This window comes from Streptomyces sp. NPDC001513 (assembly GCF_042894695.1).
Lineage (GTDB): Bacteria > Actinomycetota > Actinomycetes > Streptomycetales > Streptomycetaceae > Streptomyces.
In genome coordinates, this window is record NZ_JBIAVU010000024.1 from 54,289 (window position 1) to 110,475 (window position 56,187).

Here is a 56,187-nt window from a genome sequence, read left to right on the forward strand (position 1 = left end):
CAGCTTCCGCTGGTCGTGGCCGACGATGTAGGTGCCGATGCGGACGACGTCGGCGGGGCCGAGGCCGACGGCCTCAAGGGCGGTCCGGAGGTTGGCGAAGGCCCGCTCGACCTGGTCGGCGAAGTCCTCGGAGACGACGTGGCCGCTCTCGTCGGAGCCGTACTGGCCGGCTATGAACACCTGCTCGCCGGGGGCGGAGACGATGTGGCTGTAGCCGTAGTCGGTCGGGGTGTGGAGTCCTGCCGGGTTGATGATGCTGCGCGTCATGCCGAGCTCCCTGTTTCCGTTTCCGTTTCCGAACGTGCGGTGCGCCGCGGTGGCCGCGGCGCGCTGTCGCTATTGCGCGGCGAGCCAGGCGCGGAGCCGGGCCGGGGCCCCGGGGGCCTGCCGTTCGGCCTGCTGCCGGATCTCGTCGAGGTTCTGGGCGGCCAGCGCCCTGCGCCAGGCCAGTTCGGCGCGGGTCATGGCGTGTGCGATGGCGCAGTCGGCGGCATCGGCCGCCGGGGCGCCGGCGCCCGGCCCCTGCTGCCGGATCTCCGCGCACCGGAAGGCCTCCTCCGGCCCCTCGACGGCGGCGACCACGTCCATGAGCGAGATGGCGGCGAGCGGGCGGGCCAGCTTGAAGCCGCCCCGGGGGCCGGGGGCGGAGGTGACGATGCCCGCCCGGGCCAGCGCCTGCAGCTGCTTGTTGAGGTAGGCGGCGGGCAGGTCGTGCCACGCGGCCAGCCGTGCCGCCGAGACGGCCCGGTCCGGGCCGCTCCAGGCCAGGTTGACGCAGCTGTGCAGCGCCCACTCGACGCCCTCGCTCATCTTCATATCCTGGATACTAGATGTCCAGAATATCGAAGGCAAGGGCGCCGCACCGCCGGACGGTCCACCCCCCAACCGCAGCAACACCGCTCGCGCCCCGGCCCGCGCCCGCATTCCCTGGTGACGTGCGCACCATCCTGTCGGCGGTACTGATCGCGCTCGTGGCCCTCCTGGTGCCCGCGAGCGCCGTCGCGTACTGGGCGGACCGCGAGCTCGGCAACGCCGACCGCTACACCGCCGCCATGTCCCCCCTCGCCGCGAACCCCGCCGTCCAGGAAGTCGTCGTCACCCAGGTCACCCGCGCCCTCGCCGGGCAGATCGACGCGGGCCCCTTCCAGATGGGCGTGGACGCGCTGCTGGGCGAGGCCCTGCACTCCTTCGCCGGCACCCCCGCCTACCAGACGGCCTGGGACGCGGCCAACCGCGCCGCCCACGCCGCCTTCCTCAACGCGCTCACCACCGGCCACGGCGACGCCCTCACCATCGACCTCGCGCCCGTCATAGCCCAGGTCAAGGGCGAACTCGTCGAGGGCGGCGTGCCCTTCGCCGACCGCATCCCGGTGACGCACCTCTCCGTGAAGGTCATGGAGTACGACAACCTCGCCGCCCTCCGGGAGGGGTTCCACATGCTGCAGATCGCCGGCGTCTGGCTGCCCGTGCTGACCCTGGTCCTGGCCGCGGCCGCCATCGCGGTCGCCGTCCACCGCAGGCGCGCCGTGATGGCCACCGGACTCGGGCTCGCGGTCGGGGCGGGGCTGCTGTGGCTCACGGTGGAGGTGTGCCGCCGGCTCACCCTGGACGACCTGCCCGCCGACATCGACCGGCCCGCCGCCGGAGCCGTGTACGACGCCCTCACCGCGTTCCTGCGCACCACCGCCTGGGTGGTGCTGGTGATCGGGCTCACCGCCGCACTGGCCGCATGGGTGATGGGCCGACTGCGCCGCACCCCATAAGCTCGGAAGGTACCAACAAGCGCAGAACGACGCAGAAGAACCCAGAAGAACCGATTCGCGAGCGGCGGCACGGAAGCGGGATGAGCACCGAACGCACCGAACACATATCGTCGCGGCGAGCCCGGCACCATCCGCTCGCTCCCCCCGCCTGGCTGCTCAACGGGCTGAAGCCCAGTTCCGCCCCGATCCCCTGGGCCGCCGTGGCACGCGCCGCGGTCGCCCTGGCCGTCCCGCTCGCCATCGGCTTCGCCCTGGACGAACCCGAATACGGGGCGCTCGCCTCCATGGGCGCCCTCGCCGGAGTCATCGGCGACACCGCCGACGCCTACCGGATGCGGGTCCTGAACATCGCCGTCCCGCAGCTCTTCGGCGCCGTCGGCGTGGCCCTGGGCACCCTGGTCTACGGGCACGGCTGGCTGGCCGTCGGCGCCCTCACCCTGATCGCCCTGGTCTCCGGGATGATCTCCTCCATCGGCACCGTCGCCTCCGTGTCCGGGCTGCTGCTCCTGCTCAACGCCGTCATCGGCGCCGGACTCCCGCTCCCCGAGCCCTGGTGGACGGCCCCGCTGCTGCTGGGCGCGGGCGGACTGTTCGTACTCGCGCTGAGCCTGCTGGGCTGGCCGCTGCGCGGCCGACAACCGGAGCGCGCCGCCGTGGCCGACACCTACCGGGCGCTGGCCACCGCCCTGGAGGCCGCCGGCGGCCCCGGCACCCTCTACGACGAACGCCGCCAACAGGTCACCCAGGCCATCAACCACGCCTACGACCTCGTGCTCGGCCGCCGGGCCCGCGTGCACGGGCGCAGCCCCTCGCTCGTGCGGATGCTGGCCCAGCTCAACGTGGTGATCCCGCTGGTGGAGGCCGCGCCCGCGGCACACCTGCGCGGCAGGCCGCTGCCGCCCGAGATCCCGGCGGCCGTACGGGACCTGGCCGACGCCATCGAGGAGGGCCGCACCGGAACCCCCGTACTGGAACTGCCCGCCGCCCACACCCCGGCCGAACGGGCCGTCGACGCGGCCCTGCGCCATGCCGCGAAGATCGTGTACCTCGCCGAACCGGACCTGCACAACGTGGACGACCGCCTCGGCCGGCCCGCCGCCCTGCGCGTGCGGGCCCGGCGGGCGGTGCGCGACATGATGTTCTCCGAGGCCTCCTGGCGGTACGGGCTGCGGCTCGCCCTGTGCATCGGGCTCGCCCAGTCGCTCGTCTCGGTGATCGAGGTCGAGCGCTCCTACTGGGTCGCGCTGACCGTCACCTTCGTCCTCAAGCCCGACTTCGGCTCGGTGTTCTCCCGGGCCGTGCTGCGCGCCGTCGGCACTGCGGGCGGGCTCGTCATCGCGGCCGCCGTGCTCGCCGAGGTGCCGCGCGGCTGGTGGGACGTACCGGTGATCATGGTGCTCGCCGCGCTGATCCCCGCCTTCTCCGTCAAGGGGTACGCCTTCCAGACCGCCGCGATCACCCCGGTGATCCTGCTGCTCTCCGACCTCCTCAACCACCAGGGCTTCGACCTGATCCGCCCCCGGCTGCTGGACAGCCTGATCGGCTGCGCCATCACCCTCGTCGCGGGATACCTGCTCTGGCCCGAGAGCTGGCACACCCGGATCGGGGACCGGCTCGCCGACACCGTGGACGACGCCGCCCGCTACGTGGAACGGGCCTTCGCCCCGCTCCCGGACGCGGCCGCGCACGCGGCGGCGCGCACCGCCCGCCTCCAGGCCCGGCGGCGCATCTACCGCGACCTGTCGGGCGTGCGCAGCGAGTTCCAGCGGGCGCTGACCGAGCCGCCGCCGACGGGGGCGCGGGCCGCCGCCTGGTGGCCGCTGGTCGTCGCCGTCGAGCGGATCGTGGACGCGACCACCGCCGCGCGGGTCCGCGTCAACCACGGCGCGGCGCCGCCCGACGCGCACGAGGTCGAGGAGATCGCCTCCCGGCTGCGCGAACTGGCCGAGCGGGTCCGCAGCAGCACCACCCCGGAACGCGTCGAGGCTGAGCCCCCGGGCGGGACGTCGAGCGTCCTGGGCCCCGTCCACCAGGAGGTCGCGGCGGCCCGCGCCATCGCCCAGCCGGAGCCCTGACCCCCCGGTCCCCCGGATGGTCCTGAGTCCGGGCCGGGAACCGCCCGGCGGGAGAGCATCGGAACATGCACCGCGCCCCGGCCGTGATCGTCCTCGCCGTCCTCATGGCGGGGTGCGCCGATGTGGAGGGACTGAAGAACGAGGGCGACCTCGGCACGGTGCACGCACCGCTGAGCCTGTGGAAGGACATCCGCCCCGGCCCACCGGAGCCGGACCAGAAACCGGGCACGGCCGCCGTGGTGCCCGGACTCCCCAAGGCGGCGGGCCTCAGCATGCGCGGGGTGAACGCGCTGGGCGTCGTACGCGCCGACATCACCTCCGCCACCGCACAGGACGGCGGGACCGGCCGGCTCGTCGACCCCCGGGCCGTCCAGCGGCTCGCGCTCTGCACACAGGCTGTGGACGGCGGCCCCGACTGCCCGGTGCGCCCCGCCGTCCTGCACGACCTGACGGGCAATGGCCGGGAGGAGCTGATCACCGCACTGGACATCGACGGCCGGCTCAGCGAGCTGCGCGTCTACACGGTCCGGGACGACGGGAGCATCGCCCGGATCCTGTCCCGGCGGGCGGTGCTGGAGGGGGTGGAGGTGGCCGCCGAACACCTCGCGGTCCGCGAACCGACGTCGAACCCCAGGTACGTCGCCGTCTCCGACTACGTGTGGGACCCGAAGGCCGGGATCATGAACCTCTCCCAGCTCACCCTCGACGACTGCCCGTCCCTCACCGGTGTCCCGCTCAGCCCGGGCGGGCAGCGATGCACGCGCTGAGCAGCCTCCGCTGGAAGATCGCCCTGACCACCACGATGGTGTGCTGCATGGTCGCCGCCGTGCTGGGGATCCTGGTGCACAACGTGGTCGCCGAGCAGATCGTCGGCGCGGTCCGCAAGGACGCCGACACAGCCCTGGAGCACGCCCTCAGCCACTACGAGTACGGCACCACGCACGGCGACGTGAACATCGCCCTCGACCCGCCCCAGCTCCCCCGGCTGCTGCGGGAACTCGTCGCCCGCGGCGACACCGGCAGCATCGTCGGCACGTACGACGGCAAGCCCGTCATGTGGGCCGCCGCACCCGCCGACCGACAGGCGCTCGCCGTCTGGATCCCGTTCCAGAGCACCCGCAGCCGACTGCGGGACATCGACACCGCGATCCTCGCCTCCGCCGCCCTCGCCGCCGGTGTGGTGGCGCTGGCCGGCCTCTTCCTCGCCGACCGGATCAGCCGGCGGCTCTCGACCACCGCCGCCGTGGCCCGCAGGATCAGCGCCGGGGACCTGGACGCCCGGGTGGGCTTCCCCTCCCGCGCGGACGACCGGCGGCAGGGCCGCCGCTCCCGGGACCGGGACGAGGTACGGGACGTGGCGCAGGCGCTGGACTCGATGGCCGGCTCGCTCCAGGACCGGCTGGAGGCGGAGAAGCGCTTCACGGCGGACGTCGCACACGAGCTGCGGACCCCGCTCACCGGCTCGCTGGCCGCGGCGGCGCTGCTGCCCGAGGGCCGCCCCAAGGAGATGATCAACGACCGGCTGAAGGCCCTGCACCTGCTGACCGAGGACCTGCTGGAGATCTCCCGGCTGGACTCGGGCGTGGAAAGGGCCGATCTGGCCCGCGTGGAACTCGGCCGGGCCGTGGAGCGGGCCGTCGCCGGGGCCGGGCCGACCGCCACGGTGCGGGTGGTCCGGGACGCCGTGGTCCTCACCGACCGGCGACGGCTGGACCGGATCCTCGCCAACCTGCTGGCCAACGCCCACAGGCACGGCCGGCCGCCGGTCGAGGTGACCGTGGAGGGCCCGGTGGTGACGGTTCGCGACCACGGGCCCGGCTACCCGCCCGAGCTGATCGAGCAGGGCCCCCAGCGGTTCCGGACCGGAGACCCGGGCCGCGGGCGCGGCCACGGGCTGGGGCTCACGATCGTGGCGGGACAGGCGGCGGTCCTGGAGATCACGCTGAGCTTCGCCAACGCGCCCGACGGGGGCGCGCTGACGACCCTCGCGCTTCCGGTCGGGAGGCTGCCGGACGGCAGTTGACCGGACCGGGCGGACGTTTCACGTGAAACACGGCTCACGTGGAACACGGCTCACGTGGAACATCCGCCCAACCACCGGATCAGACGCCGATGTTCTTGCCGTCCTTGCGCCAGACCGAGACGACAGCCGGGCGGACGATCTTGCCGGGACCGTCGGGCCACACCGACTGCGGCTTCTCGACGGACGCGCCGTCGATCTCGCCCGGGTGCTGGACGGAGACCAGGACGCGCTTGTCCTGGATGAGCGGGCCGCAGGTCTCGGCGCCGCGCGGGACGGTCAGGAACTGCTTCAGCTCACCACGGCGGTCGCCGGCCGTCGCGACGCCGAACAGGCCGTCGTGGGAGCCGAGCTGGTTGCCGTCCGTGGAGATCCACAGGTTGCCGTGCGGGTCGAAGGCCACGTTGTCCGGGCAGGAGATCGGGCTGACCTTGTCCTTCGGGAAGCCCGCGAAGTACGTCGCCGGGTCGTTCGGGTCACCGGCGACCAGGAAGAGCCGCCAGGCGAATCCGTCGCCGGCCGGGTCGTCGAAGTTCTCGGCGAGCTCCAGGATCTGGCCGTGCTTGTTCAGGTTGCGCGGGTTGGGCTCGGTCGCGCCTTCCTTGCCCGGCTTGCCCCGGTCGGTGTTGTTGGTCAGCGCGATGTAGACGCGGCCGGTGCGCGGGGACGGCTCGACGTCCTCGGGGCGGTCCATCTTGGTGGCGCCCACCTTGTCGGCGGCCTGGCGCGTGAAGACGTAGACCTCCTCGGCGGTCATGCCCTCGACGTGCGAGACGTTGCCGGTGGCCAGCTTGATCCAGACGCCGGAGCCGTCGAACTCGCCGTCGGAGGGGAGCTTGCCGGTGCCGTCGAACTCGGCGGCCGGGGAGTCGCCGGTGAGCTTGGCGACGTAGAGGGTGCCCTCGTCGAGCAGCGTGAGGTTGTGCTCCTTCGCCGCGCGCGAGTTGCCCTTCTTCATCTGCTTCGACGAGACGAACTTGTAGAAGTAGTCGAAGCGCTCGTCGTCGCCCATGTAGACGACCGGGCGGCCGTCCTCGGTCAGGCGGGGCTGCGCGGCCTCGTGCTTGAAGCGGCCCAGCGCGGTGCGCTTGCGCGGGACGGAGTGCGGGTCGTACGGGTCCAGCTCGACGACCCAGCCGAAGCGGTGCGACTCGTTGGGCTCCTGCGCCACGTCGAAGCGCTTGTCGAAGAGCTCCCACTTGCGCTCGGTGGCGCCGGCGGTCACGCCGTAGCGCTTCAGGCGGGCGGCGGCGGTCGGGTCGGTGACCTGGCCGGCGTTGCCGAAGTACTGGTTGAAGTTCTCCTCGCCGTGGAGGGTGGTGCCCCACGGGGTGGTGCCGCCGGCGCAGTTGTTGAGGGTGCCGAGCACCTTGGTGCCGGTGGCGTCGACGGAGGTCTTCAGCAGGGCGCTGCCCGCGGCCGGACCGGTCAGCTTGAACTCGCTGGTGGCGGTCAGGCGACGGTTGAGCTGGTGGCGGGTGACCGCGGTCAGCTTGCCGCTGCGGTGGTCCTCCTGGACGACGACCACGGACAGGCCGTGCGCGGCCCAGGCGATCTCGACCTGCTCGCGGGTCGGCTTGGCCGGGTCGTAGCCCTTGAACATGAGGATCTCGTCCGTGTACTCGTGGTTGGCCACGAGCAGCTGCTGGCGCTCGTAGTCGCCGCCGAGCGGGAGGAGGCTCAGGAAGTCGTTGTTGTAGCCGAACTGACCGGCCTGCGCGGCGGCGGTCTGCTTGTCGGGGTTGAAGCCCGGAGCGCCCTTGATGATCGGCTCGCCCCAGCGGATGACCACGTTCTGCTCGTGGCCCTCGGGGATGGTGACCTTGTCGTCGGTGTTGGGCGCGACGGCCTTGAAGCGCAGGCCGCGGGCGGCCTCGCCGCCCTTGCCGGCGCCGGCGGCCGCGGCCTCACCGGACGGGGTGGCGTTGGCGGTCTGCCCCGGGCCGCTGAGGGCCACGGCGGAGCCAGCGGCGGTGGCGACCGTCACGACGGCGGCGGAACGCAGCATCGAGCGGCGGGAGTACGCGCGGGCTATGACGTCGCCCGCGTACTCGTTGTCGCTGGTGTTCGGCACCTCGTGGAAGCAGGCGTCGCCACAGCGGTAGCGACAGGTGAGAGCGGACCGGCCGCTCCCATGCGGGTTGCCGATGAGCGGCAGAAGCTTGCGCACGAGTGTCCTCCGAGTAGCTGCGTGGGCGCCGACAACGTGTCGGAACAATCCAGCCGTGACGCTAGGCCCGGGTTGCGCCGAAGCGGCGGCGCGGGGATGAACGGTCGGTGAACCCGGCACGTCGGAGCGGCAGTTCGAGCGCGGTGTGGGCGTGTGTGGAAGCCGGACGCCACGAAAGGCGACCCTGCCGAAGATCCAGCCGGGCGGCCGATAACCTTACGTGTCCACTCTGGGCAGGGATCAACCGCGCAGCACGGACAAATGACGCACGCACTCATGCGAAAGGCCTGGCCCATGGGTATTCGGAGCTTGTTGCGCAAGGTGTTCGGACGGACTGAAGAACCCGTTCCGGACACTACGGACGCCCCCTCGGCCGCTGTCCCCAACCAGGCGGAACGTACCCCCCTGGACGTGGCCGCAGATCTGGTGGCGGCGTCCTTCGACAACCCCACTGTTCCTCCTCAGTCCGCTCCGCGGGACCGCGAGCCCGGGACGGTCCTCACGGCCCCCGCCCCGGCCGCGGACCCCACGGTCCCGGAAGCCCGCCGCGCCCCGTCGCCTGCCGCCCCGCCTGCGGCGACGCCCGGCCCGGAATCCACCCCGCCCGCAGCGGACCAGCCCAAGGCCCCGGCTCCTGCGGAGCCCGAGCCGACTGCCGCGGCGGCCGTCGCGGAGCCGGAGGCAGAGGCAGAAGCCGAGCCGCCGGCTGCCGAAGCGGACGTCACCGCGCCCGAAGCGGAAGCGGAAGCCGCCCCGGCGGCCGAGCCGGAGCCGCAGATCGCCGAGGCCGCTGAGCCGGAGGCGGCCGCCCCCGCGGCTGCGGAGCAGCCCGAGCCGGCTGCCGCCGAGGCCACCACCACCGCTCCCGCGGAGCCGGAGGCGGCCGCCCCGGCCGTTGCGGAGCCCGAGCCGGCCGCCGCCGAGGCCGTCGCAGAGCCGGAGGCACAGCCCCTGGCCGAGGTCGCGCCGGAGGCGGACGCCCCCGCCGCTGCGGAGCAGCCCGAGGCCGAGCCGGTGGCGGCAGAGGCCGACGTAGTCGCGCCGGAGGCGGAGCCGGCAGAGGCCGAGGTCCCGGCGGAGCCCGAGACCGCGCCGCAGGCACAGGACGAGCCGGCGGCGGCCGAGGCGACCGAGCCCGAGGCGGAGCCGGCGGCAGCCGAGGCCACCGCCCCGGAGGCGGAGCAGCCCGAGGCGGAGCCGGTGGCCGCTGAGGCCGACGTACCCGCGCCGGAGGCGGACGAGGTCGAGGGGGCCACCCAGACGGCCGCGCACGCGCCCGCCGTCGTCCGGCGTCGGGCGCCCGAGATCGCCGGCGCCTACAAGGCCGCCGGCCAGGTGCTCCGCGGGAAGGGGAAGGCCGGGGCGCGGGCCAAGGTGTACCTCGTCCTGGACCGGTCCGGGTCGATGCGCGGCTTCTACAAGGACGGCAGCGCGCAGTACCTCGCCGACCACGCCCTCGCCCTCGCCGCGCACCTCGACGACGAGGCGACCGTGCACACCGTGTTCTTCTCCACGGAGCTGGACGGCACCGCCGACCTGGCCCTCGACACCCACGACGCGTCCTGGGTCGAGGCCCGCCACGCCGAGCTCGGCCGGATGGGCCGCACCAGCTACCACGTGGCCGTCGAGGCCGTCGTCGAGCGCTACCAGAAGGACGGCGGCGAGGGCCCGGCCCTGGTCGTCTTCCAGACCGACGGCGCTCCCGACAACCGTCAGCCCGCCCGTCAGGCGATCACCGACGCCGCCGCCACCGCGCCCGGCATCCACTGGCAGTTCGTCGCGTTCGGCGAGCACGACAACAAGGCCTTCGACTTCCTGCGCAAGCTGGACGCCGAGAACGCCGGCTTCTTCCACGCCGGCCCGGCCCCCGCCGAACTCACCTCCGCCGCCCTCCTCAAGGGCATCCTGGAGCGGTTCTAACCGGAACACGACGAAGGGCCCGGGATCCAGTGGATCCCGGGCCCTTCGTCACATCACGGCGACAGCGGCAGCGGCAGCGGCAGCGGCCGCGATCAGCGCGCGGCGTCCGGGTGGACGGCCTCCGCGATCGGCTTGGCGTCCGCCGCCTTCGTCTCGACCGGCTTGCGCAGCGCGATGTTCAGCTCGCGCAGACGGGCCTCCTCCAGGACCGTCGGCGCGCCCATCATCAGGTCCTGCGCGTTGCCGTTCAGCGGGAAGGCGATGGTCTCGCGGATGTTCGGCTCGTCGGCGAGCAGCATCACGATGCGGTCCACGCCCGGGGCGATGCCACCGTGCGGCGGGGCGCCGAGGCGGAACGCGCGCAGCATGCCGGCGAACTCGCGCTCGACGGTCTCCGCCTCGTAGCCCGCGATCTCGAAGGCCTTCAGCATGACCTCGGGCTCGTGGTTGCGGATGGCGCCGGAGGACAGCTCGATGCCGTTGCAGACGATGTCGTACTGCCACGCCAGGATGTCGAGCGGGTCCTTCTCCTCCAGGTCCTTCATGCCGCCCTGCGGCATGGAGAAGGGGTTGTGCGAGAAGTCGATCTTGCCGGTCTCCTCGTCCTTCTCGTACATCGGGAAGTCGACGATCCAGCAGAAGCGGAAGACGTTCTCCTCGAACTGGCCCGCGCGCTTGGCCGCCTCGACGCGAACGCCGGACATGATCTTGGAGACCTCGTCGAAGTCGCCCGCGCCGAAGAACACCGCGTGGCCGGGGGCCAGGCCCAGGCGCTCGGTGAGGACCTTGACGTTCTCCTCGGTGAGGAACTTGGCGATCGGGCCGGTCAGGGCACCGTCCTCGCCGACGCGGACCCAGGCGAGGCCCTTGGCGCCCAGCGAGATCGCGTACTCGCCGAGGCCGTCGAAGAACTTGCGCGGCTGCGCGGCGGTGTCCGGGACGGCCAGCGCGCGGACGTGCTTGCCGGCGAACGCCTTGAACTCCGAGCCCTCGAACACGTCGGTGATGTCGACGAGCTCCAGCTTGGCGCGCAGGTCGGGCTTGTCGTTGCCGTACTTCAGCATCGACTCGCGGAACGGGATCCGCGGGAACGGCGAGGTGACCTCGCGGCCGTTGCCGAACTCGGTGAAGAGCTGGGTCATCAGGCGCTCGATCGGCTGGAAGACGTCCTCCTGCTCGACGAAGGACATCTCCACGTCGAGCTGGTAGAACTCGCCCGGCGAGCGGTCGGCGCGGGCGTCCTCGTCGCGGAAGCAGGGCGCGATCTGGAAGTAGCGGTCGAAGCCGGAGATCATCAGCAGCTGCTTGAACTGCTGCGGGGCCTGCGGCAGGGCGTAGAACTTGCCCGGGTTCAGGCGGGACGGCACGACGAAGTCACGGGCGCCCTCGGGGGAGGTCGCGGTGAGGATCGGCGTCGCCATCTCGTTGAAGCCGAGGGCCACCATCTTGGAGCGGATCGACGCGACGACGGCCGAGCGCAGCATGATGTTGCGGTGCATGCGCTCGCGGCGCAGGTCGAGGAAGCGGTACTCCAGGCGCCGCTCCTCGTTCACACCGTCGTCGGTGTTGATCGTGAACGGCAGCGGGGCGGAGGCGCCGAGCACCTCGACCTCGGAGACCTCGATCTCGATCTCGCCGGTCGGCAGCTCCGGGTTGACGTTGTCGGCGCCGCGGGAGACGACCTTGCCGTCGATGCGGACGACGGTCTCCTTGGTGACGCTGCTCAGCGCCTCGTTCGCCGCCGTGCCCGGCCGGGCGACGAGCTGCGTGATGCCGTAGTGGTCCCGCAGATCGATGAAGAGGATGCCGCCCAGGTCTCGACGGTTGTGCAGCCAGCCGCTCAGTCGGACGTCGGCGGCGACGTCAGAAGCGCGGAGCTCGCCGCAGGTGTGGGACCTGTACCGATGCATCAGTCATCCAGTTCTACGCGATACCAGGGTGGATTCAACCGTCCCAAGGTTACCGTCCGGGAGGGTGACGGGTCGGGCACTCCCTCCAGCCTGCGCAAATGCGCCCGGCGCTCCCTCCTGACAGGCACTTGACGGATATGACCTGTAAAGATGGCCGGGTGCGCACCGAGGACGTCCTGGCCGCCATCGCGACGGGCCTGTGGCGGTGGGACAACGCCTCCGGAACGGTCACCCTCGACGGTGAGGCCGCCCGGCTCCTCGGGCTGCCCGCCGAGCCCGTGGTGCTGCCGGAGGTCTCCGTACGGTCCCGTTTCCACCCGGTGGACTGGAACGAGATCAACGGGATCGTGAACCTGGCGGTCGCCGAGGGCACCCTCGCCGAGGCCCGGCTGCGGATCATGGACGTGGACGGGCGGGTCCTGCGGACCGTGCGCAGCCGCTCCAAACCGCTGGAGAGCCGCTCCGCCGACGGGCGCGTGGACTACGAGCTGATCGGCACCATCCAGGAGATCGCCGAGCCGCAGCCCGGCACCACGGCCGCCCACACCCCCATCACGGGCGACTGGCGGCGCTCCCGCGAGGCCTTCCTGCTGGACGCGGGGCGAGCGCTGGCGGAGGCCCGGTCCACGGCCGAGGTGCTGCGCGTCGCGGCCTCGCTGTCCATGCCGGGCTTCAGCCCGGACGGGCTGGCCGTCTTCGGCGTGGCCGGGGACCGGCTGTCGATCATCGGGCACCACGGGCACGATCCGGGGGACGAGGAACCCTTCACGGACATGCTGCTGGAGACGGACTACCCGGCCGCGGAGGTCGCCCGTACCGGCCGGGCGATCTACCTGTCGACGCCGGAGGACTACAAACGGCGGTTCCCGGCCACCTGGCCGCTCGCCCAGCGCTTCGACCGGGTGTCCTGGGCCTTCCTGCCGCTGACCGTCGCCGGGCGGACCATGGGCGCCTGGATGGCCGCGTTCAAGCACCCGGCGTCGTTCTCGCCCGACGAGCGGTCCGTCCTGACGACCGTGGCCCGGATGCTGGCCCAGGCGCTCCAGCGCGCCGGAGTGGCCGAATCCGAGCGGGAGCTCACCACCGGCCTGCAGCGGTCGATGATGCCGCAGCTCGGCCCCGAGATCCCCGGCATGCAGATCGCCGCGCGGTACGTCCCGACCGGCGGCGGGCTCCAGGTGGGCGGCGACTGGTACGACATGATCCCGCTGCCCTCGGGCCGGTTCGCGCTGGTCATCGGCGACGTGCAGGGCCACGACGTCCGGGCGGCCGGACTGATGGGCCAGCTGCGGATCGCCGTACGGGCGTACGCGTCCGAGGGCCACCGGCCGGACGCGGTGCTCTCCCGCGCCTCCCGCTTCCTGGCCGGGCTGTGCGCCACGCAGGAGTCCGATCCGTACGAGGCCGCGGGCGCGGGCGGCGGCACCGGCCCGGGAGCGGCCGCCGAGGTGGACGCGGACTTCCAGAGCCCGCGGTTCGCGACCTGCCTGTACGTGGAGTGCGACCCGAAGACCGGGATGCTGGAGGTGGCCCGCGCCGGCCACCCCGACCCCGCGATCCGGATGACGGACGGCACCGTCCTGATGCGCCCCACCGCGGGCGGGCTCCCCCTCGGGATCGTCCCCGACACCGACTACCCCACCACCCGGTTCACCCTGGAACCCGGCGAGACGATGATGCTGTGCACCGACGGGCTCATCGAGACCGGCGGGCACGACCTGGACACGGGTTGGGCGCGGCTGCGCGCGGTCCTGGAGTCCGACACCCACGGGGCCGTCGGCGCGCCCGGGCCGGAGTCCCCGGCCGCCGGACGCTTCGAGCCCCCGCACCTCGAACGGCTGGCCGACCTGCTGGTCCAGGCCGTGCACGGGCCGTCCTCGCACCACACGACGGGTCCGCTGGCCGACCGCCGCGAGGACGACATAGCCGTGGTGCTACTGTGCCGCGAGGGCGAGGGCCACGGCTGCGACTGCGGCACCCCGCCGGCGCACCCGGCCCGCCCGGCGCGCCGCACGGTGCTGACGGTGGCCCAGGACGAACCGGAACGGATCGCGGGCGCCCGCCGCCAGGTCCGCGAGCTGCTGCACGACTGGGCCGACGCCGACCAGGTGGACTCGGCGGAGCTGATGGTCTCCGAGATGGTGACGAACGTACTGCTGCACACGGACGGCGACGCGCTGCTGGTGGCGGAGGCGGTGGGCGAACTGGGCGCGCGCCGGCTGCGCGTGGAGGTCGCGGACGGGAGCGACGAGCTCCCGCACAAGCGGCACCCGGGCGAGATGTCCTCCAGCGGCCGCGGGGTGCTGCTGATGGAGATGCTCGCCGACACCTGGGGCGTGGACCCGCAGGGCGAGGGCAAGTCGATCTGGTTCGAGCTGCACGAGCAGTCGAAGACGGGCCCCGACCAGGCGCTGTGAGCCCCGGGCGGGCGGGGCGGGCCGTGATTGGATAAAGCGTGCCCAATCCCCCCGTACCCCTTCTGCCGGAGCCCGTTCGGCGGCTCGCCGCCTGGTGCGGGGTCGTCCTGGTCGTCACGGCGGTCCTGGCCGTCGCCATCTGGCTGTGCGTGGTCTTCCAGACCGCCGTCACGCCGGTCCTGCTGGCCGTGCTCGGCACGGCCCTGCTCGGGCCGATGCACCGGCGCCTGATCCGCATGGGGATGAACCGCTCCCTCGCGGCGGCCCTGACCTGCCTCGCGGTGGTCGGCTTCGCCGGCGGGGCCACGTACGTGGTCGTCCTCGCGCTCGTGGAGACGGGCGACGAGATCGTCGACGCGCTGCGGCGGGCCGGCCGGACGCTCGCCGAGCACTTCGGCGCGGTGGGGACCTCCGTGGAGGACATCACCGAGAACTCCAAGGAGCTGTTGGAGAAGTTCGGCGGCACGGCCGCCTCGGGCGTGGTCGCCGGCCTGAGCGTGGTCGGCTCGGTGATCGCGATGGCGCTGCTGGCGCTGGTGCTGATCTTCTTCTTCCTGCGCGACTCCCACCGTGCGGTGGGCACGCTGCGCTCGCTGGTGCCGAGCCGCTCGGGCGATCTGATGGAGGCCATGGGCCGGCGCGCCTTCGAGGCGGTCGAGGGCTTCATGCGCGGGACCACCTTCGTGGCCCTGGTCGACGCGGTGCTGATCGGCGCGGGTCTGCTGGTCCTCGACGTGCCGGGTGCGCTGGGGCTGGCCGCGCTGGTCTTCGTGACCGCCTACATCCCGTACCTGGGCGCGTTCCTCTCGGGTGCGGTGGCGGTGCTCGTCGCCTTCGCCGACCGGGGCTGGATCATCGGCCTGTGGGCGCTGGGCCTGGTGCTGGTGGTCCAGATGATCGAGGGGTACGTGCTGCAGCCCGTGGTGCAGAGCCGCACGGTGCAGATGCATCCGGCCGTCGTGATGCTGGCCATCACCGCCGGGGCGAGCGTGGCCGGGATCCTGGGGATGCTGCTGGCGGTGCCGGTGACCGCGGCCCTCTTCGGGGTGGTCTCGGAGCTGCGGGCCCGGTACGCCGACGCCGGGGCCGACGCCGGGGCCGGGACGGCGCCGCCCGGTCCCGCGGACCCGGCGGACGCCGCGTAGGGCGCGACGGGCTCCCGGCCGGGAGCCCGTCGGAGCCGGTCAGTCCTCCGCGTCGCCGGCGCCGCGGTGGCCGAGTCCGGTGCGCGCGGTGGTGGGGATGCGGCCCAGCCGGCCGGCCTGGAAGTCGTCGAAGGCCTGCTGGAGTTCGTGCTGGCTGTTCATGACGAACGGACCGTAGTGCGCCATCGGCTCCCGGATCGGACGGCCGCCGAGGAGCACGATCTCCAGGTCGGGGGCGTTGGAGTCCTGGGACTCGTCCGCCCGCACCGTGAGCGAGCCGCCCTCGCCGAAGACGGCCGTCTGCCCGGTCTGCACGGGCCGGCGGTCCTCGCCGACGGACCCGCGCCCGGCCATGACGTACGCCAGGGCGTTGAAGTCCTCGCGCCACGGCAGGGTGATCTGCGCGCCCGGCGAGACGGTCGCGTGGATCATCGTGATCGGGGTGTGGGTGATGCCCGGGCCCTGGTGGCCGTCGAGCTCACCGGCGATCACGCGCAGCAGGGAGCCGCCGTCCGGGGTGGTCAGCAGCTGGACCTGGCCGCCGCCGATGTCCTGGTAGCGCGGGGGCATCATCTTGTCGGAGGCCGGGAGGTTCACCCACAGCTGGAGGCCGTGGAACAGCCCGCCCGACACGACGAGGGACTCCGGCGGGGCCTCGATGTGCAGGAGGCCCGATCCGGCGGTCATCCACTGCGTGTCGCCGCCGTTGATGACTCCGCCGCCGCCGTTGCTGTCCTGGTGGACGAAGGTTCCGTCGATCAGGTACGTGACGGTCTCGAAGCCGCGGTGGGGGTGCCAGGGGGTGCCCTTGGGCTCTCCCGGCGCGTACTCCACCTCACCCATCTGGTCCATCATGATGAACGGGTCGAGGTACTGGTAGTTGATACCGGCGAAGGCGCGGCGCACCGGGAATCCCTCGCCCTCGAACCCACCGGGCGCGGAGACGACGGCCAGCACCTTGCGCGGGACGGCGGCCTGCGGCTCGGCCACGCGCGGGAGGGTCAACGGGTTCTCAACAGTCACTGCGGGCATGGTCAGGACCTCCTTCTGCGTCGAGTTTAGTTGAAACTCGAACTTTCTGCCACACCCCACGGAACAGGAGCGGCCCCGAGGGAATTCCCCCCGGGGCCACCGTGTGCTCAGGCGCAGGTCAGCAGTGGTCGAGCCCGTACCAGTCCGGGTGCGCGTCGAAGGCCGAGGACGTGTTCACGACCTGAGCCGGAACGAACCCGAACGCGCCCCGCACGTCCCCGCGGGCGCCGTACCAGGTGTTGTTGTTGCCGCCGTGCCAGTCACCCGTGGTCCAGCAGTCGAACTGGCTCGGGTTGGTCTTCAGCGTGTCCGCGTACGGCGCGTCGAAGCCCGCCCACCGGTACATGTCGACGTTCGGGGTGTTGCCGCAGTACAGCGTCCCCCCGCTCACACCGCAGCCGGCGGCCTGCGCGGGCGACGCCGCCAGGACCCCCGTACCCAGCGCCATCACCCCCGTGGCCGCCACAGCCGCGAGCTTCATGCGAAACGACGTACGTGACATCGCAGTCTCCCTGTCCGTAGGAGCGGGCGTCCCCCGCAGCACCGATACTCGGGAGCCCCGGCCACGGCCGCGATGGTTTCGGGCAGGGCCGAAGGGTGCGTCAGCCGCCGCTGCGCAGCAGGTCCACGCCCAGGCCCGTCACCGAGTGCAGCACCGCCCTGCCGTCCCGCTCGGTGGTGATCAGCCCGGCCGCGCGCAGGGTGCGGGTGTGCTCGGAGACCGAGGGCAGGCTGATGTCGAGGTCCCGGGCCAGTTCGCTCGTCGTGCGCTGCCGCACCAGCTGCTGGAGCACGGCCGCCCGGGTGCGGCCCAGCAGGGCGTCCAGTGCGCCCTCCGCGGGCCCGGCGCCGACCAGGGGCAGCGGGGTCAGCGCCGGGTACATCAGCACGGGCGGCCCCTGCGGCCCGCCCGGGCCCTGCGCGACCAGCGGACGCCCGGTCCAGAACGGCGAGGGCATCAGCAGCAGCCCGCGCCCGCCGAGCCGGACCTCGTAGTGCGGCGGCCGGTCGACCTCCAGGACGGTGCCCGACCACGCGGCCCGCGGGTCCGTACTCGCCAGGCACGCCTTGATCCCGTGGGTGGCCAGCAGCCGCGTGCGCCAGGCGACGTCCGCCTGGAAGGACTGCCGGATCCGGGCCCAGTGCGGGGCCACCACGACCTCGTGGCCGGCCCTGAGCGCCCCGCCCAGCTGGTCCCACGCCTCCCGGTCCCGGCCCCACAGCGCCCGCAGCCAGGAATCCGGCCCGGGCGCCCGGGCCGCGGCGCGGGCGAGCTGCGCGCCGGTCAGCGCCGGCGCGGCCTCCCGTACGGCGGTGAGCCCCTCCTCCAGCGTGGCCGTGTACGGCTCGACGAACTGGGGGTTGTCACCGTCCGGGCGCAGCAGGTCCAGCAGGGGGCGCACCCGGCCGGGCAGCTCGCGGCCGACCCTGCCCCGCCAGCGGCCGAAAACCGCCGGTTCGTCGGTGCGCTGCCAGGCGACCAGCGCCATGGCCAGCTCCACCATCGGCAGCGGCTCGCCCACGAAGGTGACGTTGAGCAGGTCCTCGGCCGTGAAGTGCACCCGCAGCATCGCCCCGCCCCCCGTCGGACTTCAGCCGGTACGGCCGGCCGCCTGCGCAGCGATGGCGGCTAGCCGTACATGCGGCGCATGGCGAACTCGACCATCTGCTCGACCGCCTTGGCGTCGAAGACCATCCGGTGGTCGCCCTCCATGTCGAGGACGAAGCCGTACCCGGTGGGCAGCAGGTCGATCACCTCGGCGCCGGTGATCACGAAGTACTTGGACTCCTTGCCGGCGTACCGGCGGAGCTCCTTGAGCGTGGTGAACATGGGGATGACCGGCTGCTGCGTGTTGTGCAGCGCCAGGAATCCGGGGGTCTCGCCGCGCGGGCAGTAGACCTTCGAGGTGGCGAAGATCTGCTGGAAGTCCTCCGCGGACAGGGACCCCGTGGTGAAGGCCCGCACCGCGTCGGCGAGCGACGGCGGCGATGGCTCGGGGTAGAGCGGCTGCTCGCCGTACCCGCCGGCCATCTGCTGCGGGGCGGCGTACTGCTGCCCTGCGCTCACGTTCTGGTCGTAGCCGTACATGAGGGGAAGACTACCGACCTGCCCGTCACGCCCGGACACGCATTTCCCGCCAGGCTTGACGCTGGTCACAGTCGCCAGGGGTTGCGTGTTATTACCGACGGGTAGCATCATTACGTTACCGATTGGTATGTACGAGGAACCTCTCTCCCCGAGCCTTAACGGAGCCGTCGCCATGGGGCACTACAAGTCGAATCTCCGCGACATCGAGTTCAACCTCTTCGAGGTGCTCGGCCGCGACAAGCAGTACGGCACCGGTCCGTTCGAGGAGATGGACACCGAGACCGCCAAGAGCGTCCTGTCCGAGCTCGCCCGCCTCGCCGAGAACGAGCTGGCCGAGTCCTTCACGGACGCCGACCGCAACCCGCCGGTCTTCGACCCGGCCACCAACACCGCGCCGGTCCCGGCCTCCTTCAAGAAGAGCTACGAAGCCTTCATGGACTCGGAGTACTGGCGCCTGGGCCTGCCCGAGGAGATCGGCGGCACCACCTCGCCCCGCTCCCTGATCTGGGCCTACGCGGAGCTGCTGCTCGGCTCGAACCCGGCCATCTGGATGTACTCCTCCGGCCCGGCGTTCGCCGGCATCCTCTTCGAAGAGGGCAACGAGGCGCAGAAGAAGGTCGCGCAGATCGCCGTCGAGAAGCGCTGGGGCTCCACCATGGTCCTCACCGAGCCGGACGCCGGCTCGGACGTGGGCGCCGGCCGCACCAAGGCCGTGCAGCAGGACGACGGCTCCTGGCACATCGAGGGCGTGAAGCGCTTCATCACCTCCGGTGAGCACGACATGGAGGAGAACATCCTCCACTACGTCCTCGCGCGCCCCGAGGGCCACGGCCCGGGCACCAAGGGCCTGTCCCTCTTCCTCGTCCCGAAGTTCCACTTCGACTGGGAGACCGGCGAGCTGGGCGAGCGCAACGGCGTCTACGCCACGAACGTCGAGCACAAGATGGGCCTCAAGGCCTCCAACACGTGCGAGATGACCTTCGGCGACCAGCACCCCGCCAAGGGCTGGCTGATCGGCGACAAGCACGACGGCATCCGCCAGATGTTCATGATCATCGAGTTCGCCCGCATGATGGTCGGCACGAAGGCCATCGCGACGCTCTCCACCGGCTACCTGAACGCGCTGGAGTACGCCAAGGAGCGCGTGCAGGGCCCGGACCTCGCGAACTTCATGGACAAGACCGCGCCCAAGGTCACCATCACGCACCACCCCGACGTGCGCCGCTCGCTCATGACGCAGAAGGCGTACGCCGAGGGCATGCGCGCCCTCGTCCTGCACACCGCGACCGTCCAGGACGAGATCCAGGTCAAGCAGGCCGCGGGCGAGGACGCCTCCGCCCTCATAGGCCTGAACGACCTGCTCCTGCCGATCGTCAAGGGCTACGGCTCGGAGAAGTCGTACGAGCAGCTCGCGCAGTCCCTGCAGACCTTCGGCGGCTCCGGGTACCTCCAGGAGTACCCGATCGAGCAGTACATCCGCGACGCCAAGATCGACACCCTCTACGAGGGCACCACGGCCATCCAGGGCCAGGACTTCTTCTTCCGGAAGATCGTCCGCGACCAGGGCGCCTCGCTGAACCTCCTCTCCGAGACGATCAAGAAGTTCCTGGCCGAGGCCGTCGGCGGCGAGGAGCTGGCCGGCGCCCGCGACGCGCTCGCCAAGGCCGCCGTGGACCTGGAGGCCATCGTCGGCCAGATGATCGTCGACCTCACCGCCACCGGCGAGGACGTCAAGAACATCTACAAGGTCGGCCAGAACACCACCCGCCTGCTGATGGCCTCCGGCGACGTGGTCGTCGGATACCTGCTGCTCAGGGGCGCCGCCGTGGCCGCCGAGAAGCTGGCGACCGCCTCCGCGAAGGACGTCCCCTTCTACACCGGCAAGATCGCCGCCGCGAAGTTCTTCGCGGCCGAGGTCCTCCCGGGCGTCTCCGTCCAGCGCGCGCTGGCCGAGGCCGTCGACAACTCCCTCATGGAGCTCGACGAAGCCGCCTTCTAGGCCGCGCGCGGGCACCGCCCGCCCGCCACACCAGTACGCCGTGTACGCACAGCGGCCGGGTCCCCACACGGGGTCCCGGCCGCCGGTGCATCCCGGCCCGGTCCGCCCCGGGGCCCCTGTCCTGCGGCTTTCCCCGATGTCAGTCGTTCATGGGACGCTCGTAGGCATGAGTCCACAGGATCAGCACGGCAGCAGGGGGTACTCCGTCCCCACCGGGCGCCCGTACGCCCTCAAGGAGCTGCAGGCGAGCCTGGGCAGTCTCGGCGACCACCTGCGCGAGCTGTACGACGGCGCCCACCCCGCCGAGTACGACACCATCGCCGACGCGCTGTACGTGGCCTTCCAGACCGCCGCCGGACTCGCCCCCGCCAGGAGCTACACCGGCTGCCCCGAGCACCCCAACGGTGCCCTCGATCCCGAGGCGCCCGACGGCTGGGGCCGCTGCCTCATCTGCAACGACCGGCGGCGCCTCGGACAGCGCCGGCACGGCGGCCCCGCCCCGGCCCCCGCCGGGGAACAGCGCCGCCTCGGATACCCCGTACCGGAGGGCCCGTACACCCTCCAGGCACTGCGCGCGTGCGTGCGCACCGTCGAGGACCAGCGGTTCCACCTGGGCCTGTCCTCCCCGGCCGAGGACTTCGTCCGCATCGCCGACGACCTCCACCGCGCCTTCATCGTCGCCCGCGAACTCTCCCGGCCGCGCAACGCCTCGGGCTGCTCCGAACACCCCGGCGCACCCATCGACCCCGACGCGCCCCCCGGTGAGGCCTGTATCTTCTGCGCCGGACGCAAGAGACGCGCGCAGCGCTCCCCGCAGACCCCGGAGATGCTCCCGCGCATCCGCCGGGGCGAGCGCAGACAACTGCAGCGCCGATTCGAGCGACCGCCGGGCTGAAAACCGACGGGACCGCAGACCACCCACCCTGCGGACCCCGACCTCCGGCCATCCGTCGCAGTCCGGCCATGGCGAACACGACCGTCGTTAAGGTGAACCACATGAGCTCTCCCGCCCGCTTCGACCGCGGCCACACCGACGATCTGATGACCTTCCTGACGGCCAGTCCGTCGCCGTACCACGCCGTGGCCAACGCGGCGGAGCGGCTGGAGAAGGCGGGCTTCAGGCAGTTGTCGGAAACGGACGCCTGGGATGCGGGCACCGGGGGCAAGTTCGTGCTCCGCGGCGGTGCACTCATCGCCTGGTACGTCCCCGAAGGCGCGGCCGCGCACACCCCGTTCAGGATCGTCGGCGCGCACACCGACTCCCCGAACCTGCGGGTCAAGCCGCAGCCGGACACGGGCTCCCAGGGCTGGCGGCAGATCGCCGTCGAGATCTACGGCGGCACCCTGCTCAACACCTGGCTGGACCGCGACCTCGGCCTCGCCGGCCGGCTGACCCTGCGCGACGGCAGCGAGCGCCTGGTGAACGTGGACCGCGCGCTGCTGCGCGTGCCCCAACTCGCCGTGCATCTGGACCGGTCGGTGAACACCGACGGCCTCAAGCTCGACAAGCAGCGGCACATGCAGCCGATCTGGGGCCTGGGCGACGTGCACGAGGGCGACCTGATCTCCTTCCTGGAAGAGGAAGAGGGCCTGGAACAGGGCTCGGTGGCCGGCTGGGACCTGATGGTCCACTCCATCGAACCGCCCGCGTACCTCGGCCGCGACCGCGAGCTGGTGGCCGGCCCGCGCATGGACAACCTGCTGTCGGTGCACGCGGGCGTCGCGGCGCTGGCGGCGGTGTCGGGCTCCGAGAAGCTCGACCACATCCCGGTGCTCGCCGCCTTCGACCACGAGGAGAACGGCTCGCAGTCCGACACCGGCGCGGACGGCCCGCTGCTGGGGAACGTGCTGGAACGTTCAGTCTTCGCGCGCGGGGGCTCGTACGAGGACCGCGCCCGGGCCTTCGCCGGCACCATCTGCCTGTCCTCCGACACCGGGCACGCCGTGCACCCCAACTACGGGGAACGGCACGACCCGACGCACCACCCGCGCGCCAACGGCGGCCCGATCCTGAAGGTCAACGTCAACCAGCGGTACGCGACGGACGGCAGCGGGCGCGCGGTGTTCGCGAGCGCCTGCGAGCGGGCCGGCGTGCCGTGGCAGACCTTCGTCTCCAACAACTCCATGCCGTGTGGCACCACCATCGGCCCGATCACGGCCGCCCGCCACGGCATCCAGACCGTGGACATCGGCGTCGCGATCCTGTCGATGCACAGCGCGCGCGAACTGTGCGGCGCGGACGACCCGTACCTCCTCGCCAACGCCCTGGTGGCCTTCCTGGAGGGCTGACCTCCAGGAAGGCGGTACGTCACTCCGCGGCGGCCTCGTCCATCCCGGCGAGGACGAGGGGCAGCCGGGAGGCGCCGTCGGCGGTGACCCGGACGGGCACGCCCCAGTCCTGCTGGTGGACGTGGCAGGCCGGGTACTCGTTGGCCGGGTCGTCGTCGCAGGACGCCGCCATCGCGGAGACGTGCAGCACGCCCTCGGTGACCTCCGGATTCAGCGCGAGCTCCCGGAACAGGTCCGTCCCGGCGCCCTCGCCCCCGGCGAGGAGCTCGGGCGGGGTCGAGGAGACGAGCAGCCGGGTGGACGGCCCGTAGCGGGTGTCGAGCTTCTGCCCGGCCGGCGCCTGGAACACCACGTCGAGCCGGAGCGTGCCGGACGCCACCTCGGTGGCGGCCCGCTGCGTCCGGTGCGCGACGGACTCGACCCGTACGGCCTCTTCCGGGAGCCGCAGCCGGGTCAGCCGGTGCCGGGCCGACTCGACGACCACGATGTCGTCGCCGACGAGCACGGCGTCGCTGGGCTCGCGCAGGTCGGTGGCGAGCGTGGACACCTGCCCGGTGGCGGGGTCGTAGCGGCGCAGCGCGTGGTTGTACGTGTCGGACACCGCGACCGAGCCGTCGGGCAGGGCGGTCACCCCGAGCGGATGCTGGAGCAGGGCCTGGCCCGCGTCCCCGTCCCGGTGCCCGAAGTCGAACAGGCCGGTGCCGACGGCGGAGGTGACGGCGTAGCCGGTGTCGGTGGGGTGGACGTACCGCAGGGCGCTGGTCTCGGAGTCGGCGATCCACAGCCGGTCCCCGGCGGCCGCGAGCCCCGAGGGCTGGGCGAACCAGGCCTCGGCGGCGGGCCCGTCGAGCAGCCCCTCGTTGGTGGTCCCGGCGGCGACGGCGACGGTACCGCCCTCCGGATCCCAGGTCCACAGCTGGTGCACACCGGCCATGGCGATCCACACCTTGCCCTGCCACCAGGCCACGTCCCACGGCGAGGACAGGTCCACGTCGAGGGCGGGGCCGGAGGTCGGCGAGCCCTGCCACCACTGGCGCCCGGTGCCGGCGACGGTCTCCACGTGCCCGGTGGCCGGGTCGTAGGTGCGCAGCGCGTGGTTGACGGTGTCGGCGACCACGACCCGGCCGTCGGGCAGCAGCGCGAGGCCCTGCGGCTCGCTGAAGGCGTCGCCGCCGAAGCCGCGCTCGCCGCTGCCGATGCGGCGTACGACGCTCTCCCCGTCGGCGTCCAGCTCGACGAGCTGGTGCCGCGTGGTGTCCGACACCAGCAGGTTCCCGCTCGGCAGCAGCACCGCCTTCCCGGGGAACCGCAGGTCGCTCGCGACCGGCTCCGGCGCCACGTACGGCCCGTCCCCGCGCCGCAGCGTCCCCTTGGCCTCGTGCTCGGCCTCCAGCTCCTCGACGAGCTTCGCGATGGCGTGCGCGTGCCCCTCACCGGCGTGCTGGGCGACGATGTACCCCTCGGGGTCGATCACGACGAGCGTAGGCCAGGCCCGCACCGCGTACTGCTTCCAGGTCGCGAGCTCGGGATCGTCCAGCACGGGGTGGTGCACCTCGTACCGCTCGACGGCATCGACGACGGCGGCGTGCTCGGCCTCGTGCACGAACTTCGGCGAATGCACCCCGATGATCACGACGGTGTCGCGGTGCTTCTCCTCCAGCTCCCGCAGCTCGTCGAGGACGTGCAGGCAGTTGATGCAGCAGAAGGTCCAAAAATCCAGGATCGCAATCCGTCCCCGCAGGTCGGCGAGGGTCAGCTCCTTCCCTCCGGTGTTCAGCCAGCCACCCTTGCCGATCAGCTCGGGGGCACGGACACGGGCACGTCGGGGCGCGGGCGCAGGGGTGGGCGCCGAAGCAGCATCGTTCATCCTTCAAGCTTGCCATCCGGGTATGAACGCCGGGTCACAGGTTCAGGTGCACCCGCGGGGGTGACGACGGGCGCGCGCGGGACACGTGGGAGCTGAAAGCAGGCAGCGAAGGAGGCGTCCGGCATGACCACCGCGCGGGAGTACGACGACGGGGTCGATGCCGAGCAGGCTCTGAAGTACGCCGTGCAGCGGGTCCGCGGAGGGCGTGCGGAGGTGCTCGAAGGGGTCATCGACTGCGTGTCGTACGGGTGGGACCACGAACACGCACGGAGCGTCCTGCGGGCACAGCCCGAATACGGCGCACCGCTCTATCTGCTGGTCGACCCGCTGGAGGGCAGTGTCACGCTGTTCGCGGGGCCCGGGCGGCTCGGGTACACCAAGGTGGACGGGCCGCATCCGTTCGGGACGCGGGTGCGGTTGCCCGCGCCGTTCGGGATCGACCTCGACACCGCCGGGCTCTGGCTACGCGTAGGCGAAGAGGGTGCTCAGGCGGGGGAGGCGGGGGGCTAGTTCGGCTGTGTCGTCGAAGTCGAAGTCCCAGGCCGGGTCCAGGGGCGGGTAGCTGATCGTGAAGGAGTCCGCCGGGAGTTCGCGGCCGGTGGCGGACTCGTAGGCGGTCCAGGCGATCGAGAGGGCCTCCTCGTCCCACAGTTCGAGGCCTTCGGCCGCGGCCTCGCGGACCGCCGGGTGGGCCGCCAGGGAGTCCGGGTCGGCGAGGGCCGCTTCGAAGGCCGCCCGGCCCTGGGTGAGGAGCCAGCCTCGGAAGTAGTCGAAGCCGTCGTCCGAGCAGCCGCCGTTGATCACGTAGGCCGCGGCCCAGAGCGGGCTGCGGTAGGACTCCGCCAGCAGGTCCCACAGCACCTGCTGGGCCGCGGCTATCTCCGCCGCCGGACGGGCCGCCAGCAGCTCGGCCGCCCGCCCCGCCACCTCGTCCGCCGCCGTGCCCGCGCGGGCCGTCTCGATCAACTGCCAGAACGTCTGCTTGTCCATGGGAAAAGCCTGGCACCCGGCACTGACATCAGCCGAGGAAGGAGTGGAGAGATCTTGTGAGCGATGTGATGAAGGTGTTCTGGACGTCCGCCGGGAGGAGGTCCAGCGAGAGGTAGGGGTTGAGGTCCTCCAGCTCGACGAGGAGCAGTTCGCCCGAGGGCGCCCGGCAGGCGTCGACGCGCTGGATGCCGTGGTCGAGGGTGTTCCAGTCGATGAAGGCGCGGGCGAAGGCCAGGTCCGCCTCGGTCGGGGCGTAGCGCTCCAGCTCCCAGCGGCGGGCCGGGTCCGGGGCGTACAGCGCGTACTGGAAGGCGTCGTCGACGAAGTAGAACGACACCTCGTACGTGAAGTCGATGCGCGGCTGGATCAGCACGGCCCCGGCCGGGCCGTCCGGTGTCGCGGTGAAGGTGAGGCCGATGGAGTCGGCGCCCTGCTTCGGCTTGACCGCGTAGGTGGGGACCTGCGGCAGCTCCGAGAGCCTCGCCGGGTCGTCGATCGTCGGGATGACCGGGTAGCCGGCGGCCGTCAGGTCGAGGAGGTACTGCTTGCCCGCCATGTCCGCGCGGCCGGTGAGGGGGTTGTAGACCGGCGTGCCGGCGGCGAGGGCGGCGGCACGGAAGGAGTCGTAGGCCTCCTGGTAGTGCAGGACCGGGCCGCTGTTGCGGACGATCACCGCGTCGAAACCGAGCGGCAGGAGCGCCTCCGCGTCCGCGGGATGGCACAGGGCCAGGTCGAAGTCGGCCCGCAGCCGGGAGGTGAGGAATATGTCCTCGTCGCAGTAGCGGCGGCCGCGCGCCGGGTAGGCCAGGTCGGTCACGTAGAGGAGTGGCATGGCGGAAACCTATCGCGGGCACTGATCAGCCCATGAAATACCTCGTACGGGACAAAGTGCTGGCCATCGGGGACGACTACTGGATCGAGGACGAGGACGGGCGCCACGCCTTCCTCGTCGACGGGAAGGCGCTGCGGGTCCGCGACACGCTGGAACTGAAGGATCCGGACGGGATGATCCTGATCACCCTGCGGGAGAAGATGCTCAGCTTCCGCGACGCGATGACCCTGGAGCGCGACGAGCGGCGGTTGGCGGTGATCCGGCGGAAGAGGTTCTCGCTGCTGCGCAACCACTTCCGCGTGACCATGGCCGAGGGCACCGAGCTCGACGTCAGCGGGCGGATCCTGGACCGGGAGTTCAAGGTCGAGTACGACGGGGAGCTGCTCGCGCTGGTCTCACGGCAGTGGTACCGGGTCCGCGAGACCTACGCGGTGGACGTGGTCCGCGAGGACGCGGACGCGGCGCTGCTGATCGCGGTCGCGGTGTGCGTGATCCGGATGGCGGAGAAGGAGGGGGAGGGGGAGCGGGAGGACGACCCGGGTGCCGGCTGAGTACGGGACCGTGGCGAAGTGAGCATGGGCGCTCATGCCGCGGGCGTGCGGGGACGGCGAGGATCGTGCTCGTCCCCCCGGCTCGTGTACGTCCCCACGGAAGGAGCCCATGGTGAATCCCAGCACGTACGCGGCCTTGTACGGCCCGTGGCAGCCGACGCGGCCCGCCCCCAAGGAGCGGCCCGCCGTCGCCGTGCTCGCGGCCCTGCTGTGGACGGTCACCGCCCTCTCGTTCGTCTGGCTGGCGAGCCTGTTCTCCATCGCGCTCGTCTGGGGCGCGGCGGCCGGGCAGCCGGTGGGAGGCCTGCTGCTGCGCTTCCTCCTGGTGCCGGCGGGCGCGGGCGCCGTACTCGCCGCTCTCGCCTTCGCCCCCGGCATCCGCCGGATGGCCGTGTCGAGCCGCCTGCTCCTCCTGGGCGCCCTGGCCTGCCCGGCCCCCACCACCCTCGCGATCATGGTCTGTTTCCGCACCGCCTGAGCCGGCCAGGGCTAGGGCAGCACCATCACGTCGTAGGCCGGGTGCCCGTCCCCGTACCGGGCCCGGCCCACCTTCCGGTAGCCCCACGTGGCGTAGGCCGTCCGCGCCGGTGCGGCCTCGGGGTCGGGGCGCACGGTCAGCGTGATCCGCTCGGCCTCCTGGTCCGCGATCAGGAGCCGGTGCAGGGCGGCCGCGACGCCCTGCCGCCGCCAGGGCCCGCGCACGGCGAGTTCGGCCACGTTGAAGGTCCGCCGGCCGTCCTCCTCGACGAAGGCGTCGTCGAGCGGCTCCTCCAGGGCCCTCCACCACCCGGTGTCCGGGGGCAGCCGGTAGCCGTACGAGAAGCCGACGAGCTCGTCGCCGTCCCGCGCCAGGACCAGCCGGAAGCCGTCCCGCACGGCCTGCCGCCCGGCGCGCTCGCGGAAATCGGCGGCGTCCCGGGGGCCCTCGCGGTACGGGGGTTCCGCGTAGACCTCCTGGTAGACGCGTGCCAGCGCGTCCAGCCGCCGTACCACCTCCTCGGTCCGCCCGATCCGCTCGTACGTCAGACCAGTGGGGGTCACGCCTGGTCGCCGCGGCCCAGGCGGCGGTCCTTCAGGGCCGGGAACTGGTCGCGGGTTTCGGCCACCTTGGCCGGGTCCAGGTCCACCGTGAGGACGGCCTCGCCGGGGCCGGCCTCCGCCAGGACCTCGCCCCACGGGTCCACCACCAGGCTGTGCCCGGCCTGTTCGACGCCCGCGTGGGTGCCGGCCAGCCCGCACGCCAGGACGTACGACTGGTCCTCGACGGCGCGGGCCCGGTTGAGCAGGGTCCAGTGCGAGCGGCGGCGCGCGGGCCAGCCCGCCGCGACGACCATCGTGGTGGCCCCGGCGTCGACCAGGCCGCGGAACAGCTCCGGGAAGCGCAGGTCGTAACAGGTGGCGATGCCGAGGGTCTGCTCCGGCAGCTCCACCGTGGTCAGGGAGTCGCCCGGCGACATGAGCACCGCCTCGCCCTGGTCGAAGCCGAAGCGGTGGATCTTCCGGTAGGTGGCGGCCAGCTCGCCCGCCGGGGAGAGGACGAGGGCGGTGTTGTAGAGGGAGCCGTCGCCCGCGCGTTCCACGACCGAGCCGGCGTGCAGCCAGACCCCGGCGTCGCGGGCGGCCTTGGACATGGCCTCGTAGGTCGGGCCGTCCAGGGGTTCCGCCTCGGTCTCGAACTGCTCGTAGGCGAAGGCGCCGACGGGCCACAGTTCCGGCAGCACGACGAGGTCGGAGCCTTCCTGCTCCCGTACGAGCTCGGCCACGCGGGCACGTCGGGAAGTCACCGACTCGCCCTCGTTCACTGCGATTTGGATCAGCGAGGCGCGCACACTACCACCGTCCTGGCGTTCAAGCCGTCAACTCGGGCCTACGATCGTCACACGAAAGCACTGCCGGGGTGCTCACCGGCAGCGTAGTTTTGGAAACTGAGTCCACTGCTTCCGAAAACGCGCCACTGAACAGCACCGCGAGGGGTCCCGTTGACCGTCCATCCCAGCCTTCAGCCCTATGCCGACGCGTGGACGCACTCCATCGAGGCAATATCCGAGCTGGTCCTCCCCCTGACGGAGGGCGAGTGGAACCGGGCGACGCCGTGCCCCGGCTGGTCGGTCCGTGACGTCGTGTCACACATCATCGGCATCGAATGCGAGCAGCTCGGGGACCCGCGGCCGATCCACACGGTCGCGCGTGACCTGCGGCACGTGGTGGACGAGTTCAGCCGGTACATGGAGGTGCAGGTCGACGTGCGGCGTCACCACACCGCGCCGGAGATGACCTCGGAGCTGGAGTACACCGTCATCCGGCGCGCGCGGCAGCTGCGCAACGAGAAGCGGGATCCGGACACGATGGTGCGGGGTCCGCTGGGTGAGCAGGTGACGCTGGAGCACGCGCTGCGGCTGCGCGCCTTCGACGTGTGGATCCACGAGCAGGACCTGCGGGCGGCGCTGGGCGTGCCGGGGAACTGGGACGCGCCGGGCGCGTACGTGGCGCGGGACATGCTGCTGGCCGGGCTGCCGAAGGTGGTGGCCAAGCGGGCGGGCGCCCCGGCGAACTCGGCGGTGGTCGTCGACGTGCACGGTCCGCTGGAGTTCATGCGGACGGTACGGGTGGACGCCGACGGCCGCGGCACGGTCGACAAGGCGCCGTCGCTGGGCCCGGCCGTGACGCTGACGCTGGACTGGGAGACGTACGTACGGCTGGCGGCGGGCCGGGTGCGGGCGCACACGGTCGCGGACCGGGTGAAGGTGGAGGGCGACGCCGAGCTGGCGGAGGCCATCCTCACGCAGTTCTCCGTCACCCCGTAGGAACGCCGCCGTACGGGCGCCGTCCTACGGGCCGTCGTACGGGCCGTCCTACGGGCCGTCGTACGCGCCCCCGGGCGGGCCGGCCTGCGCCGCCGCGCGGCGGAACGCGGTGGGGCTGATCCCGTACGCCTCGCGGAAGGCACGGCTGAAGGCTGCGGCGTTGCCGAAGCACCAGCGGGCGGCGATGTCGTGGACGGGCCGGGCGGCCAGTTCCGGGCGGGCCAGATCGGCGCGGCAGCGTTCCAGGCGCAGGCGCCGGACGGTGGCCGAGACGCTCTCCGCCCCGTCGCGGAACAGCAGGTACAGGCGGCGTACGGAGATGCCGTGCGCGGCGGCGATCAGGGCCGGGGTGAGCTCGGGGTCCCCCAGGTGGTGCTCGATGAAGGCGTCGATCCGCTCGCGCAGGGCGCGGGCGCGGGCCTCGGCGGGCAGTTCCCCGTAGGCGTCGACGCGCTGGGCGAGGACGGCGGCGGACAGTTCGACGGCGACCGTGCCGAGCCGCTTGAGTTCCTCCGGCGAGCATGCGGAGCCGTGCGTGCCGAGCGAGGTGAGGAACTGGGCCAGGATGGCCGCCATCCCGCTCTCCGCGCCGATGCGGCGGCCGAGCAGCGGGTCGATCCGGCCGGCGCGCAGGGGCAGCGCGGTCCTCGGGAGCTGGACGACCAGCGCGCCGAGCGTGCCCCGCCCGGGGTGGCAGTCGGCCTCGAAGGGGTGCGAGGTGTCCCAGAGGATCATGTCGCCGGGGGCGAGTTCCGCTTCGGCGCCGCACTGGGTGAACCACATCCGGCCGCGGGTCAGCAGCGACAGCTGGTACTGCTCGGGGTCCCCGCGCCGGATGAGTGCGGGCGTGCGCCGCGACCGCACGTGCGAGTACGCGAAGGACGACACCTGTACGGCGCCGAGGTCCAGCGCGGCCGCGTCCGCCTGGAAGTCGGCGGAGCGTTCACTGGCGAGGACGAGCGGCATCAGCGAGTGGGAGATGACGTCGTTGAACCAGTCGAACCTCTCCACCTCCGGCACGGTGGCGGCGGACAGCTTCGTCCACATTCCTGCGCTTCCCCCTCCTGCTGCCGCTCCCTCCCCGGGACTGCGGCCCTACGCTCCCTCGCGCCCTGCGGCGTCCGGCAGGGGACACGCGCGGGACACCCGCTCCGGTTCCGCCTCCCGGGCCAGTGCGCGGCGGCGCAGCCGGAGGATCTGGGAGACGCCCAGCGCTTCGAGGACGAACACCGTCGAGAAGGCGATCCGGTAGTTGTCGCCGGTGGCGTCGAGCAGCACGCCCACGGTGAGCAGGGTGGTCATCGAGGCGATGAAGCCGCCCATGTTGGTGATGCCGGAGGCGGTGCCCTGGCGCTGCGCCGGGTTGGCCGGGCGGGCGAAGTCGAAGCCGATCATCGACGCCGGACCGCAGCCGCCGAGGACCAGGCACAGGGTGATCAGCAGCCACATCGGCGCCGTGTCCCCCGGGTAGGCGAGGACGGCCGCCCAGAGGAGGGCCGTGAGGCCGACCGTGCCCAGTGCGAGCGGGATCCGTGCGGACTGGCGGCGGCCGACGGCTTGGCCGTAGACCAGCCCGAGCGCCATGTTGGAGGCGACCACCAGCGTCAGGAGTCCGCCCGCGGTGGTCCGCGACAGCCCCTGTGCCTCGACCAGGAAGGGCATGCCCCACAGCAGCAGGAACACCATCGCGGGGAACTGCGTCGTGAAGTGCACCCACAGGCCGAGGCGGGTGCCGGGTTCCGCCCAGGACTCGCGGATCTGACGGCGGACGAAGCCGCCCGCCCCGGCGCCGCCGCGGGCCGCGGGCGCCGGACCGTACCCCTCCGGGTGGTCCTTCAGGAACAGCACCAGCGGCACCAGCACCACCAGCCCGGCCACCGCGCTCCCCGCGAAGGCCGCCGTCCAGCCGACGCCGTGCAGGACGGGGGCGAGGACGAGCGTGGAGACGAGGTTGCCCGCCATGCCGACCAGCCCGGCGAGCTGCGCCATCAGCGGCCCGCGCCGGGCCGGGAACCACCGGGTGCCGAGCCGCAGCACCGAGATGAAGGTCATCGCGTCGCCGCAGCCGAGCAGCGCCCGCGCGGCGAGCGCCATCCCGTAGGAGGGGGAGAGGGCGAAGCCGAGCTGGCCGACGGTGAAGAGCACCGCGCCCAGCGTCAGCACCTTCTTGGTGCCGAGCCGGTCGACCATCAGGCCCACGGGTATCTGCATGCCCGCGTAGACGAGCAGTTGGAGGAGGGAGAAGGCGGCCAGCGCCGAGGCGTTGACGTGGAAGCGGTCTGCGGCGTCGAGACCGGCCACGCCCAGGCTGGTACGGAAGATCACCGCCACGAAGTAGACGGCGACGCCGATGGACCAGACGGCGACGGCCCGTCCGCCGCCGGGAGGGTCCTGGAGCGGCTGCGGCGCGGTCCCCCGCGCGCTCGCCGGGTCGGTCCCCCGCGCGCTCCCCGGCTCGGTCCCGCGCGCGGTCACCCCGGCGGTCACCGGCCCGGCCCCCGGACCAGTGCCCCGACCCGCCCGATGTGCCCGCGGACCGCCGCGGCGGCCGTCTCCGCGTCCCCGGCCCGCAGCGCGTCCAGGATCTCGGCGTGCTCGGCCAGCGTGCGCTCCAGCCGGTCGGGGTGGGCGTGCAGCAGGGCCACGCCCATGCGCAGCTGCCGGTCGCGGAGCTGGTCGTAGAGCCGGCACAGGATCTGGTTCCCGGCGTTGCGCACGATCTCGGCGTGGAAGCCGCGGTCGGCGGCCATCATCGCGGCGAGGTCGCCCCCGGCGGCGTGCCGGCGCTGTTCCTCCAGCAGGGCCGCGAGCCGCTCCAGCAGGCCGGGCGGCGCCGGTACGGCTCTGCGCACGGTGAACTCCTCGACCAGCAGCCGGGTTTCCAGCACGTCCGTGATCTCCTGCGCGGAGACCGGCAGCACCAGCGCGCCCTTCTTCGGGTACAGCTTCAGCAGCCCCTCGGTCTCCAGGCGCAGCAGCGCCTCGCGGACCGGGGTGCGGGACACCCCGACGGCCTCGGCGAGTTCGCCCTCGGTGAGGAGGGTGCCGCCTTCGTAACGGCGGTCGAGAACCCCCTCCTTGACGTGCCGGTAGACGCGTTCGGCGGCGGTTGGCGTGGCAGTGAGGGTGGGCGTGGCGGTCGGGGCGGGAGGCGCGGCGGACGGCATGCGCACAGGATAGATACATGAGGGGTGCACGGGCCGCCCCGTCCGGGATGTGGACCTCCGCCCCGCCCGGTGCATCGAAGGATGTACGCGGGCCTCGTCCACCCGCAGGACGTACGGGGCCCCGCGCGCCGGGACGCTGAAGTCATGGCCCACACGACCCTCGTCGCCCCCCAGGTGACCGCGACCCGGCTCCCCCTCCTCGACGTCCTGCGCGGTGCCGCCATCCTCGGCACCCTCATGACCAACGTCTGGATCTTCGCCTCCCCCGGCTCGGAGTGGAGCGTGCTCCAGGGCGGTCTGGGCGCGCCCGACCCGCTCGCGGACCCCTCCGCGGCGCACCTCGCCGAGACCGTGTTCCGGTTCCTCGCCGACGGGAAGTTCCTGTCCCTGCTGACGATCCTGTTCGGGGTCGGCCTGGCCATCCAGTACGACTCCGCCGCCCGCCGCGGCGAGCCGTGGCCCGGGCGCTACCCGCGACGGGCCGCGTTCCTCTTCCTGGAGGGCACGGTCCACTTCGTCCTCGTCTTCGCCTGGGACGTGCTGATGGGGTACGCCGTCACCGCCCTGCTGGTGGCCTGGCTGCTGGCCCGCTCCGAGAAGGTGCGGAGGGTGGCCATGTGGACCGCGGGCGGACTGCACCTGGCCCTCGTCGCCCTCGTGACGCTCGGGGACCTCGCCGGGCCGGCCTCCGCGCCCGAGGCCCCCGACCCCGAGGCCGTCCGGCTCTACGCCCACGGCAGCTGGGCCGACCAGATCGCCTTCCGGCTCGACCACGCCCTCGCACTGCGCATCGAGCCCGTCTTCTCCTTCGGCCTGCTGGTCTTCCTCTTCCTCCTCGGCGTCCGGCTGCACCGCGCCGGCGCCTTCGCGCCGACCGCCGCCGGGCACCGGATCCGGGTCCGGATGGCCGCCTGGGGCCTCGGCCTCGGCCTGCCGCTGGGCGCCGCCGCCACGCTGGGCGGATCCGACTTCTTCTTCCTGGGCCGCTACGGCACCGCCCCGCTGATCGCCGTCGGGTACATCGGCCTGATCGGCTGCGCCCTCGACCGCTTCCGGGTGCGCGGCGCCGACGCCCTCGGCTCCGTCGGCCGCACCGCCCTGTCCTGCTACGTCGGCCAGAACCTGCTGTGCATGCTGCTCTGCTACGGCATCGGCCTGGGGCTCGCCGACCGGCTGGGCGGCAGCGGGCCCTGGTGGGTGATGGGCCTGTGGGCGGCGGTGAGCCTGACGCTGCTCGCCGCGTCCCGGCTGTGGCTGCGCCGCTTCGAGCGGGGCCCGCTGGAGGCCGTACAGCACCGGATGCTCAGGCGGCGCCGCCCGGCCGCGGGGTGACGCCCTCCCGCGGGGTGACCTCCACGTCCAGCACGAACTCGTCGTACGGGGCCTCCTGCGGGTAGGGCGGCCGGACCTGCGCGAAGCGGATCCGGGCCCGGCCGCCGCCCGGGGCCAGGCCCCGTACGACGTACGTCCGCTCGACCGCGGCCCCGGGCAGACCGTCGCCGGCGGCCGGCGACCCCTCCGCCACCGCCACCACGTCCGCGTCCCCCGTGACCTGCCAGGTCCACACGTACCCGCGCGCGCCGCGGCCGGTGAGCCGCAGCTCGTACGGCTCACCGGGGCTCAGCACGACGCTCCGTACCTCCACGCCCGCCAGGTCCTCTCCGCTGCCGGATCTCAGCCGACGGGGCCGATGACCGCCCCCTCGTGCCAGCCCGCGCCGTCCCGCCAGTAGTGCTGGAGGCGGCGGTCGGTGCGCAGGACCACGACTTCCAGATTGAACCCGAAGCTGCCCTGGAGCATCCCGGTGACCGCGGCGACGTCGTGCCCGAAGACCGTGCTGCGGGTCCAGGCCGCGCCGGCCGCGTTGCCCCGCCACCAGTGCTCCACGCGCCCGCCGGCGACGGCCACGCACAGTTCGTGGTTCCCGGCCGTGTCCTCGTCGGCGGCCCCGTACTGCCCCTCGATCAGGCAGGGCGCGGAGACGGCCGGCGTGCCGCTGCCGAAGACCTCCCCGGCGCGCCAGGCGAAGCCGTTCGGATCGTCGCGCCACCACAGCTGCATGCGGCCGTCCGTACGGGCGGCGACGAGGTCGAGGTGGCGGCCGCGGGTCTGGACGAGGGCGGGCCCGAAGTGGGCGATGCCGGAGGCGAAGTGGCCGCCGTCGTTCCAGGTCCAGGGGGCGCCGTTGATGCGCCACCAGTGGTTCAGGCGGCCGTCGGCGGTCCGTACGACCACCTCGAAGTTGCCCGGCTTGCCGTAGTCGCTCTGGATGAAGGCCGGGGTCGAGCCGACGGCCGCGTCGCCCGGCCCGAAGGCGCCGCCGTCGCGCCAGACGCGCACGGACTGCTCGAAGTACCAGTGGCGCAGCCGGCCGCCGGTGGTCACGTGCAGGGATTCCATGTTGCGGTTGTAGGTGGTCCCGGTGAAGGCGGGCTGGCCGGAGGCGTCGTTCGCGAAGGCGTCCGCGCGGGCCCACGCGAAGGGGGCGTCGCCCTCGCGCCACCAGTGCTGGAGCCGGCCGCCGGTGGTGGTGGCGAGGAGCTCGAAGTTGCGGTGGGCGCGGCCGTTGCCGCTCTCGTAGACGTTGCCGGTGTGCAGGCGGCGCTTGGTCCACGGGTCGATGTTGGTGCCGCGCAGGCCGCACTTGGCCCAGTGGTCGATGTCGACCTCGCCGTAGGCGATCCGGCCGTAGCCGCCGACGTGGTAGCCGGTCCCCCAGGAGTTCTTGAACAGCCAGCAGCCGGCCGCGTCGTCGTAGCCGACGATGAGCACGCAGTGGCCGCCCGCGAGCTGGTCGCTGGTGCGGTGGTAGACGCCGGAGCCGAGGCCGAAGAAGTCGTCGTACACGTCGAAGCAGGCGGTCAGCGGGCCGACCGTGTCCAGCCAGACCTTCTGCTGCTCGACGTCGCCCAGCCGCACGTAGTCGGGGATCCGGACGGTGCGCCCGGACCGGTCCCAGCTGGGCGTGTACTCGGCGCGCCAGGCGTCGCGGCGGGCGGCGGGCAGACCGGCGGGCGGGGTGCTGTACGGCCAGCAGTCCGGGTCGGCGAGCCCGCCGTTGTCCTTGATCCAGTCGAGCGCGGTCTCCGGATTGGAACCCTGCCCGCAGGTGAAGCGCAGGCCGTCGTGCACGTCCCCCTCGGAGCGCTCCGCCCATACGCAGTGCTCGATGCGGGCCATGGACTCCACCAGGCCGGCGGCGCCGAAGGCCCAGCAGGAACCGCACGGGTTCTGGTCCTTGACCTTGGTGATCCACGGCCAACCCCAGCGGCTGCGCCAGTCCACGGCGACGGGCCGGGCCGCGCCGGCCGTCGGCGGGCCCGCCAGGAACCCGTGGGCGGCGCGGCGCCGGGTCAGGTGGGGATTGCCGCTCGGGTGACCGAGGAGCGCCCCCAGATCGACGGGCCCCACGTCCTCGGCGGCCGTCAGGTTCGCCCCGGGCTCCAGACCGAGCGAGGGCCGCGGCACCGGCTCCTCGTCGGCCAGGTGCTCCAGTACGGACCAGCGCGCCCCCCGCGCCGCGAGCCGCGCCCGCAGCTCCCCCACCGTCTGGACAGACTCCTCCGGCATACCGGCCCCCCAGTGTGCAACCGCTCGGATGCGAGACCCGCGAGCGTCCCTCCGTCACCGGGGGGCGTCAAGGGGGTCCGCACGGTCGCGCGGTGGCATGGGGGGGGCGTGCCGCCCGGCCTTCACCGGGGCCGGGCGGCGGCGCTCGCGGTTACCTGACGGGGAGTGGCGGAACCGGGAGCGGGAGGGCGGGCAGGCCGGGCAGGCCGAGGCCGGTGAGCAGGGCCACGAGGGCGGCGACCAGGTCGGTCACGACGCCGGTGGCCTTGTCCTTGGCGTCGGTGGAGCAACCGCAGTGCCCGGCGGCCTTGGTGAGGCCGTCGACGGAGCCCTTGAGCTTGTCGATCGCGGCGGTGGCCACGTCCAGGGGGCCGGCGGCCTTCTTGACCGAGACGGTGGTGGCGACCGGCAGCTTCGGAACGGGAACCGGAAGCGCGGGAGCCGGGAGCGCGGGCGCGGGCAGGGCGGGCGCGGGCAGAGCGGGAGCCGGGAGCGCCGGGGCCGGGAGCGCGGGAGCCGGGAGCGCGGGCGCGGGCAGGGCCGGGGCCGGGAGGTCCACCGGGAGCTTCGGCGGCTCCACGGGCAGCGCCGGCGGCTCCACCGGCAGGTCCACGGGCGGCTGGACCGGCAGTTCGGGCACCGGCACGGGCAGCGCCGGAGCCGCGGGCAGGCTCTTCTTCAGGTCGGCGAGGGCGGTGTCGACCTTCTCCTTGAGGGCGGCCAGATCCGCCTCCGGGAGCTTGCCGTCCGGCGACTTGAGCACGGCGGCGAGGAGGTCGGTGACGGGCTTGAGCAGCCCGCCGACGGCCCCCAGCGACTGCACCTGCGCGAGCAGCGCCTCGGTGCCGGGGATGACCTTCCCCGCGACCGGGGCGGGCGGCCGCTCCGGGGCACTCGCGGCGCTCGCGAGGCCGGGGGACGCGGCCAGCAGGGACACGCAGAGGGCGGCGGGGACGGTGAGGCGGGTGTAGCGGGTGAAGCGGGTGAAGCGGCGCAACGGATCTCTCCTGTCTGGGACCTGGGGCATGGGACGTGCCCCACCTGGGGCATGGGACGTGCCCCGCTCCACGTAGGGACACCCCGCCGGCCCCCGCAACCGGGACCCCACCGGGCCGCGCCGGTGACACGCCGCGCAACCGGCGTACGTACGCCCCTGACCAGCTGGTACCTCATCACCCCCTGGTGATGCCCCGTCAGCCTGGCCCCTCGGGGCCCCTCGGGCAGACCGTCGGAACCTTCGCCGTGGCCGCCGTCGCCTTCCTCTGGCGCGTCACCAGGCCCTGGCGCAACGCCACGGACAGGAGCGACCTCCCGCCCGCCGAGCGCAAGCGCCTGCAGGGCAGACGGAACCTGGTCGTCGTCCCGGCCACGGTCGTGATCACCCTGCTCGTGGCGGTGAAGACCGCGGGCTGGGCCGACCCGGACACCGGTCCGGCTCGCGGCTTCAGGGGCGCAGGGCCTCGCGGATGCGGCGGACCGAGGGGTTCACCATGGCCGGGTGGGCGCCGACGACCACCGTCGGGACGGTCTCGTTGCCGTCGGCGACGCTGCGGACGAAGGCCGCCGCCTCGGGGTCCCGCCAGATGTTGACCTTCCGGTACGGGATCCGGGCCAGGCGCAGCTGCGTGCGGAGCTTGATGCAGAACGGGCACCCCGGCCGCCAGTACATCGTGACGGCGTTCGCCGTGGCGCCGTTCGCCGTGACGTCGTTCATCGCGCCACCCGGTGGACGGAGTTCGCGCACGGGATCCTGGTCATGCCCCGCAGCCTATGCCGGAAACCGCCGATCAGGGTGAGGGCCGTACGGGCCGGACCGCCCGCGGAGGGGCCCGTATAAGGTCCCCGTATGGGCACCTGGATCGCGCCGAGCGTCATCGAGAGAGAGCTGTACGAGGCCAAGACCTCCGGCGACTGGGCCGCGTACTTCGACGTACTCGCCCGCGCCCAGCTCTATCTCGCGCAGCCGCGCGTCCAGGCGGACGCGCACCCCGAGTCGGTGTTCTTCCACGCCACCCCGGACCGCATGCTCGTCGTCCACACCGCGGGCATGCTGCCCGCGCCCACCCCCGAGTGGGTCTACGAGTCCCACAGCCTGGACTGGTACGCCAAGGTCTGGGCCCCCACCGACCCCGCCTTCCTCGCGGTGAACCCGGGATCCCCCACCGAGGCCTACCTCACCACCACCCCCGCCGACCTGGCCCGCTGGCGCGCGCACGCGGACGCCGCGCCCGCGTACGGCCTGCCCGAGGGGAAGGTCCACGGCCTCTTCACCGGCGGCCCGCTGCACGGGCCCATCGCGCACGGCCTCGCCATCGGCGGCCATCTCGCCGTGACGAACGGCGAGTTCTGGAACGCCCTGGCCCACCACGGCAGCGGCTACCGGGCCGAGCGCCGCCGCCTCGCGAAGTGGTGGGGCATCACCGACCGCGCCGACTGGCTCTCCAGCCTGGAGCAGCTCCTGAGCGTGGACATGGTCAGCCCCGTCTGGGAGTACGCGCTCCGCGTCCGCCGCGTCCTCGCCTCCGACTTCGCGGGACCCGTCGACGTCGAGCACTGGCGGCACGCCGCCGAGGCCAGCCTGCGCCGCAGCGCCGAGCGTTCCGCCGAGCCGCAGCTCACCCCCGACGGGGTCACCGTCGCCCAGCCGCGCCCCACCGCCGAGGTGGAGGGCGAGATCACCGGGGTCAAACGCCTCATCGGCCGGATCGCCCGCTACGAGCAGCGCTTCCGCGCCGACGGGCTGCTCCCCGAGGACGGCTGGGTCCGTTCGGTGGAGGCCTGGGACCTCGGCCGGGCCTCCCAGATGGCCCGCTGGGGCATCGGCTGCCGCTACGGCACCCTCCACGAGGCCGAGAAGGCCGTACAGCGCGCCGGGGAGGCGGCCCGTCAGACGTACCGCTCGTGGGAGGACTTCTCCGCCGGGTACGTCCTCGGCCGGTGCCTGCACTTCGACGAGGAGGAGTTCGGCACCTGGTACACGAGCGCCCTCGCCGCACACACCGAGCTGACCACCGCCCCGGCCAGTCCGTGGCTCAACATCCCCTGGAAATGACCGACTTCGGTTAGTCACCGGACGCGGCCCGGAAATCGGCGGCGGCCCGGACGCGCCCCGACTAGCCTCGCCGCCATGACTGTTGAGCTGAATGAGACGGTGCGCGGGCTGCTCGACTCCCCGCACCCCGCCGTGCTGTCGACCATCAACCCCGACGGCAGTCCGCAGAGTTCGGTGATCTGGGTGACCCGCGACGGCGGCGACCTGCTGATCTCCACCGAGCAGGGCCGCCGCAAGGAGCGCAACATCGTCCGGGACGGGCGGGTCGGCGTCACCGTCTTCGACCTGGCGAACCCCTTCCTCTACGCCGAGATCCGCGGCACGGCCACCGTCACCGAGGACGTCGGCCGCGCGGTGGCCGTCCGCATCGCCGAGGAGTACCTCGGCCCGGGCGCCGGCAAGGAGTACCGCGACGCCCCGGCGGCGGCCGTCCGCGTGGTCGTCCGCATCACCCCGACCAGGGTCCTCGGCAACGCCGCCCGCGCGGCGGGCTAGGCCGCCCTTTTCGGAGACTGCCCGGTCACGGCAGGTCGGGCCGGACCGCCGACCAGGCGTCGACCGCCTCCGCCACCGGGTCGGCGTCCGTCAGGTGGGGGCGTACGGCGGTCAGCCAGGGGATCAGGGTCTTGATGCGGCGCAGGTGCCGGATGCGGTGGTGCGGGAGGTCGCGCCAGCCGCGGCCCTGCGCCGCCGCCTGCGCCGGGCTGAGGTCGATCAGGGCCAGCAGCTCCCGGGCCAGGGCCGCCGGGTCGCCGCCGCGGGCCGGGCCGAACTGCTGGATCAAGTAGGCCTGTACGCAGGCCAGTTCGGGAGCCCCGACCAGTGCGGGCAGGCCCTCGGCCCGCGCGCACCGGTGGGTGGCGGCCAGCGCGATCCGGCCCCAGCGCAGCCGGACCTCGTCCGGGAGGCGTTCGTCGCGCATCCGCACCCCGGCGAGGACGCGCAGGGTCCGCGGGTGGGGTTCGTCCCGCAGCGGCGGCCCGGTGGCCAGCCAGGCCTCCAGGTCCTCCAGCGAATGCCCGTCGGGCGGCACCGAGGTCAGCACCTGCCCGCGGCTGAGCAGGGCGACCATGGCGCCCGTGAGGTGGACCCTCGCGGTGTGTCCGGCGTCGAAGGAGCCGACGGGCCGCCCGTGCCGCTCGATGTGGCGCAGGCCCATCCGCGAGTCCCCGACGGCGTAGACCTGCCCGGCCCGGGCCACCCCGCCGACGCACCGGACCACGCACACGCCGCCCGTGACGTCGGCCTCCTCGACGGAGTACACCTGCAATTCGGCGATGGACACCCGACCCCCTTCCCCGGGCGGGAGATTACCGCCGCCGCGGGGGCGGGCACACGGCCCGGGTCAGTACGAGGGGCTCTCCAGGACGAGGCGGATCTCGGTGACCTCGTAGCCGGCGCGGTCGAAGGCGGCGGCCATCGGGACGTTGACGGTGTCCGTGGTCGCGGTGATGCGCTGCGCGCCCTCGGCCGCGTGGAAGCGGGTGATCTCGCCCAGGATCTCGTCGATCAGGCCCCGGCCGCGCTGCTCCGGTACGACGCCCAGGTAGCCGACGTTGCGGTGGTACGGGGTCGCCGACGGGATGGCCATGCCCGCGAGGGTGCCGTCCGGGAGGTGGGCGAGCCGCCACCAGGAGCGCTCGCCGGGGCAGTCGAGGTAGAACTCGATGTCCTCGCGGGCCAGTTGCTCCGCCTCCATCGACTGGAGCTCGGTCTGCGTGTGCAGGTCGAGGCTGCCGGTGGACAGCCGGACGAAGGCGTCGAGGAACTCCTCGTCGGTGCCGTCGCGGAAGACGAGCCGCCCGGTGGACTCCGGCGTGCCGGCGGCCGGGGTCCACTCGTAGCGCAGGCGCTCGATCTCGCGCGTCAGACCGGTCTTGTCCGCGGCCTCCCGGCGCCAGGCGATCGCCGCGGCCAGCTCCGGGTCGGCCTGCCAGCCGCGGGGCAGGGAGACGTTGTAGCCGGGCAGCCGGCCGAAGGCGGCGTGGCCGGCCTCCAGCAGCCCGGCGGCGACCGCGGCCGGGTCGGCCACGGAGGCGCGGACCTGGAGGCAGTCGAGCGCGACGGGCTGCTCGCTGTCGGAGCGGCCCCACCACAGGGCGCGGGCCAGGATCTCGCCGTCCTCGTCCTCGGCGAACCAGATCCACTCGGGGCGGATCTGGTTCTCGGCGAGCTCCTCGCGGATCTTCTCGGCGTTCAGGGCGGGGACGGGACCGTCCTCCGGGTAGGCGACGGCACGGTCGAGGTCTGCGGGATCTGCGGAGGCAGAGCGGTAGATCATCCGGTGATGATCACACAGCCCGACCGCTCTGACCAGGGCTTTCCCAGGCCACTGCCGGTCAGATCGACCCCTGGAGGTACACCCGGGTCCGCACGACCGCGGAAGCCGCGGCCGAGAAGGCGAGGGTGCGCTTCTCGCTGGCCACCCGTACGTCGAGACGGTGGCGGGGCAGTGCCGTCAGGGAGATGTCGGCCGTCACCGGCGGCCGCCAGCCCGTCATCTCGAAGTCCTCCACGTGGGAGAACGCGAGGTGGCACTGCAGGGTGTCGCCCGGCCCCCGGTCCCACCGGTCCGGGAACCGCGGGGGTCATGCTCCTCCGCTCCCGCGGTCTTTCCGGCATGCCGATGGCCGGCCTCCGCGGGGGAGGCCGGCCATCGGGTGGGGCGTGGTGCGGGCGTTACGACCAGGTGATCAGGCGGCGGGGGTGTTCCAGGACCGCCGCGATGTCGGCCAGGAAGCGGGAGCCGAGCTCGCCGTCGATGAGACGGTGGTCGAACGACAGCGCCAGGGTGGTGACCTGGCGCGGCTTCACCTTGCCCTTGTGGACCCACGGCTGGAGCTTGATCGCGCCGACCGCGAGGATCGCGGACTCGCCCGGGTTCAGGATGGGCGTACCGGTGTCGACGCCGAAGACGCCGACGTTGGTGATGGTGATGGTGCCGTGCTGCATGTCGGCCGGGGAGGTCTTGCCGTCGCGGGCCGTGGCGACCAGCTCGGACAGGGCCGTCGACAGCTCGCCGAGCGTCTTGGCGTGGGCGTCCTTGATATTCGGGACGATCAGCCCGCGGGGGGTGGCCGCCGCGATGCCCAGGTTCACGTAGTGCTTGAGCACGATCTCCTGGGCCGCCTCGTCCCAGGACGCGTTGACGTCCGGGTTGCGGCGGATGGCCACCAGGACGGCCTTCGCGATGAGGAGCAGCGGGTTGATCCGCAGCCCCGCGAGGTCCGGGTCGTCCTTGAGCTCCTGCACCAGCTTCATCGTGCGCGTCACGTCGAGCGTGATGAACTCGGTGACGTGCGGCGCCGTGAAGGCCGAGCCGACCATGGCCTGGGCGGTGACCTTGCGGACGCCCTTGACCGGGATGCGGGTCTCCCGCGCCGACGCCGGCACCTCGGCCGCCGGGACGGCCGCAGCCGCCACGGGGGCCGCTGCCGGGGCCGCGGCGGGAACGGCCTGCGGGGTGATCGCCGCGGCGGCCGCCGCGTGGACGTCCTCCCGGGTCACGACCCCGCCGTCGCCGGTGGGGACCACCGAGGCCAGGTCGATGCCGAGGTCCTTGGCGAGCTTGCGCACCGGCGGCTTGGCCAGCGGCCGCTCGCCGGTCGGCTGCGCCGGGACGGCGGGGAGCACCGGCGCGGCCGGAGCCGCCGGGGCGGTGCCGTTCTGCGCGGGTGCCCCCGCGACCGCCTTGCGCGGGCGGCGCTTCGTGGACGCGGTGGAGACCCCGTAGCCGACCAGGACGGGCTGGCGGGCCGGGGCGGCGGGCTCCTCCGCCTCGGCGGCGACGACCGGGGCGGCGGCCGGGGCCGCCTCCTGCACCGGCGCCTCGGCACCGGCGCCGGCCTCCGTCTGCACCGAGATGATCACCTGGCCGACGTCGACCGTGGTGCCCTCCTCGAAGAGGAGCGCGTGCACGACGCCGTCGAACGGGATCGGCAGTTCCACGGCGGCCTTGGCCGTCTCGACCTCGCAGACGACCTGACCGTCGGTGACGGTGTCACCCGGCTGGACGTACCACTTGAGGATCTCGGCCTCGGTGAGGCCCTCGCCCACGTCGGGCATCTTGAATTCGCGGATCGTCATGAACGTGGCTCCTCAGTACGCCAGCGAGCGGTCGACGGCGTCGAGCACCCGGTCCAGGCCCGGCAGGTACTCGTCCTCCAGGCGGGCCGGCGGGTACGGGGCATGGAATCCGCCCACGCGCAGCACCGGCGCCTCCAGGTGGTAGAAGCACCGCTCCGTGATGCGAGCGGCGATCTCGGAGCCCATGCCCAGGAACACCGGGGCCTCGTGCACGACGACCAGCCGGCGGGTCTTCTCGACCGAGGTCTGCAGACCGTCGAAGTCGACCGGGGACATCGAGCGCAGGTCGACGACCTCCACCGACTTGCCCTCCTCGGCGGCCGCGGCCGCCGCCTCCAGGCAGACCTTCACCATCGGACCGTAGGCGGCCAGGGTGATGTCCGAGCCCTCGCGGGCCACGCGCGCCTTGTGCAGCTCACCGGGGATGGCCTCGACGTCGACCTCGCCCTTGTCCCAGTAGCGGCGCTTCGGCTCGAAGAAGATCACCGGGTCGTCGCTGAGGATCGCCTGCTGGAGCATCCAGTAGGCGTCGCTCGCGTTCGACGGGGAGACCACCTTGAGGCCCGGGACGTGCGCGAAGAGCGCCTCCGGGGACTCGCTGTGGTGCTCGACCGCGCCGATGCCGCCCGCGTACGGGATGCGGATGACGACCGGCATCTTGATCTTGCCCAGGGCCCGCGCGTGCATCTTCGCGAGCTGCGTGACGATCTGGTCGTACGCGGGGAAGACGAAACCGTCGAACTGGATCTCCACGACCGGCCGGTACCCGCGCAGGGCCAGGCCGATCGCGGTGCCGACGATGCCCGACTCGGCGAGCGGGGTGTCGATGACCCGCTCCTCGCCGAAGTCCTTCTGCAGGCCGTCGGTGATCCGGAAGACACCGCCCAGCTTGCCGACGTCCTCACCCATGATCAGGACCTTCGGGTCCTGCTCCAGGGCCTTGCGCAGCGACTCGTTGAGCGCCTTCGCGATCGACATCTTCTCGACAGCCATCAGTGACCCTCCTCGGCCGACTCGAAGGACGCGAGGTAGGCGGCGAACTGTGCGCGCTCCTCGTCGACGAGCGCGTGCCCGTCCGCGTAGACGTTCTCGAAGATCGCCATGGTGTCCGGGTCGGGCATGGAGCGCACGGCCTCGCGCACGCGCTTGCCCATGGCCTCGCTCTCGGCCTCCAGCTCGGCGAAGAACGCCTCGTCGGCGCCGCCCGTGGCCAGCAGGTGGGCCTTCAGGCGCAGGATCGGGTCCTTGGACTCCCAGGCCGCCGTCTCCTCGTCCCGCCGGTACTTCGTCGGGTCGTCGGAGGTGGTGTGGGCGCCCATCCGGTACGTGAACGCCTCGACCAGCGTCGGGCCCTCACCGCGGCGCGCCCGGTCCAGGGCCCAGCGGGTCACGGCCAGGCAGGCCAGCACGTCGTTGCCGTCGACGCGGATGCCGGGGAAGCCGAAGCCCTGCGCGCGCTGGTAGAGCGGCACGCGCATCTGGCGCTCGGTCGGCTCGGAGATCGCCCACTGGTTGTTCTGGCAGAAGAACACCACGGGGGAGTTGTAGACCGCGGAGAAGTTGAAGGCCTCCATCACGTCGCCCTGGCTGGACGCGCCGTCGCCGAAGTAGGCGATGACGGCCGCGTCGGCGCCGTCCTTGGCCACGCCCATCGCGTAACCGGTCGCGTGGAGCGTCTGCGAGCCGATGACGATCGTGTAGAGGTGGAAGTTGTTGGTGTTCGGGTCCCAGCCGCCGTGGTTCACGCCGCGGAACATGCCGAGCAGGTTGGTCGGGTCGACCCCGCGGCACCAGGCCACGCCGTGCTCGCGGTACGTCGGGAAGACGTAGTCCTGGTCGTTCAGCGCCCGGCCGGAGCCGATCTGCGCGGCCTCCTGGCCGAGGAGCGAGGCCCACAGGCCCAGCTCGCCCTGACGCTGCAGGGCAGTCGCCTCACCGTCGAACCGGCGGGTCATGACCATGTCGCGGTACAGCCCGCGCAGGTCCTCGGTGGTGATGTCGGCGACGAAGGGGGCGAACTCGGCGTTCTCCGCGTTGTCGACGCGGTCCCCTTCGGGCGTCAGCAGCTGTACGAGCTGAGGTACGACATCCTGCGTCTGCGCGGTGGCAGCGGCGGGCTTGGCGGCGCTCGCCGCGCCTGCCGCCCGCTTGGTGCCGCTGCTGCGTCGCGGCTTGCGCGCGGCAGTGCTCTCCACGGTCACGTGTGCTCCTCCGTCGGTCCGGCACCCGGGTTCTCCGGGGTCCAGTGCGGCTCACCTGCATCCGAGACGAGCGCACGGGGTGTGTGCGCGTCGCGTACGGGATTCAGGCGTGACAGGTGCCCCGGCGAGTGCCCTGCGCAATGCACGTTACCCAGTGCGCCGCATAACTGCGAAACCCCGTTTGACCTGCGTTTTTGCTTGGATTTCCAAGTAAATCCACGACAACGGGAACAACCACTGGTCACAGCCTTGCAGGGGCCGGGAACAACGGCACGTTATCCCGGGTAACTCCGGCAGGGAAGGGGTGAGTGTGTGAAACTGACTTCGTGCGCGAAGACGGAAAAATCAAGGTATTCCTCCTGGACGACCACGAAGTGGTACGTCGGGGCGTCCACGAGCTCTTGTCGGTCGAACAGGACATCGAGATCGTCGGCGAGGCCGGTACGGCCGCGGACGCCCTGGTCCGCATCCCCGCCACCCGCCCGGACGTGGCCGTCCTCGATGTCCGGCTGCCCGACGGCAGCGGTGTGGAGGTGTGCCGCGAGGTGCGCTCCCAGAACGAGGACGTCAAGTGCCTGATGCTGACCTCCTTCGCCGACGACGAGGCGCTCTTCGACGCGATCATGGCCGGCGCCTCGGGCTACGTACTGAAGGCGATCCGCGGAAACGAGCTGCTCGGCGCGGTGCGCGACGTGGCCGCCGGCAAGTCCCTGCTGGACCCGGTCGCCACCGCCCGCGTGCTGGAGCGGCTGCGCGACGGCAAGAACGGCAAGCGCGACGACCGGCTCTCCCACCTCACCGAGCAGGAGCGGAAGATCCTCGACCTGATCGGCGAGGGCCTGACCAACCGCGTCATCGGCGAGCGGCTGCACCTGGCCGAGAAGACCATCAAGAACTACGTCTCCAGCCTGCTCTCGAAGCTGGGCATGGAGCGCCGCTCCCAGGCCGCCGCCTACGTGGCCCGCCTGCAGGCCGAGAAGCGCTAGAAGGCCCTCCGCCGGGGGTTCCCGGACCCGTGGCCGGGGTTCCCCCGGGCGCGCCGTGTCATTCGGGACCAACGTCCCCGGTCGTCGGGGCGGGCTCCTCTTTCCCGGCGGGATGCCGGTGGCGGACAGTGGACGTCATGTCCCCAGAGGAACTCCACGCCATCGGACTGCTGCGGCGGGTGCCGTACGGCCGGGTCGCCACCAGCATGCGCGCGCTGCCCTTCCTCGCCCTCGCCCGGCACATCGTGGTGGACGGCAGGGTCGTGCTGAGAATGCACTCCGGTTTCGGCTACCACCAGGCGTGCAACGGGAGTGTGGTGGCCTATGGGGCGGACAACTTCAATTCCGGGGACCCGCAGCTCTGGTCGGTGCAGTTCACCGGAACGGCGCAGCTCGTCGAGCCGACCACCGCAGAACTGGAACTATTCGGTCCGGGTCCGCATTTCATGGACGGCGCGATCTTCGACCCCGTCTACATGCGGATCGAACCCCAGTTCATCACCGTGCACTCGCTCGCCGGGAATCCCGAACGGCAGTACCAGCACGCACTCTGATCTTCTCTGAATTCCTCGTTCGTCACTCCTCGGACAGGCCGCCGGGGCCGCCCGTCTCCGGGGGCTTCGTCGCCGCCGTCGGCGTGGGCTTGGTCGACGGGGTCGTCGAGGGCTTCGTCGTCGCCGTGTTGGACGGCGAGGTCGAACCGGTCGGCGAGTGCGAGGCGGTCGGCGAGTTCGACGGGCTGAAGCTCTGCGTCCGGCTGCGGGTCGGCGTCGGCTGGTTGTCGTTGTTCGAGGGCGTGTTCTCCGTGACCTGGTGCGAAGGCTGGGCGTCCGGGGACTTGGACGCGCTCGGCGAGGCGCTGGTGCTCGGCTTGGTGCCCGGCGTCTGCTTCTCGTCGCCCTTGCCGCCCACGCTGTTGACCGCGAAGGCCACGCCGCCCGCGATCGCGACGATCGCGAGCACCGCGAACAGCCACATCTTCCAGCGGCTGCCGTTGCCGCCGCGGTCGTCGTAGCCGTCGTAGCCGCCGCCGTTGCCGCCGGGCCCGCGGCCGCCGGGGAACGCCGAGCCGTCGTCCGGGTTCAGCGGCGGCACCATCGGCTGCTGGAACTGCGAGGTCGAGGAGTGCGCGGGGTACTGCCGCTGTCCGCCGGTCCCGGCCACGGGCATGACCGTGGTGGCGCCGGCGCCGCCGCGGCCGTGCGGCAGGGCCATGGTGACCGGGCCGGTGCTCCAGGTGCCGGTGTTCGGCCCCTGGTCGTGCAGCATCTGGAGCGCGTACTGGACCAGCCCGCGCATCTCCTCGGCGCTCTGGAACCGGTCGTCCGGGTCCTTGGCGAGGGAGCGCATGACGAGCCCGTCGAGCTCCTGCGGGATGTGGTGGCCCTCCGGCAGCTGCGAGGGCGGGACGGGCGCGTCCTGGACGTGCTGGTAGACCACCGACAGCGGGGTCTCGCCGGTGAACGGGGGCCGCAGCGCGAGGAGTTCGTAGAGCAGACAGCCGGTCGCGTACAGGTCGGAGCGGTGGTCCACGGCCTTGCCGAGGGCCTGCTCGGGCGACAGGTACTGCGGGGTGCCCATGACCATGCCGGTCTGGGTCATCGTCGACTGGACGCCGTGCAGGGCGCGGGCGATGCCGAAGTCCATCACCTTCACCGCGCCGGCGTCGGTGATGATGACGTTCGCCGGCTTGATGTCGCGGTGCACGATGCCGTGCTGGTGCGAGTACGCGAGGGCCTCGAGCACGCCCGAGGTGATGATGAGCGCCTGCTCGGGGCCCGGGGCCTCGGCGCTGACCAGCAGGTCGCGGATGGTGCGGCCCTCGACCAGCTCCATCACGATGTAGGGGACGGTGTTCGGGCCGACCCGGTCCTCGCCCGAGTCGTACACGGCGACGACGGCGTGGTGGTTCAGCCCGGCGACGGACTGCGCCTCGCGGGTGAAGCGGGCCTTGGACACCGGGTCCTCGGCCAGGTCGGCGCGCAGCAGCTTCACGGCGACGGTGCGTCCCAGCCGTACGTCCTCGGCCGCGAAGACCTCGGCCATGCCGCCCCGGCCCAGCCGGTGCGTCAGCCGGTAACGGCCGTCGCCCACCAGGCCGCCGGCGCCCCAGTGCTCAGGACCATCGGTCATCCCGGCGCCGTTTCCCTCGGGTTCGGGTGCCATCAGTCCTCGCCGTCGTCTCTCTCGGCCGCCGCTGAGCGGTAGTCCTCTTCTTTGGTGTTCCGACGAACGCTACAGCCTCGGAACCGGTCACCGTTCGGACAAGACCACCCTGTGCCCATGTGGTCACGGAACGGGCACCCGGCTTGACGTCTGCTTGCCCTCGGGCAGACTGGGCGCCATATGCGCCCGGCCAGCGGCGTGGGGACACATCCCGAGGGGAAGCAACAGTCATGAGCCAGGACGGCACTCAGGGCCAGTACGCGGGCGGCTCTCTGGCCGGTGGCCGTTACCAGCTAAGGGACTTGCTGGGCGCGGGTGGCATGGCCTCCGTGTACCTGGCCTACGACTCCGCGCTCGACCGGCAGGTCGCCATCAAGACCCTGCACAGCGACCTCGGCCGCGAGCAGTCCTTCCGCGAGCGGTTCCGCCGCGAGGCCCAGGCTGTAGCGAAACTGTCGCACACGAACATCGTCTCGGTATTCGACACCGGCGAAGGCGAAGTGACGTTCGGCGGCTCCCGCGCGGGCGACGGCGCCGTGATGCCCTACATCGTCATGGAATACGTGGAGGGCCAGCCCCTCGGCTCGGTCCTGGAGGCGGACATCCGCCAGTACGGGGCCATGCCGGCGGACAAGGCCCTGAAGGTGACGGCCGACGTGCTGGCCGCCCTGGAGACCAGCCACGAGATGGGGCTCGTCCACCGCGACATCAAGCCCGGCAACGTCATGGTGAACAAGCGCGGCGTGGTCAAGGTGATGGACTTCGGCATCGCCCGCGCCATGCAGTCGGGGGTCACCTCGATGACCCAGACCGGCATGGTCGTCGGCACCCCGCAGTACCTCTCGCCCGAGCAGGCGCTCGGGCGCGGGGTGGACGCCCGCTCCGACCTGTACTCGGTCGGCATCATGCTGTTCCAGCTGCTGACCGGGCGGATCCCCTTCGACGCGGACTCGCCGCTGGCCATCGCGTACGCCCACGTGCAGGAGGAGCCGGTCGCCCCGTCCTCCGTCAACCGCTCGCTGACCCCGGCGATGGACGCGCTGGTGGCGCGGGCCCTGAAGAAGAACCCGAACGAGCGCTTCCCCACGGCCGCGGCCATGGGCGACGAGGTCGCGCGGGTGCTGGGCTCCGGGCACACCGGGGCGCCGGTCATCGTCCAGGGCCAGGGACCGCTGAGCAGCGGTGCGGGCGTGGGCTCGGCCGTGTTCCCGCCGGTGGACTCCGGGTTCCAGGCGCCGCCGCAGTCGGTGCAGCAGCCGTACCAGGCCCCGCACACCCCGACGCCCGCGCCGTACGCGCCGACGCCGCCCCCGCAGGCGCACGCACAGGGCGGCTACGCCTACCCGCACACGCCCGCGCCGCAGCCGTACACGGTGCAGCAGACCGGGCAGCCGTACACGATCTCCCCGGTGGGCACGCAGAACCAGTCCGCGGCGGGCGGCGGCGGCAAGAAGAACATGCCGGTGCTCGCGGGGGCGATCGCGGTGGCGCTGCTGGCCGTCGGCGGTCTGATCGCGGCGATCTCGATGAACGGCGACGACGACAAGAAGGAGGGCACCACGGCGGACCCGGGTGCCTCCACGGCGGCGTCGGCCTCGGCCAAGGCCGGGTTCAAGGGGCCCGACACCTCGCGCACGATCGACCCGAAGAAGTGCTCGGAGCCGGTGAAGCACTACAGCGAGGCCGGCAAGTACTCGGCGCCGGACCTCAAGTACAAGAACCTGCTCTCCGTGAAGGAGTGCATCCAGGCCTCGCGCGGCAAGTACAAGATCGAATACAAGGACGAGGCCGTCTACGGCAAGGACACGGTGCTGATGCAGTCGCCGGCCGCCGGCGACAAGATCGACAAGGAAGGCACGGAGTACACGCTGACCGTGTCGTCCGGCAATCCGGAGTAGCCCGCAGCAGCCCGGAACGGTCCGGAGCAGTTCAGAGCAGTTCAGAGCAGTTCAGAGCGGTCCGGGGCAGCCCCCGGCAGAGGCACCTCACGACACACCGGCATCCCGGGCACCCCGATGGGGCGCCCGGGATGCCGCTTTTGCCCCACTATGTAAATCTGGGCGCATATCTCTGACGCTGAGCGAACGACTCGGCCGCTCGGGACGGGAGGGGCTCCCCGTGATCCAAGGCTTCCGTCCGCCGCGCTGGCTGGCCTGTGCCGCCCTGGTCGCCGCCGCCCTCGCGCCTGCCGCTTCCGCGTACGCCGGCCCCTTCGCCCTGTCCCCGGGCGCCGCCTCGCGCACCTCACCCGCCTCGCCCACCCCGACGGACGAGGCCCACCGCGAGCTCGCCGGCAGCTTCGCCGGCGTGGGGCGGGAGCGCCCCGGGCGGCCGGTGGGCGAGCCCGCCAACCCGGAGCTCGCCGTGGCCGCCCGGCCTCTGCCGGTCCGTCCGCACGCCCGGCCCGCCACCCCTGCGGCTCCGTCGCTGCCGCCCCCGCTGCCGCCACCGGCGTCGCCACCGGCCGTGGCGCCGAGTGCGGCGTCCTCCCCGCGCGGCCCGCACGGGGAGGACACCGCACTCGGCACCGAACCGAACGACCGGGCCGCCGACCTGGCCGCGCACATACTGCCGCTCGGCACCGGATTCGCCCTGATGGGACTGGGCCTGGGCTACCTCGGCGTGCGGCTGCGCCGGAGCATCTAGGGGCTCCGGCGGCGAGCCGCGTGACGGGGGTCCGCCTTCCGGCGTACGCCTGGGGATGGTTGCCGAGCGTGAACATACTCGGTATACATACTCAGTATGTCGATCCGTCACGGGCTTCTCGCCCTGCTGGAACGGGGTCCTCGGTACGGCTCCCAGCTGCGCACCGAGTTCGAATCCCGCACCGGCTCCACCTGGCCGCTCAACGTCGGGCAGGTGTACACGACCCTCGCCCGTCTCGAACGCGACGGTCTCGTCGCCCCCGACGGCGAGGACGCCGCCGGGCACACCCTGTACGCCATCACCGACACCGGGCGCGCCGAACTGCGCGAGTGGTACGAGCGCCCCGTCGACCGGGCCAACCCGCCCCGCGACGAGCTCGCCATCAAGCTCGCGATGGCCGTGGGCGCGCCCGGAGTGGACATCCGCGCCGTCATCCAGTCCCAGCGCCACGCCACCATCAAGGCGATGCAGGACTACACCCGGCTCAAGGCCACGGCGCTCGCCGCGGTCGAGAGCGGGCAGTCCCGCGAACGCGACGACGTGGCCTGGCTGCTCGTCCTGGAACAGCTGATCTTCCAGACCGAGGCCGAGGCCCGCTGGCTCGACCACTCCGAAGCCCGGCTCGTACGGCTCTCCCTGCCGGCCGACCGGAGAGCCGACGAAGCCGAACCGCCCCAGGCCACCGCCGCCGAGACCACGGCACCGACCACCACCAGCCGGCCCCGCACCGCCCGCACGCGGCGAGGCTGAACCACCGTTCCAGGGGGGAACCCTCATGCCTGATCAGCACCAGCCCCAGCAGCCCGTACTGCAGTTGGACCAACTCGTCCGCACCCACGGCAGCGGCGCCACCGAAGTGCACGCCCTGCGCGGGATCAACCTCTCGGTCTTCCCCGGCGAACTCGTCGCCGTCATGGGCCCGTCCGGCTCCGGCAAGTCCACGCTGCTGACCCTCGCGGGCGGCCTCGACACCCCGAGCAGCGGCCGGGTCATAGTCGAAGGCACCGACATCACCGCGGCGAGCCGCAAGCAGCTGGCCACCCTGCGCCGCCGCAGCATCGGGTACGTCTTCCAGGACTACAACCTGATCCCGGCCCTCACCGCCGTCGAGAACGTGGCCCTGCCCCGGGAACTCGACGGGACCTCCGCCCGCAAGGCGCGGGTGTCCGCGCTCGCCGCGCTGGAGGAGATGGGCCTCGGCGCGCTCGCCGACCGCTTCCCCGACGAGATGTCCGGCGGCCAGCAGCAGCGCGTGGCCATCGCCCGCGCCCTCGTGGGCGACCGCCGCCTCGTCCTCGCCGACGAGCCCACCGGCGCCCTCGACTCCGAGACCGGCGAGTCCGTCCTCTCCCTGCTGCGCTCCCGCTGCGACGCGGGCGCGGCCGGGGTCCTGGTCACGCACGAGCCGCGGTTCGCCGCCTGGGCCGACCGCGTGGTCTTCCTGCGGGACGGCAGCGTCGTCGACGAGACCCTGCGCAGCCGGCCCGACTCGCTCCTCTCCGGGCAGGCGGCCGGCCAGTGACCTCCTCGCTCCAAGGCTGGTACCACTCCTGGGTCGCGGCCCTGCGCATCGCCCGCCGCGACGCCTGGCGGGCCAAGGGCCGCAGCGCCCTGGTCCTCTCGATGATCGCCCTGCCGATCATCGGCGTGAGCGCCGCCGACCTCACCCTGCGCAGCGCCGAGCTCTCCCCCGAGCAGACCCTCTCGCGCAAGATCGGGACCGCCGACGCCCGCGTGAGCCACTCGCGCATGGGCGTGGCCGTCTACCAGCTGCCGGACGGCACCAGCTCCACGCCCGTCGGCGGTTTCGAGAAGCTCGACGGCGCGTCGGTGCCGCCGGAGCCCCCGCAGGACCTGGACACGTCCGTGCTCCCGGCCGGGGCCCAGGTCGTCAAGGACTCCGTGGGCTTCGGCAAGATCCGCACCAAGCACGGTCTGCTCGACGCCGATCTGCACGAACTCGACACGCAGAGCCCGCTGGTGGACGGCATGTTCACGCTCGACCGCGGCCGGCTGCCCGAGCGCGCCGGCGAGGTCGCCGCCACCACCGCCTTCCTGGAGAACTCCGGCCTCTTCGTCGGCTCCACGGTCACCCCGCGCGGCGCGACCACCTCGTACAAGATCGTCGGGGCGTACGAGCTCCCCAGCGAGCTCGCCAAGGCCGAGATCCTCGCCCCGCCGGGCACCCTGATCGCCCCGCTCGACCGGGCTCTCGAGGCCTCCGGCGCCCTCGGACTCCGCCCCAACGTCACCTTCCTGGTCAAGGTCGGCGGCGATGGTTTCACGTGGAACATGGTCAAGGCGGCCAACACCAAGTCCCTGGTGGTCGTCTCCCGCGCCGTCCTGCTGAACCCGCCCGCCGATGCCGACGTACCGCTCTTCCAGCAGGAACCCAAGGAGCAGTACCAGCTGGACGCGAGCAGCGCCTCCGACATGGCCGTCCTGGCCACCGTCGTGGGCCTCGCCATGCTGGAGATCTGCCTGCTCGCCGGACCGGCCTTCGCGGTCGGCGCCCGGCGCTCGCGCCGCCAGCTCGGCCTGGTCGGCGCCAACGGCGGCGACCGGCGCCACATCCGCTCCATCGTGCTCTCCGGCGGCCTGGTCATCGGCGCCGCGTCGGCTGTCATCGGCACCGTCGTCGGCGTGGTGCTCACCATCGCGCTCCGCCCCGTGCTGGAGGACCAGCTCGGCGTCCGCTTCGGCGGCCTCGACTTCCGCCCGCTGGAACTGGCCGGCATCGCCCTGCTCGCCGTGGTGACCGGCCTGCTGTCCGCGATCGTCCCCGCCGTCACCGCGTCCCGGCAGACCGTGCTGGCCTCGCTGACCGGCCGCCGCGGAGTGCGCCGCGCCAACCGGGTGCTGCCGGTCCTCGGCCTGATCGCCGTCGCCGCGGGCGCCATGATCGCCCTGTACGGCACCGCGTCGAGGATGGGCGCCACCGTCGTCGCGGGCGGCAGCGCCCTCGCCGAGCTCGGCATCGTCGCCCTCACCCCGGTCCTGGTCGGCCTGTTCGGCCGGCTCGGTCGCTGGCTGCCGCTGTCGCCGCGGCTCGCGCTGCGCGACGCCGTGCGCAACCGGGGGCGTACGGCGCCCGCCGTGGCCGCGGTCCTGGCCGCCGTCGCCGGCACCGTCGCGGTGGCGACGTACGAACACAGCCGGGACCTGCAGATGCGGCACGAGTACCTCGCCGACCTGCCGCACGGCGCCGGAGTGCTGGACACCAGGGAGAACAGCGCCTATAAGGAGGTGCCGGCCCTGCGCGTCGCCCTCTCCAAGGAGCTCCCGGTGGCGGTCCGGGCGGACTTCGACCGGCTGGTCGTCGGCATGCCGAGCTGCGAGTCGTTCTCCCGGGAACCCGGCTGCGGCCGCGTCGAGATCATCAAGCCCAAGGAGCAGCGCTGCCCGCTCTACGACGCGCCCGGAGGACCTGACGCCTTCACCTCGGACCAGGCCCGAACCCTGCGCCAGGACTGGCGCTGCACGGACAGCCCGCGCATCATCCAGAACGCGGTGGTCGTCGCCGACGAGAAGCTGCTGAGCGTGCTGGCGGTCACCGACCCGGGCTCCGTGGCCGCCCTCAAGGAGGGCCGCGCCGTCTCCTTCGACAAGCGCCAGGTCAAGGACGGCAAGATCAACCTGCGGGTGATCGTCGCCAAGGAGGGCGTCAACCCCACACCCGCGCTCGGCGAGGATCCTGTCGGCGAGGACAAGATCCTTCCCGTCCACCTGGCACCCGAGACCGCCGACGGCTGGGGCATCCAACTGGTCCTGCCGCCCGCCGCGGCCAAGGCCGCCGGGCTGTCCACCGCGGCGGCCGGTTCGTACTTCACCCTCGACGGGACGGCGAGCAGCCAGCAGCGGCAGAAGATCGCCGGGGAGATCGACCGCATGGGCGTCGAGGCCGACATGCGCATCGAAGAGGGCTACCAGGGCAACGACAGCCTGGGGCTGCTCGCCCTGACCGTCTTCGCGGGCCTGGTCACCATCGGCGCGGCCGGCATCGCCACCGGGCTCGCCCAGGCCGACGCGGAGGCCGATCTGAAGACCCTGGCGGCCGTGGGCGCGGCGCCGCGCGTGCGGCGGACGCTGAGCGGCTTCCAGTGCGGGGTGGTCGCCCTGATGGGCGTCGTCCTCGGCTCGGCGGCCGGGATCCTGCCCGCGGTCGGGCTGCGCATGGTGCAGCGAAGGGAACTGGACGCGCTCTACCAGTACCAGCTCGGCAAGGGCTACGTGTCGGTGCAGGAGGCCGTGCCCTACGTGCCGATCTCCGTGCCGTGGGAGACCCTCGCCCAGCTGATCGTCGTGGTCCCGCTCGGCGCGGCCCTGCTGGCGGCGCTGGTCACCCGCTCCAGCGGCGCCCTGGCCCGCCGGACCGCGCAGTAATCCTGGTGCCCCCGTACAGGGTGGATCACGACTGTACGGGGGCACACCGTGTGAGAA

General features: G+C 72.7%; 51 protein-coding genes (1 of these 51 only partly in view). 24 read left to right on the forward strand and 27 right to left on the reverse strand.

From position 1 onward, the window contains the following. Positions 1–267, reverse strand: partial view of a RidA family protein gene (locus ACFYZ4_RS38110; protein ID WP_351289818.1) — the 5' portion only. The gene continues 132 nt to the left of window position 1, outside the view; 267 of the gene's 399 nt are visible here — the first part of the coding sequence; the start codon lies at positions 265–267; the stop codon falls past the left edge of the window. Between the two features lie 69 nt (positions 268–336). Then, positions 337–810, reverse strand: a complete 474-nt coding sequence (locus tag ACFYZ4_RS38115; protein ID WP_351289940.1) for an Rrf2 family transcriptional regulator — start codon at positions 808–810, stop codon at positions 337–339. A 125-nt stretch (positions 811–935) separates the two neighbouring features. Here ACFYZ4_RS38115 and ACFYZ4_RS38120 point away from each other — a divergent pair, with 125 nt between their 5' ends. The 4 genes from ACFYZ4_RS38120 (at position 936) to ACFYZ4_RS38135 (ending at position 5,861) form a co-directional block, all read left to right on the forward strand. Beyond that, complete coding sequence (locus ACFYZ4_RS38120) at positions 936–1,763, forward strand: hypothetical protein (RefSeq protein ID WP_351289820.1); 828 nt, start codon at positions 936–938, stop codon at positions 1,761–1,763. Between the two features lie 80 nt (positions 1,764–1,843). Beyond that, positions 1,844–3,838: an FUSC family protein gene (locus ACFYZ4_RS38125; protein ID WP_390786158.1), complete on the forward strand. Its 1,995-nt coding sequence runs from the start codon at positions 1,844–1,846 to the stop codon at positions 3,836–3,838. 65 nt (positions 3,839–3,903) lie between these two features. After that, positions 3,904–4,605: a hypothetical protein gene (locus ACFYZ4_RS38130; protein WP_390786159.1), complete on the forward strand. Its 702-nt coding sequence runs from the start codon at positions 3,904–3,906 to the stop codon at positions 4,603–4,605. Then, a complete protein-coding gene (locus tag ACFYZ4_RS38135; RefSeq protein ID WP_351289826.1) occupies positions 4,593–5,861 on the forward strand; it encodes a HAMP domain-containing sensor histidine kinase in 1,269 nt (422 codons plus the stop codon). Before ACFYZ4_RS38130 ends, ACFYZ4_RS38135 begins: the two co-directional genes overlap by 13 nt. 79 nt (positions 5,862–5,940) lie before the next feature. Here ACFYZ4_RS38135 and ACFYZ4_RS38140 read toward each other — a convergent pair whose 3' ends face one another. Then, complete coding sequence (locus ACFYZ4_RS38140; RefSeq protein WP_351289828.1) at positions 5,941–8,028, reverse strand: PhoX family phosphatase; 2,088 nt, start codon at positions 8,026–8,028, stop codon at positions 5,941–5,943. Positions 8,029–8,439: 411 nt separating this feature from the next. On the opposite strand from ACFYZ4_RS38140, the gene ACFYZ4_RS38145 reads away from it, so the two are divergent. Further along, positions 8,440–9,948: a VWA domain-containing protein gene (locus ACFYZ4_RS38145; RefSeq protein WP_390786160.1), complete on the forward strand. Its 1,509-nt coding sequence runs from the start codon at positions 8,440–8,442 to the stop codon at positions 9,946–9,948. Positions 9,949–10,040: 92 nt separating this feature from the next. Here the strand turns inward: ACFYZ4_RS38145 and aspS are convergent, their stop codons facing one another. Next, positions 10,041–11,858, reverse strand: coding sequence for an aspartate--tRNA ligase (gene aspS, locus ACFYZ4_RS38150; protein ID WP_351289832.1), 1,818 nt, complete (start codon positions 11,856–11,858; stop codon positions 10,041–10,043). 158 nt (positions 11,859–12,016) lie between these two features. Between aspS and ACFYZ4_RS38155 the strand changes: the two genes are divergently transcribed. Both ACFYZ4_RS38155 and ACFYZ4_RS38160 read left to right on the forward strand, forming a co-directional pair. After that, complete coding sequence (locus ACFYZ4_RS38155; protein WP_384346377.1) at positions 12,017–14,275, forward strand: SpoIIE family protein phosphatase; 2,259 nt, start codon at positions 12,017–12,019, stop codon at positions 14,273–14,275. 38 nt (positions 14,276–14,313) lie between these two features. Then, positions 14,314–15,420: an AI-2E family transporter gene (locus ACFYZ4_RS38160; RefSeq protein WP_390786161.1), complete on the forward strand. Its 1,107-nt coding sequence runs from the start codon at positions 14,314–14,316 to the stop codon at positions 15,418–15,420. 39 nt (positions 15,421–15,459) lie between these two features. On the opposite strand, the gene ACFYZ4_RS38165 is transcribed toward ACFYZ4_RS38160, so the two are convergent. The 4 genes from ACFYZ4_RS38165 to ACFYZ4_RS38180 form a co-directional block, all read right to left on the reverse strand. Further along, entirely contained in the window at positions 15,460–16,452 is a 993-nt protein-coding gene (locus tag ACFYZ4_RS38165) for a pirin family protein (protein WP_351289838.1), read from the reverse strand. A 118-nt stretch (positions 16,453–16,570) separates the two neighbouring features. Further along, positions 16,571–16,933, reverse strand: coding sequence for a hypothetical protein (locus tag ACFYZ4_RS38170; protein WP_390786162.1), 363 nt, complete (start codon positions 16,931–16,933; stop codon positions 16,571–16,573). Between the two features lie 121 nt (positions 16,934–17,054). After that, positions 17,055–18,023: a DUF5937 family protein gene (locus tag ACFYZ4_RS38175; RefSeq protein WP_390786163.1), complete on the reverse strand. Its 969-nt coding sequence runs from the start codon at positions 18,021–18,023 to the stop codon at positions 17,055–17,057. 59 nt (positions 18,024–18,082) lie between these two features. Continuing rightward, positions 18,083–18,541, reverse strand: coding sequence for an SseB family protein (locus ACFYZ4_RS38180; RefSeq protein WP_351289844.1), 459 nt, complete (start codon positions 18,539–18,541; stop codon positions 18,083–18,085). A 172-nt stretch (positions 18,542–18,713) separates the two neighbouring features. On the opposite strand from ACFYZ4_RS38180, the gene ACFYZ4_RS38185 reads away from it, so the two are divergent. The 3 genes from ACFYZ4_RS38185 to ACFYZ4_RS38195 all read left to right on the forward strand — a co-directional run bounded on the left by ACFYZ4_RS38185 (position 18,714) and on the right by ACFYZ4_RS38195 (position 22,829). Continuing rightward, positions 18,714–20,540, forward strand: coding sequence for an acyl-CoA dehydrogenase (locus tag ACFYZ4_RS38185; protein ID WP_351289942.1), 1,827 nt, complete (start codon positions 18,714–18,716; stop codon positions 20,538–20,540). Between the two features lie 166 nt (positions 20,541–20,706). Beyond that, the gene (locus ACFYZ4_RS38190; RefSeq protein WP_351289846.1) at positions 20,707–21,435 is read left to right on the forward strand and encodes a hypothetical protein; all 729 of its coding nucleotides are present in this window, start codon (positions 20,707–20,709) and stop codon (positions 21,433–21,435) included. A gap of 101 nt (positions 21,436–21,536) precedes the next feature. Beyond that, positions 21,537–22,829 (forward strand): M18 family aminopeptidase, encoded by a 1,293-nt coding sequence (locus ACFYZ4_RS38195; protein ID WP_351289848.1) that lies wholly within the window; start codon positions 21,537–21,539, stop codon positions 22,827–22,829. A gap of 19 nt (positions 22,830–22,848) precedes the next feature. On the opposite strand, the gene ACFYZ4_RS38200 is transcribed toward ACFYZ4_RS38195, so the two are convergent. Further along, a complete protein-coding gene (locus ACFYZ4_RS38200; protein WP_390786164.1) occupies positions 22,849–24,696 on the reverse strand; it encodes an NHL domain-containing thioredoxin family protein in 1,848 nt (615 codons plus the stop codon). A 123-nt stretch (positions 24,697–24,819) separates the two neighbouring features. Between ACFYZ4_RS38200 and ACFYZ4_RS38205 the strand changes: the two genes are divergently transcribed. Further along, complete coding sequence (locus ACFYZ4_RS38205; protein WP_390786165.1) at positions 24,820–25,206, forward strand: hypothetical protein; 387 nt, start codon at positions 24,820–24,822, stop codon at positions 25,204–25,206. On the opposite strand, the gene ACFYZ4_RS38210 is transcribed toward ACFYZ4_RS38205, so the two are convergent. Together ACFYZ4_RS38210 and ACFYZ4_RS38215 are read right to left on the reverse strand one after the other, a co-directional pair. After that, positions 25,159–25,686: a DUF4240 domain-containing protein gene (locus ACFYZ4_RS38210; protein ID WP_351289855.1), complete on the reverse strand. Its 528-nt coding sequence runs from the start codon at positions 25,684–25,686 to the stop codon at positions 25,159–25,161. The two genes, ACFYZ4_RS38205 and ACFYZ4_RS38210, sit on opposite strands and share 48 nt — an antisense overlap. A gap of 28 nt (positions 25,687–25,714) precedes the next feature. Continuing rightward, entirely contained in the window at positions 25,715–26,518 is an 804-nt protein-coding gene (locus ACFYZ4_RS38215) for a hypothetical protein (protein ID WP_351289857.1), read from the reverse strand. A 32-nt stretch (positions 26,519–26,550) separates the two neighbouring features. Between ACFYZ4_RS38215 and ACFYZ4_RS38220 the strand changes: the two genes are divergently transcribed. Together ACFYZ4_RS38220 and ACFYZ4_RS38225 are read left to right on the forward strand one after the other, a co-directional pair. Next, the gene (locus ACFYZ4_RS38220) at positions 26,551–27,069 is read left to right on the forward strand and encodes an LURP-one-related/scramblase family protein (RefSeq protein WP_390786166.1); all 519 of its coding nucleotides are present in this window, start codon (positions 26,551–26,553) and stop codon (positions 27,067–27,069) included. 109 nt (positions 27,070–27,178) lie between these two features. Further along, the gene (locus ACFYZ4_RS38225) at positions 27,179–27,547 is read left to right on the forward strand and encodes a hypothetical protein (protein WP_390786167.1); all 369 of its coding nucleotides are present in this window, start codon (positions 27,179–27,181) and stop codon (positions 27,545–27,547) included. Positions 27,548–27,558: 11 nt separating this feature from the next. On the opposite strand, the gene ACFYZ4_RS38230 is transcribed toward ACFYZ4_RS38225, so the two are convergent. Both ACFYZ4_RS38230 and ACFYZ4_RS38235 read right to left on the reverse strand, forming a co-directional pair. Then, on the reverse strand, positions 27,559–28,110 hold the full coding sequence (locus ACFYZ4_RS38230; RefSeq protein WP_390786168.1) for a GNAT family N-acetyltransferase: 552 nt from the start codon (positions 28,108–28,110) through the stop codon (positions 27,559–27,561). Continuing rightward, positions 28,107–28,898 carry a carbon-nitrogen family hydrolase gene (locus ACFYZ4_RS38235; RefSeq protein WP_351289865.1) on the reverse strand — a complete coding sequence of 264 codons (792 nt, stop codon included), beginning with the start codon at positions 28,896–28,898 and terminating at the stop codon, positions 28,107–28,109. The genes ACFYZ4_RS38230 and ACFYZ4_RS38235 overlap by 4 nt, the downstream gene beginning before the upstream one ends. A gap of 150 nt (positions 28,899–29,048) precedes the next feature. Here ACFYZ4_RS38235 and ACFYZ4_RS38240 point away from each other — a divergent pair, with 150 nt between their 5' ends. Next, entirely contained in the window at positions 29,049–29,873 is an 825-nt protein-coding gene (locus ACFYZ4_RS38240; protein ID WP_351289867.1) for a maleylpyruvate isomerase family mycothiol-dependent enzyme, read from the forward strand. A 48-nt stretch (positions 29,874–29,921) separates the two neighbouring features. On the opposite strand, the gene ACFYZ4_RS38245 is transcribed toward ACFYZ4_RS38240, so the two are convergent. The 3 genes from ACFYZ4_RS38245 to ACFYZ4_RS38255 all read right to left on the reverse strand — a co-directional run bounded on the left by ACFYZ4_RS38245 (position 29,922) and on the right by ACFYZ4_RS38255 (position 33,040). After that, complete coding sequence (locus ACFYZ4_RS38245) at positions 29,922–30,920, reverse strand: helix-turn-helix domain-containing protein (RefSeq protein WP_351289869.1); 999 nt, start codon at positions 30,918–30,920, stop codon at positions 29,922–29,924. 48 nt (positions 30,921–30,968) lie between these two features. Continuing rightward, entirely contained in the window at positions 30,969–32,225 is a 1,257-nt protein-coding gene (locus ACFYZ4_RS38250; protein ID WP_351289944.1) for an MFS transporter, read from the reverse strand. Between the two features lie 131 nt (positions 32,226–32,356). Next, positions 32,357–33,040 (reverse strand): GntR family transcriptional regulator, encoded by a 684-nt coding sequence (locus tag ACFYZ4_RS38255; protein ID WP_351289871.1) that lies wholly within the window; start codon positions 33,038–33,040, stop codon positions 32,357–32,359. A 144-nt stretch (positions 33,041–33,184) separates the two neighbouring features. Between ACFYZ4_RS38255 and ACFYZ4_RS38260 the strand changes: the two genes are divergently transcribed. Further along, positions 33,185–34,372 (forward strand): DUF418 domain-containing protein, encoded by a 1,188-nt coding sequence (locus ACFYZ4_RS38260; RefSeq protein ID WP_390786169.1) that lies wholly within the window; start codon positions 33,185–33,187, stop codon positions 34,370–34,372. Here ACFYZ4_RS38260 and ACFYZ4_RS38265 read toward each other — a convergent pair. From ACFYZ4_RS38265 to ACFYZ4_RS38280, 4 genes are all read right to left on the reverse strand, one after another. Next, positions 34,344–34,685, reverse strand: coding sequence for a protease inhibitor I42 family protein (locus ACFYZ4_RS38265; RefSeq protein WP_390786170.1), 342 nt, complete (start codon positions 34,683–34,685; stop codon positions 34,344–34,346). The genes ACFYZ4_RS38260 and ACFYZ4_RS38265 overlap by 29 nt on opposite strands. Before the next feature lie 29 nt (positions 34,686–34,714). Beyond that, positions 34,715–36,610, reverse strand: coding sequence for a C1 family peptidase (locus ACFYZ4_RS38270; RefSeq protein ID WP_390786171.1), 1,896 nt, complete (start codon positions 36,608–36,610; stop codon positions 34,715–34,717). Positions 36,611–36,761: 151 nt separating this feature from the next. After that, the gene (locus ACFYZ4_RS38275; RefSeq protein ID WP_390786172.1) at positions 36,762–37,607 is read right to left on the reverse strand and encodes a hypothetical protein; all 846 of its coding nucleotides are present in this window, start codon (positions 37,605–37,607) and stop codon (positions 36,762–36,764) included. Between the two features lie 447 nt (positions 37,608–38,054). After that, entirely contained in the window at positions 38,055–38,324 is a 270-nt protein-coding gene (locus tag ACFYZ4_RS38280) for a glutaredoxin domain-containing protein (protein WP_390786173.1), read from the reverse strand. Between the two features lie 132 nt (positions 38,325–38,456). Between ACFYZ4_RS38280 and ACFYZ4_RS38285 the strand changes: the two genes are divergently transcribed. Both ACFYZ4_RS38285 and ACFYZ4_RS38290 read left to right on the forward strand, forming a co-directional pair. Continuing rightward, complete coding sequence (locus tag ACFYZ4_RS38285) at positions 38,457–39,662, forward strand: DUF1266 domain-containing protein (protein ID WP_351289883.1); 1,206 nt, start codon at positions 38,457–38,459, stop codon at positions 39,660–39,662. 75 nt (positions 39,663–39,737) lie between these two features. After that, positions 39,738–40,157, forward strand: coding sequence for a PPOX class F420-dependent oxidoreductase (locus ACFYZ4_RS38290; protein WP_351289885.1), 420 nt, complete (start codon positions 39,738–39,740; stop codon positions 40,155–40,157). Between the two features lie 25 nt (positions 40,158–40,182). Here the strand turns inward: ACFYZ4_RS38290 and ACFYZ4_RS38295 are convergent, their stop codons facing one another. The 6 genes from ACFYZ4_RS38295 to pdhA all read right to left on the reverse strand — a co-directional run bounded on the left by ACFYZ4_RS38295 (position 40,183) and on the right by pdhA (position 45,949). Continuing rightward, a complete protein-coding gene (locus ACFYZ4_RS38295; protein ID WP_351289887.1) occupies positions 40,183–40,947 on the reverse strand; it encodes a hypothetical protein in 765 nt (254 codons plus the stop codon). A 60-nt stretch (positions 40,948–41,007) separates the two neighbouring features. After that, a complete protein-coding gene (locus ACFYZ4_RS38300; protein ID WP_351289889.1) occupies positions 41,008–41,943 on the reverse strand; it encodes a GNAT family N-acetyltransferase in 936 nt (311 codons plus the stop codon). Positions 41,944–42,001: 58 nt separating this feature from the next. Further along, positions 42,002–42,178, reverse strand: coding sequence for a hypothetical protein (locus ACFYZ4_RS38305; protein ID WP_390786174.1), 177 nt, complete (start codon positions 42,176–42,178; stop codon positions 42,002–42,004). Positions 42,179–42,341: 163 nt separating this feature from the next. Further along, positions 42,342–43,748, reverse strand: coding sequence for a dihydrolipoamide acetyltransferase family protein (locus ACFYZ4_RS38310; RefSeq protein ID WP_390786175.1), 1,407 nt, complete (start codon positions 43,746–43,748; stop codon positions 42,342–42,344). Between the two features lie 12 nt (positions 43,749–43,760). Then, positions 43,761–44,741: an alpha-ketoacid dehydrogenase subunit beta gene (locus ACFYZ4_RS38315; protein WP_384346310.1), complete on the reverse strand. Its 981-nt coding sequence runs from the start codon at positions 44,739–44,741 to the stop codon at positions 43,761–43,763. Further along, positions 44,741–45,949: a pyruvate dehydrogenase (acetyl-transferring) E1 component subunit alpha gene (gene pdhA / locus ACFYZ4_RS38320; protein ID WP_351289897.1), complete on the reverse strand. Its 1,209-nt coding sequence runs from the start codon at positions 45,947–45,949 to the stop codon at positions 44,741–44,743. The genes ACFYZ4_RS38315 and pdhA overlap by 1 nt, the downstream gene beginning before the upstream one ends. Positions 45,950–46,275: 326 nt before the next feature. On the opposite strand from pdhA, the gene ACFYZ4_RS38325 reads away from it, so the two are divergent. Further along, a complete protein-coding gene (locus tag ACFYZ4_RS38325; protein WP_351289899.1) occupies positions 46,276–46,935 on the forward strand; it encodes a response regulator transcription factor in 660 nt (219 codons plus the stop codon). A gap of 137 nt (positions 46,936–47,072) precedes the next feature. Beyond that, a complete protein-coding gene (locus tag ACFYZ4_RS38330) occupies positions 47,073–47,489 on the forward strand; it encodes a pyridoxamine 5'-phosphate oxidase family protein (protein WP_351289901.1) in 417 nt (138 codons plus the stop codon). A 22-nt stretch (positions 47,490–47,511) separates the two neighbouring features. Here the strand turns inward: ACFYZ4_RS38330 and ACFYZ4_RS38335 are convergent, their stop codons facing one another. Next, a complete protein-coding gene (locus ACFYZ4_RS38335) occupies positions 47,512–49,101 on the reverse strand; it encodes a protein kinase (protein ID WP_351289903.1) in 1,590 nt (529 codons plus the stop codon). Between the two features lie 230 nt (positions 49,102–49,331). Here ACFYZ4_RS38335 and ACFYZ4_RS38340 point away from each other — a divergent pair, with 230 nt between their 5' ends. The 5 genes from ACFYZ4_RS38340 (at position 49,332) to ACFYZ4_RS38360 (ending at position 56,130) form a co-directional block, all read left to right on the forward strand. Continuing rightward, on the forward strand, positions 49,332–50,999 hold the full coding sequence (locus tag ACFYZ4_RS38340) for a protein kinase (protein ID WP_390786176.1): 1,668 nt from the start codon (positions 49,332–49,334) through the stop codon (positions 50,997–50,999). A 220-nt stretch (positions 51,000–51,219) separates the two neighbouring features. Further along, positions 51,220–51,747 (forward strand): hypothetical protein, encoded by a 528-nt coding sequence (locus tag ACFYZ4_RS38345; RefSeq protein WP_390786177.1) that lies wholly within the window; start codon positions 51,220–51,222, stop codon positions 51,745–51,747. Positions 51,748–51,843: 96 nt separating this feature from the next. Then, the gene (locus ACFYZ4_RS38350; RefSeq protein WP_384350625.1) at positions 51,844–52,497 is read left to right on the forward strand and encodes a PadR family transcriptional regulator; all 654 of its coding nucleotides are present in this window, start codon (positions 51,844–51,846) and stop codon (positions 52,495–52,497) included. A gap of 25 nt (positions 52,498–52,522) precedes the next feature. Then, positions 52,523–53,269 carry an ABC transporter ATP-binding protein gene (locus ACFYZ4_RS38355; RefSeq protein WP_351289911.1) on the forward strand — a complete coding sequence of 249 codons (747 nt, stop codon included), beginning with the start codon at positions 52,523–52,525 and terminating at the stop codon, positions 53,267–53,269. Positions 53,270–53,370: 101 nt separating this feature from the next. Next, positions 53,371–56,130 carry an FtsX-like permease family protein gene (locus ACFYZ4_RS38360; RefSeq protein ID WP_390786181.1) on the forward strand — a complete coding sequence of 920 codons (2,760 nt, stop codon included), beginning with the start codon at positions 53,371–53,373 and terminating at the stop codon, positions 56,128–56,130. Positions 56,131–56,187: the final 57 nt, after the last annotated feature.

Bases quoted from the DNA above. Each gene is read 5' to 3' on its own strand.
- ACFYZ4_RS38220 (WP_390786166.1), top strand. From the start codon at position 26,551: ATGAAATACCTCGTACGGGACAAAGTGCTGGCCATCGGGGACGACTAC.
- ACFYZ4_RS38170 (WP_390786162.1), bottom strand. From the start codon at position 16,933: ATGAAGCTCGCGGCTGTGGCGGCCACGGGGGTGATGGCGCTGGGTACG.
- ACFYZ4_RS38260 (WP_390786169.1), top strand. From the start codon at position 33,185: ATGGCCCACACGACCCTCGTCGCCCCCCAGGTGACCGCGACCCGGCTC.
- ACFYZ4_RS38195 (WP_351289848.1), top strand. From the start codon at position 21,537: ATGAGCTCTCCCGCCCGCTTCGACCGCGGCCACACCGACGATCTGATG.
- ACFYZ4_RS38135 (WP_351289826.1), top strand. From the start codon at position 4,593: ATGCACGCGCTGAGCAGCCTCCGCTGGAAGATCGCCCTGACCACCACG.
- ACFYZ4_RS38335 (WP_351289903.1), bottom strand. From the start codon at position 49,101: ATGGCACCCGAACCCGAGGGAAACGGCGCCGGGATGACCGATGGTCCT.
- aspS (WP_351289832.1), bottom strand. From the start codon at position 11,858: ATGCATCGGTACAGGTCCCACACCTGCGGCGAGCTCCGCGCTTCTGAC.
- ACFYZ4_RS38125 (WP_390786158.1), top strand. From the start codon at position 1,844: ATGAGCACCGAACGCACCGAACACATATCGTCGCGGCGAGCCCGGCAC.
- ACFYZ4_RS38175 (WP_390786163.1), bottom strand. From the start codon at position 18,023: ATGCTGCGGGTGCACTTCACGGCCGAGGACCTGCTCAACGTCACCTTC.
- ACFYZ4_RS38205 (WP_390786165.1), top strand. From the start codon at position 24,820: ATGACCACCGCGCGGGAGTACGACGACGGGGTCGATGCCGAGCAGGCT.
- ACFYZ4_RS38330 (WP_351289901.1), top strand. From the start codon at position 47,073: ATGTCCCCAGAGGAACTCCACGCCATCGGACTGCTGCGGCGGGTGCCG.
- ACFYZ4_RS38280 (WP_390786173.1), bottom strand. From the start codon at position 38,324: ATGAACGACGTCACGGCGAACGGCGCCACGGCGAACGCCGTCACGATG.
- ACFYZ4_RS38355 (WP_351289911.1), top strand. From the start codon at position 52,523: ATGCCTGATCAGCACCAGCCCCAGCAGCCCGTACTGCAGTTGGACCAA.
- ACFYZ4_RS38225 (WP_390786167.1), top strand. From the start codon at position 27,179: ATGGTGAATCCCAGCACGTACGCGGCCTTGTACGGCCCGTGGCAGCCG.
- ACFYZ4_RS38130 (WP_390786159.1), top strand. From the start codon at position 3,904: ATGCACCGCGCCCCGGCCGTGATCGTCCTCGCCGTCCTCATGGCGGGG.
- ACFYZ4_RS38115 (WP_351289940.1), bottom strand. From the start codon at position 810: ATGAGCGAGGGCGTCGAGTGGGCGCTGCACAGCTGCGTCAACCTGGCC.
- ACFYZ4_RS38360 (WP_390786181.1), top strand. From the start codon at position 53,371: ATGATCGCCCTGCCGATCATCGGCGTGAGCGCCGCCGACCTCACCCTG.
- ACFYZ4_RS38165 (WP_351289838.1), bottom strand. From the start codon at position 16,452: ATGCCCGCAGTGACTGTTGAGAACCCGTTGACCCTCCCGCGCGTGGCC.
- ACFYZ4_RS38185 (WP_351289942.1), top strand. From the start codon at position 18,714: ATGGGGCACTACAAGTCGAATCTCCGCGACATCGAGTTCAACCTCTTC.
- ACFYZ4_RS38190 (WP_351289846.1), top strand. From the start codon at position 20,707: ATGAGTCCACAGGATCAGCACGGCAGCAGGGGGTACTCCGTCCCCACC.
- ACFYZ4_RS38200 (WP_390786164.1), bottom strand. From the start codon at position 24,696: ATGAACGATGCTGCTTCGGCGCCCACCCCTGCGCCCGCGCCCCGACGT.
- ACFYZ4_RS38315 (WP_384346310.1), bottom strand. From the start codon at position 44,741: ATGGCTGTCGAGAAGATGTCGATCGCGAAGGCGCTCAACGAGTCGCTG.
- ACFYZ4_RS38350 (WP_384350625.1), top strand. From the start codon at position 51,844: ATGTCGATCCGTCACGGGCTTCTCGCCCTGCTGGAACGGGGTCCTCGG.
- ACFYZ4_RS38310 (WP_390786175.1), bottom strand. From the start codon at position 43,748: ATGACGATCCGCGAATTCAAGATGCCCGACGTGGGCGAGGGCCTCACC.
- ACFYZ4_RS38215 (WP_351289857.1), bottom strand. From the start codon at position 26,518: ATGCCACTCCTCTACGTGACCGACCTGGCCTACCCGGCGCGCGGCCGC.
- ACFYZ4_RS38290 (WP_351289885.1), top strand. From the start codon at position 39,738: ATGACTGTTGAGCTGAATGAGACGGTGCGCGGGCTGCTCGACTCCCCG.
- ACFYZ4_RS38245 (WP_351289869.1), bottom strand. From the start codon at position 30,920: ATGTGGACGAAGCTGTCCGCCGCCACCGTGCCGGAGGTGGAGAGGTTC.
- ACFYZ4_RS38180 (WP_351289844.1), bottom strand. From the start codon at position 18,541: ATGTACGGCTACGACCAGAACGTGAGCGCAGGGCAGCAGTACGCCGCC.
- ACFYZ4_RS38285 (WP_351289883.1), top strand. From the start codon at position 38,457: ATGGGCACCTGGATCGCGCCGAGCGTCATCGAGAGAGAGCTGTACGAG.
- ACFYZ4_RS38255 (WP_351289871.1), bottom strand. From the start codon at position 33,040: ATGCCGTCCGCCGCGCCTCCCGCCCCGACCGCCACGCCCACCCTCACT.
- ACFYZ4_RS38270 (WP_390786171.1), bottom strand. From the start codon at position 36,610: ATGCCGGAGGAGTCTGTCCAGACGGTGGGGGAGCTGCGGGCGCGGCTC.
- ACFYZ4_RS38300 (WP_351289889.1), bottom strand. From the start codon at position 41,943: ATGATCTACCGCTCTGCCTCCGCAGATCCCGCAGACCTCGACCGTGCC.
- ACFYZ4_RS38210 (WP_351289855.1), bottom strand. From the start codon at position 25,686: ATGGACAAGCAGACGTTCTGGCAGTTGATCGAGACGGCCCGCGCGGGC.
- ACFYZ4_RS38340 (WP_390786176.1), top strand. From the start codon at position 49,332: ATGAGCCAGGACGGCACTCAGGGCCAGTACGCGGGCGGCTCTCTGGCC.